This window comes from Amycolatopsis japonica, from assembly GCF_000732925.1.
GTDB classification, from domain to species: Bacteria; Actinomycetota; Actinomycetes; order Mycobacteriales; family Pseudonocardiaceae; genus Amycolatopsis; species Amycolatopsis japonica.
In genome coordinates this window covers 2,769,956-2,825,519 of record NZ_CP008953.1, presented here as the reverse complement: position 1 = coordinate 2,825,519, position 55,564 = coordinate 2,769,956, and the positions used below count along the sequence as shown (strand labels likewise).

Genomic DNA, 55,564 nt, shown 5'->3' with positions numbered 1-55,564 from the left:
AGCCCAGTTCCTCGGTAGCACCATCGGCGGACTGGTCGCCGGAAGCATCTACGCCCTCATCGCCCTCGGCTACACAATGGTCTACGGCGTGCTCCGGCTCATCAACTTCGCACATTCCGAGATCTTCATGATCGGGACGATCACGTCCCTGTTCGTCCTGATCAGCATCGCGGGCGGCACCGCCCCGATCACGCTCGGCGTGTTCGGGATGATCGCCGTACTACTGCTGATCATCATCGCTTCGGCCGCCGTATCGGGCGGCGCGGCGGTGTTGCTGGAGCAGGTGGCGTATCGGCCACTCCGCAAGAAGGGCGCGACCCGGCTCGCCGCCCTGATCTCCGCCATCGGCGCCTCGCTGTTCCTCCAGGAGCTGTTCGGCCTGGAGATCATCGAATGGATCACGGGCAAATCCGGCCGTGTGCAACAGAACGCGCCGCGGTTCATCCCGCACGAGGAGCTCTTCCACATCGGCAACGGCGTGGTCCGCACGGACCACGTGTTCGTCATCGTCGGCGCCGTGATCATGATGATCGCCCTCGACCAGCTGGTCAGCCGCACCCGCATCGGCCGCGGTATCCGTGCCACGGCACAGGATCCCGAAGCCGCCGTGCTGATGGGTGTCAGCATCGACAAGATCGTGCGCCTCACCTTCCTGCTCGGTGGCGCGATGGCCGGTGTCGCGGCCGCGCTGTACGTCATGGAGTACGAGAACACCGATTACCGCATCGGGTTCCTCCTCGGTATCAAGGCGTTCACCGCCGCCGTGCTCGGCGGTATCGGCAACCTGCGCGGCGCGCTGCTCGGTGGCATCGTGCTCGGCTTGGTGGAGAACTGGAGTTCCATCTTCTTCGGTTCACAATGGAAGGACGTCACCGCCTTCGTGGTGCTGGTGCTGGTCCTGATGTTCCGTCCCACCGGCATCCTCGGTGAATCGCTGCAGCGGGCACGCGCATGAAGGGCAACGAACAAGTGGCTGAAAAGTCCTCAGAGAACGGAAAGCCCGCGCGCGCCGGGTTCCACCCCGTCGACGGTCTGCGGGATTGGTGGGCCGGTGCTCCGCATTGGCAACGTTATGGCGTGTACCTCGCCCTGATCATCGGCGCGCTGATCCTGCCGGCGCCGGCGATCGGTTCGTTCATGTCGCCGGAATCGGACTGGACCACGGTCCTGATCTTCCCGGTCGGGACGTACATCCTGCTGGCGATCGGCCTGAACATCGTCGTCGGCCACGCGGGCATGCTCGACCTCGGTTTCGTCGCGTTCTTCGCGATCGGCGCCTACACCCTCGCCGTGATGGGCACCAAATACGGCTGGAGTTTCTGGGGAAGCCTCGTCCTCGGCATCTTCCTGGCGGCGATGTCCGGGGTGATCCTCGGCGCTCCGACACTCCGGCTACGCGGTGACTATCTGGCCATCGTGACACTCGGGTTCGGTGAGATCGTCCGCATCACCGCGACGAACACCGACGGCATCGGCGGTGCCCGCGGCATCACCAACGTCCCGCACCCGGAGCCGATGTTCGGGACCGAGTTCCTGCTCGACCCGGCGCCGTACTACTACCTGATCGTGGCGGCGATCGTGATCGCGATCGTCTTCTCGGTGCGGTTGCACCGAAGCCGGGTCGGCCGGGCGTGGGCGGCGATCCGCGAAGACGAGGACGCCGCCGAGCTGATGGGTGTCCCGACGTTCAAGTTCAAGCTGCTGGCGTTCGCCATCGGCGCCATGCTCGGCGGAATGGCCGGTGTGGTCTACGCCAGCAAGGCCGTCTTCATCGAACCGAACAACTTCCCGTTCATCCTGTCCGCGACCATCCTCGCGGCCGTGGTGCTCGGTGGTGCGGGCAACCTGCCGGGCGTCATCCTCGGTGCCTTCCTGGTCGCCTGGCTCCCGGAGCGGTTCCGGTTCCTGTCCGAGTACCGCATCCTGATCTTCGGTGGCGTGCTGGTGCTGATGATGGCGCTGCGGCCGGAGGGTCTGCTGCCGTCGCGGCAGCGCAAGGCGGAACTACGAGAAGGAACGGGCGGGATGGGTGCCATGGGCGCCGAAGTCGCGGGTCCGGATTCCGAGGCTTCGGCGGAGGTGACGAAATGAGCGCACTGCTCACATTCGACAACGTGACGATGCGCTTCGGCGGCGTCACGGCGTTGAAGGAAGTCAACCTCACCATCGACCAGGGTGAGATCTTCGCGCTCATCGGCCCGAACGGCGCCGGGAAGACCACGGTCTTCAACGTGATCACCGGTGTCTACAAGCCGACCGAAGGCCAGGTGCGCTTCGGCGACACCCGGGTCGACGGGATGAAGCGGTTCAAGATCAACCAGGCCGGGATCGCCAGGACGTTCCAGAACATCCGGCTGTTCCACAACATGTCGGCACTCGAGAACGTGATGGTCGGTGCGGACTCGCACCACAAGACCGGCGCGATCTCGGCGACGCTGGGCCTGCCCGTCCACCGCAAGGAGGAGAAGCGGGGCCGCGAGCTGGCGAGGGAACTGCTGGACTTCGTCGGCATCGGCCGGGTGGAGCACCACACCGCGAAGAACCTCTCCTACGGCGATCAGCGCCGTCTGGAGATCGCGCGTGCGCTCGCGACCGACCCGAAGCTGCTGCTGCTCGACGAGCCCGCCGCCGGCATGAACCCGGCGGAGAAGAACTCGCTGCAGCAACTGATCCGCAAGATCCGCGACGACGGCCGCACCGTACTGCTCATCGAGCACGACATGGGCCTGGTCATGCAGATCGCCGACCGGCTGGCCGTGCTCGACTTCGGCCAGAAGATCGCAGAAGGGCTCCCCCACGAGGTGCAGAACAACCAGAAGGTGATCGAGGCTTACCTGGGGGTGGCGGAAGATGCTTCTTGAGGTTCAGGACATCAACGTCCACTACGGGAAGATCGCCGCGCTCAAGGGAATGAGCATCGAGGTCGGCGAGGGCGAGATCGTTTCGCTCATCGGGGCCAACGGTGCCGGCAAGACCACGACGCTGAAGACGATCTCGGGGCTGCGTCCGCTGACCAGCGGCCGGATCCTCTTCGACGGCAAGGACATCTCGAAGACGCCCGGCCACAAACGGGTCGAGCTCGGGATCGGCCAGTCACCGGAAGGCCGGGGTGTGTTCCCCGGCATGACGGTGCAGGAGAACCTCCTGATGGGTGCCTACACCCGCAAGGACGATCTGAAGGCCGACCTCGCCGAGGTCTACGAGCTGTTCCCGCGGCTGAACGAGCGCAAGACCCAGTTCGGCGGCACGATGTCCGGTGGCGAGCAGCAGATGATCGCCATCGGCCGCGCGCTGATGACCAAGCCCAAGGTGCTGCTGCTCGACGAGCCGTCCATGGGCCTGGCGCCGATGCTGATCGCGCAGATCTTCGACATCATCCGCGAGATCAACAAGCGCGGGACCACGGTCCTGCTGGTGGAGCAGAACGCGCAGCAGGCGCTGAAGCTCTCCGACCGCGCGTACGTGCTGGAGACCGGCGAAGTGGTCAAGAGCGCCCGCGGTGCCGAGCTGCTGGACGACCCGCAGGTGCGGGCCGCCTATCTCGGTGGCGACCTGGGCGTCTGACGCCTTTTCGAGGAGGGCCCCGTCGTTTCCGCGGCGGGGCCCTTTTCATGCCAGCTTGATGTCGGTGCCCGTGAGGTTCTTCATGTCGGTCAGCGTCGGACCGCCGAAAGCCCGCAGCAGCACGGGTTTCGCTTCCTTGGGAAGGTCGAAGTAGAGATCGAACTCGACCCGCACGCCGCGTCCCAGTTCGAACTTGTCCGGCTGCCGTTTGATCGTCATCGCCTGGTTGTCGACCGCGATCACCGCGCCGGAATCGGTGATCAGCTGCTGGCGCCGGGTGTCGAAGAGGATGCCGGACAGACCCTTGCCCGTGACCACCAGCCGGAGCCGGACGAATTGCCCCTTCGCTTCGAATTCGGCGTGGCTGCCGGTGAGGCTGGGCAACCCGGCGGCCAGCCCGATGAGGGAGAACTCGGTCTCCCCGTTGAGCGCGGGCGGCAGGTGCAGCGCGGTCTCGTCCGGCCGGACCTCCCGCGCGGGGAGGTCGTAGACGGGTTTGGCGGGCAGCTGCTCCTGCTCGGTGGAGCACCCGGCGAGCAGGACCAGGAGCGAAGCCGCCAGTGTCAGGCGCTTTCTCATCGGACTACCTCCACGCTCAGGTGAGGCCAGTCGCCGGCCTCCGGCAGTCGCAGGGGGCCGATCTCCTGCCCTGGCAGGAAACGCACCGTCGTGCCGGTCGTACCGTCGTCGGTGATCGGCGACAGGTCGGTGACCGGGACGCCGCGTTCGTAACGCTGGGTCCAGGAACCGTTGCGACGCCGGTTGGTGTGCACGAGCCAGTCGCTCAGCGCGGCCACGACCGACACACCGCGGCGCGGATGACCGTCCGGGAGCCGTTGCACCTCGGGAGAATCGAAGAAACGCAGATCCTTGGTCGACATGACCGGCTTCTTCACGAAGCCGCCGTGGCCGTCGGCGCGGGTGTCGGTGCCCCGCCCGTCGTCCGCCACGGAGATCGAGCCGTCGGGATGGACCGTGACGACGGCATGCCCGCCGCCGGTGCTTTCGGCCTCCTCCGCCGCATAGGCGAGCACTTCGAGGACGAGGTGGGGAACGCCGTCGGGAGCGAACTCCCCAGGGTTCCGGCGGATGCGCGCCAGATGGTCGAGATCCACGGAACCGGCCCAGTCGTGCGTGGTGTTGCGCCATTCACTCACCCCGTCGATTCTGCCCGGTCCGGGGCTAATGTGCGGCTGTGGAGTTACGACGTCTTCGATATCTGTGCGCCGTGGTGGAGGAAGGGCATCTGACCCGCGCGGCAGAGCGCCTCGGCATCCGGGCGTCGTCGCTCAGCCAGCAGATCATCGCGTTGGAACGGGAACTGGACGCGACACTGTTCGTCCGCACCCAGGCCGGGATGACACCCACCGCCGCCGCGCTGGCGCTGCTCCCGCACGCCCGGCGGATGCTGGAGGAGGCCGACCTCGGCGCGCGGGCCGTCCGCGACACCGTGGGCCGGCCGCTCCGCATCGGCGTGACGCCGGGCGCGCCGGCGGTCGTGCTTTCCGCCCTGTACGCGGAGGCGGTGGAGATCGACGACCTCTCCGCGGCACGGCAGCTCGAACTCCTCCGCCGCGGCGCGCTCGACGCCGGACTGCTCGCCCTTCCGGAGAACGTGGACGGCCTGCGCGTGGTCATCGTGAGCGAGCGGCCGCTGGGGGTGCTCGTCGCGGACACCCACCCGCTCGCCCGGCAGGACTCCGTGGGCTGGGAGGACCTGGCCGGGCTGGACCTCCTTCTGTACGAACGGGACCTGGCCCCGGGGTATCACGACGCGCTGCTCGCGGACTGCGCGGCGGCGGGCTGGCGGCCGGCTCGCGTACGTTCCGGGCCGCCACGGCGATCGCTGTTCGTCGCCGAACTGCGGTACGGCGGCGAAGTCGTCGCCTTGCGCCCCGAGGAGGAAGCGGCCGAAGGTCTGCGGCGGCTGCCGCTGCGGGACGCGCCTGTCGTCCGGCACGCGCTCGTATGGGATCCGGCGCACGAATCCTCGGAGCGGATCGCGGCGCTCGTATGACGGCGCCCACAACGGATTTCGGCGCCGTTCGCCCGACCTCTCCTGTTCGGTGACGGCGAACGGCCGTTCGGATCCGCCTCGTGGACGACGTCCTCGTTTCGCGATTACCTCACGGTGTTCGAGAACGAAGGAGAATCGTCATGCGACAGTGGGGTTTCGTGTATTTGGCCGACGGCTGCGACCCGGCGCGGGACGTGTCCCGTGTGGACAGTGGGGAATGCCTGACGGTGTTGATCGGGGTCGGCCGCGTGGACCAGGTCGTCGCCGCGGCCCGGCGACTGGTCGACGAAGGGGCGCAGCTGATCGAGCTGTGCGGCGCCTTCGGTCCTGTTTGGACGGCACGCGTGATCGAGGCCGTGGGAAGCGAGGTTCCGGTCGGGAGCGTCATGTACGGCGCTGAAGCCACGGAGCAGCTTCACGACCTGTTCGGCTAGCAGTCGTCGATGTGGACGGATTCGACGCAGGCGGCGGCTTCGGCGTGACCCGCCGCCTGGTACAGCAGGTTGTACAGCGTTTCGCGCTGGCCGTTGTCGAGCGCGCCGAGCACCTCGTCCTCGACTCCGGCGAGGGCGAACTCGGCCTTGACGAGCTGCTTGGCACCGACGTCGGTGAGTTCGACGATATGCCGCCGCCGGTCCTCCGGTGACCGCCTGCGTTCGATGAGGTTCGCGGATTCGAGGTCGTTCAGCAGCCCGACGACGTTCGTGCTGTCCATCTCCAGCGTCTTCGCGAGGTCCTGCTGCGAACAGCCGCCGAGGTCCCGCAGCACGGTCAGCGCGACGAGATGCCGGGGGCGCAGGCCGAGCGGGGCCAGGACGGACTCGCTGCGCAGCCGGATGCGGCGGGTGACGTGGTCGAGCAGCGCGCCGCAGCGGTGCGGGGGCTGGTTCACGACCGGGAGTTCGGACACTCGTCAAGTGTACGTTCCCACATGATGACCACCACAGCATCAATGGTTTGCGTTACACAAACTATCTATGCAAGATGGTACGTATGACGAACCTGCTGCACATCGACTCCAGCATCACGGGCGAGCACTCGACCAGCCGTCGCCTCACCGCGCGGGCGGCCGCGGCCTGGCGTGCGGCGCATCCGGAAGGCACCGTCACCTATCGCGACCTGGGCACCGACCCGCTGCCGCATCTGGACGCGGTCACCAACGTCGCCAGGACGGTGCCGCCGGAGCAGCACACGCCGGAGCAGGCCGCGGCCTGGCGGCTCATCAAGGACCTCGTCGACGAGGTCAAGGCGGCCGACACGATCGTGCTGGGCCTGCCGCTGTACAACTTCGGCCCGCCGAGCACGGTCAAGGCCTGGGTGGACCACCTGATCGCACCCGGGCTGTCGATCGACATGGAGACCAGGGAAGGCCTCCTGGGCGGACGCGATTTCATCGTCCTCGCCGCCCGCGGCGGCGGATACGGCGCGGGCACGCCCCGCGAGGGCTGGGACCACGCGCAGTCCTGGATCCCCCACGGTCTTTCGCTGACCGGGCTCGAGCCGCGGTTCGTCACCGCCGAGCTGACCATGGCGAAGGTCAACCCGGCGATGGCGGACCTCATCCCGCTGGCCGACGAGAGCCAGGCCGAGGCGGAGCGCGCCATCGATGCCTTGTGGACTCCCGTGGCCGCCTGACTCAGCCGATGCCCGCCGCGAAAACGTGCATCGCGCTGTTCGACGGCAAGGTCACCGCGACGACCTCCTTGCCCGCGGTCAGCGGCACGGAGTTCGCGAACACCCGGTACGGCGTGGTCGGATACGCGGCCCCGGTGCGGGTGTTCTTGCCCATCACCGTCGCCACCGTCGTCGCGCCGTACTGAGCGGGGTCGGCGCAGCACCAGTTGGGGAAGCCCAGTTCGGCCTGGCTGGTGCTGCCGTCGGCATAGCGGACGACGACCGTGCCCTTCGCCGTGCCGGTACCGGTTCCGGTCAGCACGAGTTTCGCCCCGGTACCGCGCACCGCGATGGTCTGGCCGGACGCGAGGACGTTGTCCTTCTGTCCCGAACCGGTTTGCGGCCACGTCAGCCGCGCACCGAGCGCCGAGAAGCCCGCGCCCGGTTTGAGCCCTGCCTCGGCGAGGCCCTCCGCCCGGAAACTGCTGCCGCCGCCGTCGATGTCCCCCACCGCGACGTGGGCCGCGTCGGTCACGCCGACGTTGCCGTAGGCTGCGGCCAGCGAACCGTGCGGGACGGTGACCGTCACCGAGTCGGTGACCCGGTTCTCCCCGAGCCGCGCCTTGTACGACGCCGACGCGGTGAGCTGGTAGTCGTCCGGTTTGATGCCAGCGTCCGGCGTCACCTTCACCGGCACACGCACCGTCGCGCCGGGCATCACCAGCCGCGGGCCCGCAGGCACCTCGGCACGGAAGCCAGTGGCGGGCAAGGAGAACGTGACGTCCCGGACCGGCAGCGGTGTGCCGTTGGTGAAGCTCAGCGTGCCCGTCGCGGTCTGCCCGGGACCGGCGACCGCCGGGACGGAGAGGGTGACCGAGCCGTCGCGGTCCTCGGGGAAGATCCCGCCGACCGCGCTCGTGCCGAACAACCGGACGTCCTGACGGTCACCGGCGCCGATCTTGCCGGTCTTGACCCGCGCGACCCCGCCGGTGGCCGGATCGAACCACCAGCCCGACGGCGCCGCGTCCAGTTCGGCCTTGCTGCCGTACTGGCGCAGGACCGAATTCCCGGCCAGTACCGTCGCGGGCTTGCTTCCCGTGTGGACGGTCAACTGGTAGTTCCGCGACGCGGGTTTCCCGGCGTAGGAACCGGAACTGGCCCCGATCCCGACCGTCACCGTGCCGAGCCCGGACGTCGGCGCGTCCACGGTGAAGGTCTGCTCCGCCTGGTCGCCGTTCTTGTACGCCCTGGTCACGCCGTCGTCCTCGGTGAGCGTGAACGAACCCTTGCCCTGCGGGTAGACGTCGAGATCGAGCACGCCCTTGTCCCGCGTCTGCCACGACTTCGTGCCCTCGGCCCACATCGGCACCACGGCACCGGCGCGGACGAACAACGGCAGCGTGTCGAGCGGCGCGTCGTAACCGTCCACAGTGGTCGGACCGGTGTAGGTCTTGCCGCTCCAGTAGTCGACCCAGGTGCCCTTCGGCAGGTAGATGCCGTTGCGGACGGTGGAGTTCTCGTACACCGGCGCGACGAGGAAGTCCTTGCCGGACAGGAACTCGTACTTCGCCTGCTCGCCCCACACGTTCGGGTCGTCGGGGTATTCGAGCGCCAGCGGGCGCACCTGGCCGACACCGGACTTGTGCGCCTCCACCGAATGGCTGTAGGTGTAGGGCAGCAGCCGCTCCTTGAGCAGCAGGTACTTGCGGTTGATCGAGGTGTACGGCTCGCCGTACCGCCACGGCTGCTTGTCCGACGCGGCCCAGCCGTCCATCGTCATCGAGACCGGCAGGAAGGCCTTCCACTGCAGGTCGCGGACGTAGGTCTGCGGGCTGCCGCCGAAGATGCCGTCGATGTCGCCGGTGTTGTACGCGATCCCCGACGTCGTGGCACCGGCGTAGGTCGGGATCTGCCACTTGATGTAGTCGTAGGAACCGGCCTGGTCACCGCTCCACAGCACGCCGCAACGCTGCGCGCCGGCCCAGCTGACCGGCGTCCAGACGAAGCCGCGCGCGTCGCTGTTGTCCTCGATGCCCTTGTGCGCGGTGTCGCAGGCGTCCAGCGCGAACTGGTAGCCCGGGCCGACCCACGCGACGTCGAGTTTGCGGACCCGCACCCCTGCCTTGACCTCTTCGACCTGGTTCGGCACGCCGTTCTCGGTCCACAGGCCCAGCTGCATGTTGTTCTTGCGCAGACCTTCGCCCGTCTGCTGGAGGTTTTCGTAGCCACAGCCGTAGCCGTCGTTGACGAGCATCCAGCCGTTGGGCATGCCGTGCTCGGTGTAGCCCTCCGCGATCTTCACCGCGTCCAGCGTGTGGCGCTCCCCGCGGTTGGCGTTGTGCAGGTAGCAGTCGGCGTCACCGTGTTCGAGCCCGTAGAGCGGTGGCAGGAAAGGCTTCCCGACCAGATCGGTGTAGCCGGTGATGACGTCCTTGAGCCCGTCGCCGACGACGTACGTCGCGTCGAAGCGGCGTTCGTCGTGTGTGGTGCGCACCGGCTCGGTGAAGGCGTAGGTGCCTTGCGCGAAGGTGTTGCGCAGCACGCCGTATCCCGCCGTCGAGGCGTAGAACGGCTGCGAATTCGGGGCCCCGCCGTCGTTCCAGTTGTAGTCGGCGAAGATCCGGATGGTCTGGCCCCGGTGGCTGAAACGGCCGTTCTGCTCGCCGCCGCCGACGAACTGCTCGGTCGCCGTCCGCGCCAGGGTCTGCGTGGTCTGCTTGTCGGTCCAGGACAGCGGCGCCGACTCCTCCCAGAGCCGCTTGCGGTCCGCGCCGTCGTACAACGCCAGGCGCAGCGGATGCTTGTACGCCCGCAACGTCGCCTTGGCCGTGGAAACCGCCCAGTAGTCCCCCTTGTCGGCCGTCTTGGGCGTCACCGGGGCACCGGGGCGCGGCAGCACGATCTTGCTCCCGGCGGGATCGGTGAACGTGCCGTCCGGCGCCAGCCAGACCCGGACGGCACCTTCGGCCGGGAAGCCGACCCGCACCGCGGCGCTTCCCGATTTCAGCGTGACGGTGGGGCCTTCGGTCGAGATCCCGGTCAAATCGCCCAGCTTCCCGGACGCCGCCGCGGCCGGGTCGGCGTGGGCGGCGACCGGGGAAAGCCCGAGAAGGGCCACTGCGGCCAAACAACTCAGGGATTGCGCAACTCTGCTCATTCGAGACACCTTTCGCGCATGAATACGCAATAGGGTCTCTGTATAGCGCACGGTTCGCGCAAAGTCATCCGCCGAAGCGGTGCTGCCGACTTTCGTCGGGTCGCGCGAAGATCCTTATGGGGCAACGGGTGTGCGTGTCCCGGATGTCATGAAAGGGCCGTTCAGGACATCTTTTGTCCTGAACGGCCCTTTCATGACACTCGGGACCGGAGAGGTCAGACCGCCTGGACCTCGACGCCCGCGGCCTCGAACGCCCGCAGCACCTTCGGGTCGGCGTTCGAATCGGTCACCAGCGCATGCACCTGCGGCGTCGCGCAGATCCGCGCGAACGCCCGGCGGCCCAGCTTCGAACCGTCGGCGACGGCGACGACGCGTTCCGCCCGTTCGACCATCAGCCGGTTGATACTCGCCTCGCCCTCGTGGTGGGCGAACGCGCCGGCGTCGGCATCGAACGCGTCGACCCCGAGGAACAGCAGGTCGATCGTCAGCTCGCTGAGCACGCGCGTGGCCAGCGGACCGCTGAGCTCGAACGACTGGGGACGCGCGACACCACCGGTCACCACGATCTTCACATGCGGCCGGACCGCGAGTTCGTGCGCGATGTTCAGTGCGTTGGTGACCACCGTCAGCCCCGGCGAATCACCGCGTCCGGCCAGATCGGACCGGGTCGCCAGCGAGCGCGCGACCCCGGCCGTCGTCGTCCCGCCGTTGAGGCCGACCACCATGCCCTGCGCGACGAGCGCCGCCGCGGCGACGCTGATCCGCTGCTTCTCGGGCACGTGCCGCGCGGTCTTGTAGCGCAACGGCAGGTCGTAGGCGAGGTCGTTGGCCACCGCGCCACCTCGGGTGCGGGTGAGCAACTGTTGCTCCGCCAGGTGATCGAGGTCGCGCCGGATCGTGGCGGCGGAGACGTTCAATTCCTCCGCCACGTCCTCGACGTCGATCTTCTCCCGCTGCCCCAGCAGGTCCAGCAGGGTGCTCAGCCGTTCGTGCCGGGCCATCGGCGCCACTCCTAGCTCGCTGCGGCCTATCGCGCATACCGGTGCGCTGTTGGCCACTGTTTCGAGCAGTATGCTGCATCGCGGTTGTCCGCCGCGAGCGGCACGCCGGTCGAGTGGCCCGGCCGGTCACTTCATCCGGAAGTCGTGCTGTTCCGGCAACGGTTCGTCGGAAACCGCCGCCCAGGTGTCGGACAAAGACGTTTCCCCTTCCCTGATGTTCGCGACCTCGAAACCGCTGTCGTACACGGCCTTGGCCCCGGCGGTGTCGCCGAGGGCGAGCCTGGTCCGGGCGGTCAGGAGCGCGATCCGTCCTTCCACGGGCAGTCCGTCCAGCAGCACACTCGCTTCGTCCGGGAGCCCCGCGGCGAGTTGCGCCGCGATGGCCTCGACGACCAGAGGACGCAGTGACGGCGCCAGGGCGACCGCCCGCCGGTACAGCCAGGCGGCCTCGTGCCCGGCCGTGGCGATCGCGAGATTCCGCAACGCCCAAGGGTTCTCGGCCGCCGACACGGACTCGCGCCAGGCACGGACCGCGTCCGACTGCCGTCCGGCCGCCCAGTGCGCGACGCCGCGGTGATACCAGGTCAGCCAGTTCTTCGGGGCGTACTCCATGAGATCCGCCCAGTACCGGTTCACCAGCGTCGCCGGAGGGACGGCGAGCGGATCGCCGTCCGGCGGCGTCCCGTCGAGCAACGCGAGCCACGGCTCCTGGTCCGGCCCCAGCGATTCGTCCGGGAACGGCGTGCCGGGCAGGCACATGGGCGCGCGCCGGTTCTCCAGCGCACCCCAGCCGGAACCGGTGGCCAGGAAGGATTCCGGAGTGACGTCGGCGATCTTCCGCCACGCGTCGTGGAGCTCGTCCATGGTCTCCGCCGACGGCAGACCGGCGGCGACGGCTTCGCGAGCCGCCGTCCAGTCGTCACCGTGCACCGCGGCCGGATCGGCGGCGACCGGACCATAGGCCTCCAGCCAGTCCCAGCTCTCCCCCGGCGGCAACCGCAGGTGCTCCAGCTGGGTGCGGGCCAGCCCGGCCTGGATCTCCAGATAGCCCCCTGCCTCCGGCGCCAGCCACTCCTGCCAGCGACGTCCGCCGGTGGATTCGCCCCACAGGAACAGCTTCCGGCCGCGCAACCGGCTGGTGGACAGCTGAGCGAGCCCGGTCCCGTCGGCTTCGACGGCCGCGACCCACGGTCGACCGGTCACCTCGAAGAAGTAGTCCGCCGCGGCCTCGGCACGCGCCGGATAGGTCAGCTCGCCGGGCACGTCGACCAGGTCGAGCCGTCCCGAATAGCCGTAATGCCACGCCTGCGTCGCGGGCGCCAGCACCCTGGTGCCCTCGTTCTGCGGCACCGCGATGTTCGACCACCAGTACACCGGGACGTCGTAGGGATGCGGGTTGCGCACGCGCACCGCCACGAGCAGCTGCTCCGACCCTTCCGGCAGCCAGAAATCGACCTGGTACGGCAGGTCGCGGGTGCGTTCCCACTCCCACAGGCGCAGCACCGGTGTACCGTCCGGGCCGTCGATCTCCGCGGCGAACATCGGCTCGCAGGTCAGCGTCGTATGCCCGGTGCTGCCGAGGTTCCACTCGACACCGCCGGCGAACCACGCGTCCCGCAGAGCGAGGTTCGCGGGCTGGAACACCGGGTTGCGATAGAGCAGCTCACGTCCGGACGGCTTGTGGACCAGTGAATACAGCCGTCCGCCCAGCGACGGCAGCACGGTGGCGCGGAGTTTGTCGTTCTCCAGCACCACCGCCGGGAGTTCACGCTCGATGCGCTCGCGGGTGTAGCCGTCCTGCAGCAGGCACGGCAACGTCGTGTCCAGGCGGCCGTAGCCGATGTTCTCCGCCAGGTCCGGCGGCAGCTCGTCCACATTGGACACCTTGGCCACGGCCTCCGGTTTCCGGAGCGGGGGCAACGGGTTCTCCGGCCCCAGCTCGGCGGCCGGGAGCACCAGCCCGGTGCGATACAGGCTGGTCATGCGTCCGGGAGCCTGTCACCGGTCGCGGCGTCGAACAGGTGCACCGCACCCGGTTGCGGGGTCAGGGAGATCGGCTCGCCGCGCTGCCACGGGGCCATCCCGGGAGTGCGGACGGTCAGCACGCGTTCGCCGTCACGGCAGTAGAGGTACTGGTCGCTGCCCAGTTCCTCGACGACCTCGACGATGGCCTCGAAACCGCCGTCGCCGATCGTCCAGCCCTCTGGCCGGACGCCGACGACGATGCCGGGCCCGGTCAGCGCCGAACGTTGCGCCGGGGTCAGCGGAAGCCGCGTCCCACCGGCGACGGCACCATCACTGTCCACAGTGGTCTCCAGCAGGTTCATCGCGGGCGAGCCGATGAACCCGGCGACGAACACGTTGACCGGCTTGGCGAACAACCCGACCGGCGTGTCGCACTGCTGAAGGATCCCGTCCTTCAGCACGGCCACCCGGTCTCCCATGGTCATCGCCTCGACCTGATCGTGCGTGACGTAGAGCGTGGTGATGCCCAGCCGCCGCTGCAGGGACGCGATCTGGGTGCGCGTCTGTACGCGGAGCTTGGCGTCCAAGTTGGACAGTGGCTCGTCCATCAGGAACACACTGGGCTCGCGCACGATCGCCCGCCCCATCGCGACCCGCTGCCGCTGACCGCCGGACAGCTTCGCGGGTTTGCGGTCCAGGTACTCGGTCAGGTCGAGCACGGCCGCGGCCTCGGCCACCTTGCGCTCGCGTTCGGCCTTGGGCATCTTGGCCAGCTTCAGGTGGAAGCCGATGTTCTCCCCCACCGTCATATGCGGGTAGAGCGCGTAGTTCTGGAACACCATGGCGATGTCCCGGTCCTTCGGCGGCAGTTCGGTGACGTCGCGGTCGCCGATGTGGATGGAGCCGTCGTCGACGCCTTCCAGCCCGGCGAGCATCCGCAGCGTGGTCGACTTCCCGCAGCCGGACGGGCCGACCAGCACCAGGAACTCGCCGTCGGCGACCTCGAGGTCGAGGCCGTCGACCGCGGGACGGTCCACCCCGGCGTAGAACCGGGTGGTGTCGGAGAAGGTCACGGTGGCCATCAGGTCCTACTTTCCGGCGCCGAGGGTCAGGCCGGTGATGATCCGGCGGGCGAGCACGAGGTAGAGCACGAGCATCGGGAGCACGACGATCGCCACACCGGCGATCAGTCCGCCGTACTCCGACTGGTAGCTCGCCGCCCCGTAGAAGGTGAAGAGCGCGCGCGACAGCGTGAAATGCGCCTGGTCCTTGAGGAACACGATCGCCAGCAGCGTCTCGTTCCACAGCCCGATGGCGTTCAGCGTCAGCGCGGTGATCATGCCGCCCCGGGTGAGCGGCAGCATGACCGAGAAGAACGTGCGCATCGGCGACGCGCCGTCGAGCGCGGCCGCCTCCTCCAGTTCGTCCGGCAGCGACCGGAAGAACCCGGTCATCAGGAACACCGTGAACGGGATCGACAGCGCCACGTACAGCACGAACAGGCCGTATTCGTTGTCCAGGTGCACTTTGCTGAGCACCACGAACAGCGGGATGATCACGGTCTGGAACGGCACGCCCATGCCGATCGCGACGACGTTCGTCATCGGCCCGGCGCCGCGGACGCCGAGCCTGGTCAGGGCGTACGCGCAGGGCGCCGAGACGGCGACCGTGACGACCGTCGCCAGCCCGACCAGGACCACGGTGGTCAGCACGGCCTCGCCGAAACCGGCGTTGTTCCAGGCGTAGATGAAGTTCCGGAACGGCTTGCCGACCTTGAACCATTGATACGGCAGGTCGAACGGCTTGGTGAAGATCTCCACCGGTGTCTTGAACGACGCCGTGAGCAGCCAGTACAGCACCAGGATGTTGCCTGCGGTGAACAGCCACACGATCGTGGAACCCAGTACCCGCAACGGGCTGAACCGTTTGGAACCGGGGGCCGGACGTGGTTTGCGTGGCGGCTTGCGCACCGGTTTCGCCGCTCGCCGCGCGGGCGCCTCGACGTCGGTGACGGACATTTCGTCTCCCTCAGAACTGGATCGCGTCACGGCGCATCAACCGGCGGAGCAGGACGACGAGCACGGACACCAGCACGATCATCGCCACCGCGCAGGCACAGGCGGCGCCGAAGTCCGGGGTGCCGTTCGAGCCGAAGGTCCGGTCGAACACGTAGACCCCCAGCGTCCACGCCTCGTTGGGCGGGGCGTAGGTGCCCGGACCGGCCAGCACGAACACCAGCTCGAAGATCTTGAGCGCGTTGATCGTCCACAGCACCCCCGCGACACCGACGACGTCCCAGGTCATCGGCAGCGTGATGCTCTTGAACTTCTGCCACGGCGACGCGCCGCCCAGCTCCGCGTCCTCGTAGAGGTACGGCGGGATGCGGTCGACCGCGGCCATCAGGATGGTGATGTAGAAACCCGAACTGGCCCAGATCAGCGAAGCCGTCACCACACCGGTCACATTGGACGGTGCGAGGAACTTCGCCGCGTCCGCGCCGAGGCTTTCCAGCACGTAGTTCGCCAGTCCCTGTTTCCCCGGCTGGTACTTGAAGACGAAGCCGAGGAACATGCCGAGCGCCACCGGCGCCACGATGTTCGGGAAGAACAGGATGGCGCGGACGATCTTGCCGCCCTTCATGTCCCGCAGCACCATGGTGAACAGGAACGCCAGCGCGAACGTGCCGATGCCGCCGAGGAACACGTAGATCAGCGTGTTGCGGAAGGCGTACTGGAACGAATCGCTCGCCCACATCTGCGTGTAGTTGGTGACGCCGTTGGGTTCCGGCGTGTCCCCCGCCCCGGCCCAGCTGGTGAAGCTCAGCACGACGGTCGCGATCGTCGGCAGGACCAGGAAGGCCAGGTACAACACCAGCGCCGGCGCGGCGAACGGCCAGAACAGCCGTTTCTTGCGACTCAGGTGCGCCCCGGCCTTCACGGCCCGCGCCGGCGGTTTCGCCGGAGTCGTGACTGTCGCCATCAGCCCTGGTTCTTCCAGAATTCGGCACCCTTGGCGGCGAGCTGGTCCACGAACTGCTGCGGGGTGATCTGGCCCTTCAGCAGCGCGATGTCGGCGGGGTCGAAGACGTCGGTCTGCCATTTGCCGCCGGCGATGCCGTCGATCCCGTCGTACTGCAGGACGTGCTCCTTCTTCGGGTCGTCCAGCGCGGCCTTGACCTGCTTCAGGTCGTCCGGCACGGCGAGGTCCGCCCGCGGCACGAGGTTGTCGGCCACCACGGGGATCCCGGCGAGCAGGTCCTTGTTGAGGAAGTAGGCGATGAACGCCTTGGCCGCTTCGGCGTGCTTGGCCTTCTTGGTCACCGAGAACCCGATCGACATCTGCTCGACGGTGTCGTGCGTGGCGCCTTCGGGCATCGGGAACTGGAAGGAGCCGTAGTTGATCTTCGTCCCGGCGCCCTGCTTGTCCAGGTACTCGCGGGTCTCGCTCGGTGCCCAGCTGCCGACGTAGAGGAACCGGGAGTCGCCGTCGGCCCAGCGCTGCTGCACCTGCGGGAACTTCGCCGCGTCCCAGCCGTCGATGAAGTACTTGGGCAGCTTCGCGGTTTCGGTGGCGGCCTTGAGGAAACCGGGGTCGGTCTTCCACGCCTGGCCGGTCTTGTCGGTCGCGGCCTTGTACAGCCCGCCCGCGCCGACGTACCGCTCGGCGAGCTGGGTGTAGAAGTACATGTTGTAGAACGGGATGTCGCCGTCGAGGCTGATCGCGGCCTTGCCATCGGACTTCGCCTTGTCGAACAGGCCGATCAGCTCGTCCATCGTCTTCGGCTGCTGGATGTCGCCGGCGGTGTCCTTGTTGAACCACCAGGCGCTCGACTGGATCGTGTACGGGACCATGAAGTTGTGGCCCTCGCGGTCCTTGTTCTGCGGGAAGTCGTACGAGCTGGGCGAAAGCACGTCCTTGACGGTCTTGTCGCCCTCACCGACCTTCATCGCGAACACGTCGTCGACGCTCTGCGTGCCACCCGGCGTCATGACCGCCGCGCCGACCTTGCTGACGTCCTGGTCGAACAGGTCCGGCACGGCGTCGGTGTTCAGCGCGGGCACCAGGTTCTGGGTGTAGGCCTTGCGGCCCAGCCACTGCACGTCGACCTTGACGCCGGTCTTCTCCTGGAAGCATTTGAAGGCCTTCTGGAGGACCTTGCCCTGCGGCTCGTCGGCCGTCCACATGGACCAGTACGTGAATTCCTTGTCCGTCGCGGGTTTCACCCCCGCCTCCGGACAGGGCGCGTTGAGGAACTGATCGACGCCCGGGAGCGCGTTCTCGCCGGTGCCACCGGCCGTCTCCCCGCCGCCGCATCCCGCGAGCAGGAGCGCCGCCCCTGCCGTCGCTGACATCACTGTCGTGAGCCTGCCTACCCGCATCCGCCACCACCTGGATCGAAGATCACACAAGTTCTGCTTGTTCTTGCGCAGTTTTGTGAGGTTTCACGCACATGTCAACACTCAATCGCGCAAAGTCTGCTCAATCGTCACCTTGACCGGTTCAACATGATCAAGCTTGAGCACTCCCAGCAGCCGCCGCACCTCGACGGCGACCGCGGCGCGCCCGGCACCGAGGTATTTCCGCGGATCGACACGCTCAGGATGCGCGCGCCAATCCTCCGCCGCGGCCGCGGTGAACACCTTGTTGAGCTGGGTGGCGATATTGATCTTCGTCATCCCGGCTCGGACGGCTTCGGCCAGCCCTGCGTCGGGCACGCCGGACGATCCGTGCAGCACCAACGGCACCGGCACCTTTTCCCGCAGCCGCGCGATCAGCTCGAAGTCCAGCGCGGCGTCACGGGTCAGCATGGCGTGCGAACTGCCCACCGCCACCGCCAGCGCGTCGATCCCGGTGGACGCGACGAACTCCGCCGCCTCGTCGGGATCGGTACGCGCGCCGGGCGCGTGGACGCCGTCCTTGCCGCCGACCTCGCCGAGTTCGGCCTCCACCCACACCCCGTGGTCATGGCAGTACGCGGCGACTTCCCGCGTGGCGCGCACGTTGTCCGTGTAGTCCAGTTTGGACGCGTCGAACATGACGGAGCCGAAGCCGAGCGCGACCGCCTCACGGACCAGATCGGCCGATTCCGCGTGGTCGAGATGGACCGCGACCGGCGTTGTGGCCGCTCTGGCCGCCGCGAGAGCGGCTGTACCGACCGGCGCCAGCGAGCCGTGGTACTTCACGGCGTTCTGACTCAGCTGCACGATCACCGGTGCTTCCGCCGCGGCGGCGCCGTCGATGATCGCGGTGATGTGTTCGAGCTGGATCGCGTTGAACGCGCCGCAGCCGTGCCGGGCCGCCGCGGCGGCTCCGACGATCTCCCCGGTTCCCACCAGAGGCATGACAGACTCCTAGTCCGGGCGGGCGCGCACGGCGACCAGCCCCTGTTCGGCTCGGTAGTGCGCGAGGTCGACGTCCCCGGCGAGCGGGCCGAGCACGGCCGCCCCGGACAACGCGACGGCGCGGCGCAGGATGTCCTGCCAGGATTCGGCGCGGCTCAGCCCCAGTGCCAGCGCGGCGACGACGGCGTCACCGGCGCCAGTGGTGTTGCCAGTGAGCACAGTGGACGGTGCCGCGTGCCAGGTGCCGGAGCCGGTCACCGCCAGCAGTCCTTCGGCACCCAGCGACACGACGACGGCACCGGCCCCGGCCTTGCGCAGTTCGGCCGCGGCGGCCACCGGATCCCGCAGCCCGGTGACCTCGCGCAGTTCGTCGGCGTTCGGTTTGACCACGGACGGTTTCCCCGCCAGCCCGGCGAGCAGCGCTTCTCCGGAAGTGTCCAAGATGGACGGTGCGTCGCCGAACAGCCCGGCGTATCCCCCGGCTCCGGGAGGAAGGCTGCCCGAGCAGACGAGCACGTCGGGCTTGCGGGCCCGGACGGCCGCGGCAAACGTTTGCCACTCGTTTCCGGTGAGCCGGGGCCCTGGCTCGTTCAGCAGCGTGACCGATCCGTCGTCCGCGAGAACCGTGATGGTGCGCCGGGTCTCGCCGCCGATCGGAATGGCGGTGGCCGGGATGCCCGCCGCCGCGAGATCGCCCACGACGGCGGCGCCCGTCGCGCCGCCCGCCGTGAAGAGCGCGCGGACGTCGGCGCCGAGCGTGTGCAGCACCCGGGCGACGTTGACGCCCTTGCCGCCCGCCCGGTGCCGCACCTCCCGCACCCGGTGCACGTCACCGGCCCGCAGACCGTCCACTGTGTACGTTACGTCCAGCGCGGTGTTCGGCGTGACGGTGACGATCACGGCTGCCTCAGGTCAGGACGACGGAACGGGTAAGGCTGCGGGGGTTGTCCGGGTCGAGCCCCTTGCGGGCGGCGATGGCCCCGGCGACACGCTGCGCGCGGACCAGGTCCGCCAGCGGGTCCAGGCCGCTCTCGACGAACAGGCCGCCCGCGCGGGCGACGTCTTCGGCCAGCCCCTCCGGCGCCTGCCCGAACATCCAGGTCACGCGGCCGGGTTCGCTGATGCTGATCGGCCCGTGCCGGTAGTCCCACGCCGGGTACGACTCCGTCCACAGCAGGCACGCCTCGCGGAACTTGAGCGCGGCCTCGTTCGCGATGCCGACGGACCAGCCGGTGCCGAGGAAGCTGAACTGCTCGGCGCCGATGAGCTCGTCGGGCAGCGGTTCGGCGAGCACGCGCTCGGCCTGGTCGGCGACCGCGGTCAGGTCCTCGCCGAGGTGCGCGCGCAGCATCGCCAGCGCCGTCGTGGCGAAGCGGGTCTGCACGACCGAGCGCTCGTCGACGACGGACAGGTCGACGATCGTGTCCGCGGCGGCCTCGATCTCGCGGGGCACGCCGGTGATCGCGATGGTCGGCGTCCGGCCCCGCAGCTTCGCCAGCAGGGCGTGGACCTCGGTCGTCGTACCCGACCTGGTCAGCGCCACCACGTGGTCGTAACCGCGGCCGTCCGGGAACTCCGACGCGGCGAAGGCGTCGGTCTCGCCGAGCCCGGCGGACTCGCGAAGGACGGCGTACGCCTGGCCGATGAACCACGACGTGCCGCAGCCGACGATCGCGACCCGCGCGCCCGGCGGCGGCAGCAGCTCACTGTTCGCCGAGGCCAGCGCCGCCGCGTCCCGCCAGCGGCCGGGCTGGCTCGCGATCTCCGCCGCCATGAAGGTCCCGCTCATGAACTCCCCATCCGTGCCAGTTGTGCGCAATAGCTGTCACGTTAGGTGCAGTTTTGTGCAACGTCAATGCTCTGTTAGCGCACTTTCACGCATTTGATGCGTTCAGATGTGCGTGCTGGACGAGACTTCGACCTGCGTGACCGGCGTCACTCCGAAAGCTGTCACAACCTCTCCGTCCGGCTCGTCATGTAGGCAGCAATCGACCGAGAGGGAAGATCATGGAACCGCGCGTCAACCTGTTCGAGAACGAAGTCATCCTCAAGTACGCCAAGCGTCTCGGCGCCGCGAACCGCCCGATCGAGGAGTCCTCGCTGCCGCACGCGACGCAGGAGCTGGTGAAGCTGCGCGCCAGCCAGATCAACGGCTGCGGCTTCTGCACCGACATGCACAGCAAGGACGCCGCGCACGCCGGCGAGACCTCGGTTCGGCTCAACCTGGTCGCCGCCTGGCGGGAGGCGAACGTGTTCACCGAGCCCGAGCGCGCGGCCCTCGCGCTCGCCGAGGAGGGCACCCGTATCGCCGACGCGCACCACGGCGTCAGCGATGACACCTGGGCGCAGGTGCGCAAGCACTACGACGACGAGCAGATCGGCGCCCTGATCGCGCTGGTCGCCACGATCAACGCGTACAACCGGCTCAACGTCATCGCCCGGACCCCGGCAGGCGACTACCAGCCCGGCATGTTCGACTGATCCTCGCGTTCATCGACAACAGCATCGCTTCGCCGGACAACGATCGAGGTGCGACGGGCTGCTAAACCTGCGGATACCAGCGATCCGGAGGTTCAGCCCGTGCAACTCGACGTCCGCTTCTTCCCCGTGACCGGCACCCATCGGCTCAGCACCGACCTCGTCGGGCTGCGCGCGAACTTCCACTACGGCTCGGGGAACGTGCTGGAGCAGCATTACGCGGACAGGACGACGATGATCTGGACCGGTGTCTCCGGCGATTTCGCCGGTGTCCGCCAGAAGGAATCGACACTGCGTGTCTTCGAAACCGGCCCGGCGCAGTATTTCGTCACCTGGTACGAATCCGGAACCGTCGCGACGGCGGCGCACGGCGAGATCTTCGACGGCGGGTATCCGATCGCCGTGATGGCCGACTTCGGCAAGTCGGTGGCCACGGCCGCTTATACGAATCCGCGTGAGGACGGCGGGCAGTACTTTCTCGTGGATCAGGCGACGATCGAGATCCTGGACAAGCCGCACGGATGGCCTTCCTTTCCCGAACCGCGGTCGTGAGTGGCGTTTCGGGTTCTAACCCGAAACGCCACTCACGACCAGGCGCTGCCGAACAAGCGCCGCGCGCGCAAAGGCAAAGCCCAGGCCCACTCCACTCCCATACTGGCCGTCCAGCGGAGATGAGGAGCAGCGCATGAGCCGAGACGACACGTCGCTCGCCAAGAACGTCCTGGGCGTGCCAGGCATCGTCTTCCTCGTGCTCGCCGCGGTCGCGCCGCTGACCGGGATGATCGTGATCGCGGCCATCGGCATCGCGGTCGGGAACGGCGGCGGTATGGTCGCGGCGTTCCTGCTGGCGACGGTCGTCCTGCTGCTGTTCGCGGTCGGCTACGCGCAGATGTCGCGGGTCCTCACGAGCGCGGGCGGCTTTTACGCCTTCGTGGTCAAGGGATTGGGCCGGACACCGGGTCTCGTCGCCGGTTTCATCGCGATGCTCGGCTACAACTGTTTCGTCGCGGGAGCGATCGGGACGAGCGGGTTCTTCACCTCCACGGCGATCGACGACGTCTTCGGCCTGAAACTCGATTGGCTGTTCTGGAGCGCGCTTTCGGTCGCGCTGGTCCTCTTGCTCAGCCGTCGCGGGATCGCGGTCAGCGCGAAGGTGCTGGGCGCCTCGCTGATCCTCGAAGTGTCGATCCTGCTGATCATGGACTTCAGCGTGCTGTTCCGGCACGGCTTCTCGTTCGCCGCGTTCAGCCCGTCCGTCATGTTCCAAGGGGCCGGCGGCCTGGCGTTGTTGTTCGCCGCCAACGCTTTCATCGGTTTCGAGGCGACGGCGCTGTTCGGCGAGGAGGCCAGGGATCCCAAGCGGACGATCCCGCGGGCGACCTACATCGCCATCGGGTTCATCGGGGTGTTCGCCGCGTTCACGACCTGGGCCGTGGTCAGCGCGATCGGCGCCGAGCAGGCGCAGGACGTGGCCGCCGCGCATCTGTCGAGCGGGGATCTCGTGCTTTCGGTCGCACAGGAGTACCTCGGCGGCCCGCTGACGAAGGTCATGTTGCTGCTTCTGGTGGTCAGCCTGTTCGCGGCGCTGCTGGCATTGCACAATTCGGCCACCCGCTATCTGTACGCGCTGGGCCGGGTCGGCGTGCTGCCGCGTGTGCTCGGCAAGACCAGCCCGCGCAACGGAGCGCCGCGCTACGCCTCGATCGTCCAGTTGCTCTTCGGGTCGGTGGTGGCGCTGGCGTTCCGCCTCGCCGGGCTCGACCCGGTCGCCGACCTCACCGCGAGCATGACCGGTTTCGGCACCCTCGGCATCCTCACCCTGCAGCTGTTCGCGGCCGTGGCGATCCTGGTCTACTTCCGCCGGACGCGGGACCGCCGGGTCGTGAAGACGCTGATCGCGCCCGGGCTGGGCGCGGTGGGCCTCGGGCTCATCGTGACGCTGGCGATCGTCAACTTCCCGACGCTCGCCGGGTCGAGCAACGGCGTCGTCCCGCTCCTGCCGTGGCTGCTCCTGGTGGTCGCGCTGGCCGGGCTCGCGCTCGCCGGCTGGCTGCGCCGGTTCCGTCCTTCGGTTTACGACGCGCTGGAGACCGACCTGGAACGCGAACCGTCAAACGTTGTTGGTCAGTGAGAGGTTGAACGAATAGCGCGAGGCGCGGTAGACGTGCCATCCGTATTCCACGACCTTGCCGGACTCGTCGTAGGTGGTGCGGCGCATGGTGAGCAGCGCCGCGCCCGGCTTCTCGTCGAGCAGTTCGGCGTCCTCCTCGGTCGCCTGCCGGGCGCCGACGTTCTGCTGGGCGGCGTGCAGCCGGACACCCGCCGAGCGCAGTAGCTGGTAGAGCCCCTTGTCCCGCAGTTCCTCGTCCGACGGATCGATGAGACCGTCGGGCAGGTAGTTGTTCATGATCGCCAGCGGTTCGCCGCCGGTCGAGCGCACCCGCTTCAGCCGCCGGACGTGGGTCAGGCCCGGCGTTTCGAGCTGTTCGATCGCCTCGTCGCCCGCTGGCTCGACCTGGTTCACGAGGACGACGGATTCCGGCTTGTCCCCCAGTTCACTGAGGTCGTCGAAGAGGCTGCTCAAGCGCAGCGGCCGGGCGACCTTGGTGCGGACGACCTGCGTGCCGACGCCGCGCTTGCGGACCAGCAGGCCCTGATTGACCAGCGACTGGATCGCCTGACGGATGGTCGGCCGCGACAGGTGCAGCCGCGCCGCCAGGTCCAGCTCGTTGTCCAGCCGGGCGCCGTTGGGCAGCCTGCCGTCTTCGATGGCGGCGCCGATCTGCCGGGCGACCTGGGAGTACAGCGGTTCCGGGCCGTTCGGATCCACGACGATCTCGCCGGGCACCCAGGGTTTCATGCGCGGAGCCTACCGCGCTCGACCACTATGACCTTATGTCCATATGTCTTGACAAAGTCTCCGAACGCTTGCGATGGTCGAAGGACCACGCGAGCCGGGAGGTACGAACGTGTCGGACACAGTGCGCCGGATAGCCGCCGCGAGGGTGCGGGATCCGGGAGCGATCGCCGTGGCCGCCGCCACCCGCGTCCGCGCGAAATCGCCGTTCAACGACAAGGGCCGCACGATGATCATCGCCGCGGACCATCCGGCTCGCGGCGCGAACGGCGTCGGCTCCGAACCGCTCGCGATGGCCGACCGCGGCGAACTGCTCGACCGCCTCGGCCTGGCGCTGGAACGCCCCGGGGTCACCGGCGTGCTGGCGACGCCGGACATCATCGACGATCTGCTGCTCCTCGGCGTGCTCGACGGCAAGACCGTCATCGGCTCGATGAACCGCACCGGACTGGCGGGATCGAGTTTCGAGATCGACGACCGGTTCGCCTGCTACGACGCCGAAACGATCGAACGGATGCGTTTCGACGGCGGCAAGACGCTCACCAGGATCTGCCTGACCGATCCGGCGACGCCGAGCGTTCTCGAGAACACCGCGAAGGCGGTCAACGACCTGGCCGACCGCAAGCTGATCGCGATGGTCGAGCCGTTCCTCTCGGATTGGGTCGACGGTCGTCTCCGCAACGACCTCTCCCCCGACGCCGTGATCCGCTCGATCACCATCGCCTCCGCCCTCGGCCGCACGTCGGCTTACACCTGGCTGAAGCTCCCGGTGGTGAAGGACATGGAGCGCGTGCTGGCCGCCTCGACCTTGCCCGCCGTCCTGCTCGGCGGAGAGGTCAAGGACCCCGACGCCGCGTTCGCCGCCTGGCAGCGGGCGCTCGCGCTGCCGACCGTGCAGGGCCTCGTGGTCGGACGATCCCTGCTCTACCCGCACGACGGCGACGTCGCCAAGGCCGTCGACACGGCCGTCGGACTGCTGTGAACACCTGTGGAGGACAACGCGTGAAGACCATCGACCACTGGATCAACGGCGCCGCGACCACGGCGGGCTCCATCCGCACGGCCCCGGTGTACGACCCGGCCGTCGGGCACGCACGGGCGGAGGTGCTGCTCGCGGAACCGTCCGATGTGGACACCGCGGTGGCCGCCGCGGCCAAGGCGTTCGAGGCGTGGGGCGATTCCTCGCTGTCGCAGCGGACGAAGGTGATGTTCGCCTTCCGCGAGCTGCTGGTGAAGCACGAGGACGAACTCGCCAGGATCATTTCCGCCGAACACGGCAAGGTGATCGACGACGCGCGCGGCGAGATCGTCCGCGGCCGCGAGATCGTCGAATACGCCTGCGGGATCGCCGACGCGCTGAAAGGCGGCTTCTCCGACCAGGTCTCGCGGGACGTGGACGTGCACGACTTCCGGCAGCCGCTCGGCGTCGTCGCCGGGATCACGCCGTTCAACTTCCCGATCATGGTGCCGTTGTGGATGCACCCGATCGCCATCGCGGCGGGCAACACGTTCGTCCTCAAGCCGAGCGAGCGGGTTCCGTCCGCGTCCCGGCTGGTCGCCGAACTATACGCCGAGGCGGGGCTGCCCGACGGCGTGTTCAACGTGGTCAACGGGGACAAGGTCGCGGTCGACGCGATCCTGGAGCACCCCGGCATCGACGCCGTGTCGTTCGTCGGGTCGACCCCGATCGCCAAGTACGTCCACGAACGCGCGACGGCCACCGGCAAACGCGTGCAGGCGCTGGGTGGGGCCAAGAACCACGCCGTCGTCCTGCCCGACGCCGATCTGGACTACGCCGCGAACCACCTCACGGCGGCCGCGTTCGGTTCGGCCGGGCAGCGCTGCATGGCGATCTCCATCGGTGTCGCCGTGGGATCGGCCGGGGACGGGCTGATCGAGATCCTCGAGCGCAAGGCCGCCGAGATCAAGGTCGGGCCCGGCCACGAGGCGGGCAACGACATGGGGCCGGTGGTCACGGAGGCCGCGCGGCGGCGGGTGATCGACTCCGTCGCCCTCGGGGCGGAGCAGGGCGCGACCGTGGTCGTCGACGGGCGGGAGCTGCGGGTCAACGGGCACGAGGACGGGTTCTTCGTCGGACCGTCCCTTTTGGACCACGTGACCACCGAGATGGCCGCCTACCGCGACGAGATCTTCGGGCCGGTGCTCGGGATCGTCCGGGTGTCCACACTGGACGAAGCGATCGCGCTGATCAACGCGAACCCGTACGGCAACGGGACCGCGGTCTTCACCGGCAGCGGCGAGGCGGCGCGGCGATTCCAGCGGGAGGTGAAGGTCGGGATGATCGGGGTGAACGTGCCCATCCCGGTGCCGATGTCGTACTACTCCTTCGGCGGGTGGAAGGACTCCCTCATCGGGGACAGCCCGATCCACGGGCCGGCCGGGGTGCGGTTCTACACGCGGGCGAAGGTCGTCACCACGCGGTGGCCGCACTCCACCGCCGGTTTCCACTTCCCGACGTCCAGCTGAACACCCGCGTTTCGTCCTCTGAATGCGATTGCGCATTCAGAGGACGAAACGCGAGAGGGGTCAGCGCACCTCTTGCCGTTGCCGTTTCCCGACGATCCGCCAGCCGACCGCCAGCACCACGACCAGCACCGGGATCGAGTAGAAGGCGATCTTCTCGGCGCCGTCGGAGAAGCCCATCAGGACCACCACCAACGCGAGGAAGCCGAGCGTCGCCCAGCCGCTGTAGGGCGCCCACGGCATCCGGTACGACGGCCGTTCCAGCTCACCGCGCAGCGCCGCCTGACGCAGCCGCAGCTGGCAGAAGATCAGCGTCGCCCAGGTGGTGATCACGCCGAGCGAGGCGATGGCGATCGCGATGTCGAAGGCGTCCTTCGGCACCAGGTAGTTGAGCACCACACCCAGCACGTAGGCGCCGGAAGTGAACAGGATGCCGCCGTAGGGCACGTGACGGCTGCTCATCCGGCCGACGAACTTCGGCGCCTCGCCCTTGTCCGCGAGCGCCCGCAGGATGCGGCCGGTCGAGTAGAGCCCGGAGTTGCAGCTCGACAGCGCGGCGGTGAGCACGACGGCGTTCATCACGTCACCGATCCCCGGAATCCCGAGGCGGGTGAACACGGTGACGAACGGGCTCTCGCCGCCGTTGTAGAACGGCCACGGCAGGAGCATCGCCAGCAGCAGCACGGATCCCACGTAGAACACGCCGATCCGCCAGACGACACCGTTGATCGCCTTCGGAAGCACCTTGCGGGCGTCCTTGGTCTCGCCGGCGGCGATGCCGACGACCTCGATCGCCGAGTACGCGAAGATGACCGCCTGCAGCGTCATCAGCGCGATGCCGACACCGGCCGGGAAGAATCCACTGTGGGCGGTCAGGTTGTGCACGCCCGCGGTGGTGCCGCCGATGTCGGCGCTGGTGAGCACCAGTCCGAGGGCGGTGACCAGGAAGACGACGATGGCCAGCACCTTGACCACCGAGAACCAGAATTCCAGCTCGCCGAACAGTTTCACCGAAAGCAGGTTCACCGCCAGCAGCACACCGAGCGCGACCAGTGCGGTGATCCACTGCGGCACGTCGGGCAGCCATTTGTGCACGTAGATCGCCACCGCGGTGATCTCCGCGATACCGGTCATCGCCCAGTTCACCCAGTACATCCAGCCGGAGGCGAAACCCGCCCACGGCCCGATGAACTTGCGGGCGTAGGTGACGAAACTGCCGGAGGACGGCTCATGGAGCACGAGCTCACCGAGGGCGCGCATCACGAAGTACGCGGCGATACCACAGAGCGCGTACGACAGGACCAGCGACGGCCCGACCTGGTGGAGCTTGCCACCGGCACCGAGGAACAGCCCGACGCCGATCGCGCCGCCGATGGCGATCATCTGCACTTGGCGGTTGCCCAGTGCTTTTGAGTAGCTTTCACCTTTTTCGGTGAGCAGCGAGGAATCCATGGTTGCCAGACGCTAGAGCGTGTGCGGCACGTCACCAACATTGCTAAGGAAGACTTAAGGTGTGCGGGACGTCACTCTGGCGGTTTAACGGGAATTTCCTTTTTCGATTTGACAAATTCACCCGCGAACCCCGATCGTCGCGCGCGAAGGAGCGCTTCTACGCTACGGCCGTGGACCTCGCAGCGCTGCTGGACCGGATCGCCGACGACGTCGCGGCGGAGATCGGCCGCGGCTCCGTCGCGGACTACATCCCCGCCCTGGCCAGGGTCGAACCCGGCCGGTTCGGCATGGCGGTGGCCGAAGTGGACGGTGGGCTGCACGGCGTCGGCGACTGGGAGGTGCCGTTCTCCATCCAGAGCATGTCGAAGGTCTTCACCTTGGCGCTCGCGCTCTCCCACGGCGACGGGGTGTGGGAACGGGTGGGCCGCGAGCCGTCCGGAAACCCGTTCAACTCGCTGGTCCAGCTCGAGAACGAGGACGGAATCCCCCGCAATCCGTTCATCAACGCCGGCGCCCTCGTGGTGACCGACGAATTGGCGCACCACGGCGACGCGGCGGAAACCCTGCTTCGGTTCCTCCAGGAGGAAAGCGGGCGCGCCGGCATCGGGATCGACGCCGAGGTCGCCGCGTCGGAGGCCGCGCACGCCGACCGCAACCGCGCCCTCGCGTATTTCATGGCGTCGTACCGGAACATGCGTCATCCGGTGCCCGCCGTCCTCGACCAGTACGTGCGCCAGTGCTCGATCGCGATGAGCTGTGGCGACGTCGCGCGGGCGGCGGTGTTCCTCGCCCGCCACGGCGTGCGCAACGACGGCAGCCGCCTGCTCGAACAGAGCGCCGCCAAGCGGGTCAACGCGGTGATGCTGACCTGCGGCACTTACGACGCGGCCGGCGAATTCGCCTACCGTGTCGGGCTTCCGGGCAAGAGCGGGGTCGGCGGCGGCATCGTCGCGATCGTCCCCGGCCGGTGCGCGATCTGCGTCTGGAGCCCCGGCCTGGACCCGCGCGGCAACTCCGTCGCGGGTGTCGCGGCGCTGGACCGGTTCACCACCCTGACCGGCTGGTCGATCTTCTGAGCGGTTTGGATCCGCGCCGACGTGCCGGGATACGTCTGGCGGCATCACCCGGCCGCGGCGATGTGGGCGGGCTACGAGGAGGCGCTCGTCCGGTACGGCTTCGACATCTGCGACGTCTGGTGCGAGACCGGCCGTCAGGACACCTGCCGCGAAACACTGCGGTTCGACCTGCTCCGTGCCACCGGACTCGACGAGGTCCGCACCCAGGACCGGCTCGCCGACGCGAAGGAACTGCCGCCGTGGCTCGGCGACGCGGATTTCCACCGCAGCCATCGGTCCGCGCTCGTCCGCAAGGAGCCGGGGCACTACCGCGCGCGTTTCCCGGGCGTCCCCGACGACCTGCCCTACGTCTGGCCGTCGTCGGACCGTCCACGACGAGAAGGAGTGCGATGAGCAAGGGCCACGACCCCTGCAAGTAGTCAGCCGCTCGAAGGCCGCCCCATCTCGTGCCCCGGCCGTCCCTCGGTCCGCCGCCGGCGTTTGATCCGTTCTTCGTGCAGGTGCCGCCGCCCGCCGGTCAGGGCACCGGTGACGTCGCGCGCCATGTCGCGGTACGCCGCGTAGTAGCCCTCGTCGTACTCCTCGATCAGCTGGAACGTCCACCGCTCCGGCAGCACGTTGAGCCCGACAAGTTCGGTCTGGATCCGCTCCGCCCACTCGGCGTGCCCGGCCTTCCGGAGGGCTTCGACGGCCTCGCCCAGCGCGAAGTCGGCGGTTCCGGTGAGGTGGTGGAAGGCGTACAGGTGACCACGCGCCTGTTCGACCGTTTCGAGGGCGAAGGTCAGCTTTCCGACGGCGTCGACGGTCGCCTCGTCGGGTTCTGAAGATGAGTCCGGCATGCCGGGGAAATGCCCCCGCGCCGTCACTTTCACACCCCGTCGGCCGCGATCCGCGCGAACGAGCGGATCAGCGGGTTCTCCCGTTCGGTCACCCACGCCACGACCAGCGGGCTCGGTGGCATGTCGGCCAGCGGTACCCAGGTGAGGCCGTCCGGCAGGGCGTGCCCGAGCGGTGCGATCCCCGCCGATCCGTTCCACAGGACGGCTTGCAGGCATTCGCCGACCGTGCGCACCACCGGCCCGGATGGCCGCTCGCCGACGGGCGTCGCCCCATTCCAGTACTCGCGCCACAATGAATCCGTGCCCTCCGGCAGCTGGAACCACGGCCGATCGGCGACGTCGGCCAGCCGCAGCGTCGCGCGATCGGCGAGCGGGTCGCCGGTGCGCAGTACCAGCCCGACCGGATCCGAACGCAGGACCCGCACGGTGAGGCCGGTTTCGTCGAACGGCGAGCGGGTCAGCGCGACGTCGGCCAGTCCGGCGCGCAGACCGGTGGTGGGGTCGGTGAAATCCGCCTCACGGAAGCGGATCGAGACCTCGGGATGCCGGCGCCGGAACGCCGCGGCCAGGTGGGTGCCCGCCTCCCCCGCGCCGTCGGCCAGGGTGCCGACGGTGAGCGTCGCAGGGCCCGCCGTCTCGATCACCCGGGCGCGGGCGCGTTCGGCCTGGTCCAGCAGGGTGCGGGCCTCGGCGTACAGGGTGGTCCCGGCGGCGGTGGGCTCGACGCCGGCGGCCGACCGGAGCAGCAGGACCACCCCCAGGTCGTTCTCCAGCTGCCGGATGGCCCGGCTCAGCGGCGGCTGGGTCATGTGCAGCCGCGCGGCGGCCCGGCCGAAGTGCCGCTCCTCGGCGACGGCCACGAAGTAGCGCAACAAACGAAGCTCCATCACCAGCGATGATACCCATCAGGTATCGGCTGGTGAAGATCGGTCTTGGACGGCGCCCGAGGGCCGGCACGACAGTGGGGTCATGCCTTTCGAACCCCTCACCCACGAACCCGCCGTCGACCCCGCGCAGGCCAGGGAGATCGCCCGCGACGTCGTGGTGATCCCGAATCTCGGCGTCGACCTCGTCCCCAACATCGGCGTCATCGGCGGCTCGCATTCGGTGCTCGTCGTCGACACGGGACTCGGTCCTCGCAACGCCGAGAAGGTGCTCGCCTTCGCGGCCGAACACGCCCGCGGCCGCAGGCTGTACCTGACGACGACGCATTTTCACCCCGAGCACGCTTTCGGCGCACAGGTCTTCGCGGACGAGGCGACCTATCTCGTCAACAGCGCCCAAGCCGCGGACCTGGTCCACAAAGGACCGGGCTACCTCGAGATGTTCCGCGGCCTCGGCACCCCGGTCGCACGGGCGCTGGACGGCGTCGACTTCGTCACCCCCGACGTGGTCTACGACGACGAGTACGACCTCGACCTCGGCGGGCGAGTCGTGCGCCTGGCGGCCACCGGACGCGCCCACAGCAAGGGCGATCAGGTGGTGACCGTGCCGGACGCGGGCGTGCTGTTCACCGGGGACCTGGTCGAGACCGGCCAGTTCTCGATCTTCCCGTGGTTCCCGCCGTACGACACCGATGTCTCGGGACCGCGCTGGATCGAAGTGCTGGGGCGGCTGGCCGCCGCCGGACCGGACCTCGTCGTCCCTGGCCACGGCGACGTCTCCGGACGCCGGATCCTGACCGACGTCCGCGAGTACCTCGAACTGCTGCGCGACGAAACGTGGAAGCGGCGCGACTCGGCGCTCCCCGAAGAGTCCATCGCCGCGGAGGTCGAAGCGCTGATGATCGAACGCCACCCCGAGTGGGAGGGCCGGGATTGGATCGCGAAGGGCGTCGGCTGCTTCTGCGCCGACCACTCAGGCCATGAGGCAGCAGGCACCGGTGAAGCAGCCGAAGGCGCCTCCGCTTGACGCGTTCTTCCAGTTGTCGAAGCGGTCGATCACGAGTTCGACCTCGGCCTGCCCGGCCACGGTGACATCGATGGCGGAGTCGGCGAAGAAGCTGCGGATATCGTCGGCAACGGTGCTCTTCATGGAAGATCTCCCTCGAACCTGCGGTGTTGGATACCGAAATCGTGCAGGTTCGGGCCCCGGTGTCGACAGTGCGAAGCGCCACGGACGACGTGTGGCTTTCGACTGCTCCACTCGCGTCAACCGGCTGACGCGAGTGGAGCAGCCGGTCACTTGAAGATCGCGATGGGATGGACGACGAGTTCCCCGGTTTCGGGGTCCCAGTCCTCGACCTTGCCGAGGCAGCGCGCCCGGAACGCGCCGGTGGGCGCGGAGTCCCGCAGATCGCTGGTCACGCAGGTGAACCGGATCCGCCTGCTCCGCTCCGGATCGTCCGGATTCCCGTACGGCGCCACGAAAACCGTCTCGGTGTCGGTCTGGGAGCGTTTACGGAACAGGCCCTTCACGGAGATGAACGCCTCGACGCCGCGCAACCTGGTTTTGACCTGCCGGGTGCTCTCGGGACCGTCGGCCCAGCCGAGTTCCTTCACCAGAGCCCGGTTGTGGGCCAGTTCCTGCTTCGTCAAATCGACGTAGATGATGTCGTGGTGCTTCTCCAGCACCTTCGTCACGATGCCGATCACCGTGATCGGTTCGGCCTTGCGGATGTACCGCCGGAACTCTTCGTCGGTGTCGGTGCGCTCCGATTCCCCTTTCAGCGGGCCGAATCCGCCCGAACCCCAGAACCGCCAGCCCCGGCTCTTCCGTTTCTCGACCTCCTGCTCCAGCGCCTCGTTGTAGCGATGCAACTGGTAGAGGCCCATCACGGATTTCGTGTGCAGGTAGAAGCCGATTCCCCGGATCATGCCCTGATCGCCGTCGGACCGCGCACGGCGCCAGTGCTTCACGAAAACGACGATCGCGACGAGGAAGGCGATCACGGTCAGCACCCAGACCGCGAGCCACAGTCCCCAGACGTCCCACCACAGATTATCGGCAGCCACGGATCTCCTTGAAGGCGTCGAGCAGCGATGTCGTGTTCGCGTCGACCATCCGGCCACCGGTGGCCACGGCCGCGCGCTCCAACTCGGCGGGGTTCGCCTCGCCGAACCGGATGGTGTACGTGTGCACGCCCGGATCCCTTGGCGCGCGCAGGAATTCTTCGATACCGGGTCCGGTGTTGCTCTCCCCGTCGGTCATCAGCACGATCGAGACGTCTCCGCCGGGCTCGGCGCCACGATGGATACCCGCCTTCGTGTACGCCTCGCCGAGCGCGGACCAGACCGCGGTGTTGCCGTCGAACTCGTCGGCCGCGATGAAGGCGCGCAGCGCGTCGAGATCACCGGGTCCGTCGATGGTGAACTCCTTGTCCCCCAGTATCTTCCCGCCGAACCGGAGAACCGTCAGCCGCTCGCCGCGGTAGAAACGGTCGAATCCTCCGTCCGGACCTCCGCTCAGCCCGGCGAAGGTCGCGCGGAGCGCGGCGATCCGCGGCCCCTTCATCGAACCGGAGAAGTCCAGCACGAAGATCACCCGCCCCGGCGCGCGGGAAGCGGACGCCGCGTAGTCGTCGAGGAGTTTGTCCACGACGGCCTGTTCGTCCGGGAAGTACAGCGAGTTCCCGATCGAGGCCGGCAGCCTCGGATCGAGCCCCACCTCGCCGGTGATCGGACGGCGAAGGGTCCGCTCCATCAGTTTCTTCTGCGTCGCCGGGCTTCTGAGCCAGGAAACGACCTTGTCGTACGCCTCCCGTTCGGCCGGGTCCAACAGCAGGACCGGGTAGTCGGACTGGACGATGCCGTCACGCGGATACACCAGTTCCAACGGGGTCTTGAGCCTGCCGCTCGCGTTCAGGGAGAGCAAGGTGGACTCGTACCCGATGATCGCGTCCACGTCCTGGCGCTCGGCGAACCGATCGGCCACGGCGGCCGAAGTGTCCGCCGTCAGCGTGTGCCCGGTGCGGAAGCCCTGGAGTTTGTCGCATTTCACGTCCTGGAGGCGCAGCGCGGCGCCGGTGCCCGCGGCGGCCGTCGCCACCCCGACGAGTGAGGTGAGCCCGCTGGTCGATTTGGCCGGATCCGCCATCGCGAACCGGAAGCCACCGCCGGCCGCCGCGTCCGCCAGATCCGCCCACGAGAGCTTGCCGTCCGGTTTGCCTCGGCGCAGTTCCGCCGCCTTCGCCGGGGTGATCCCGACGATGACCGGCGACACCATGGTCTTGGTCGCGAGCGGCCGTTCCCCCTTGTCCCCCGACTGCCGGTGTTTGAGCTGGAAATACCGGTCGGTGGAAAGCCAGGCGAGATCGTGCGTGGCCTTTCCCGGGGTGAGGGAGGCGGCGGCGTCGATCGTTCCCCGGAAATCCATTTCCAGTTCGATTCCCGTTTCCGCGCGAAGGTCGTCGAGAATCGGCCCGAGATCGGCCAGCTCCGAACTGGCCAGCACGCGCAGCTTCACCTTCTGTCCGCCGCTCGTACAGGCGGCGACCAGCAGGAGCAGGCAGCACAGGATCGCGAGGAGCCGCTTCACGGGCAGTCCCCCACCGTTTTGATCATCTCTTCCAGCACCGGGTTGTCCGGCAACGGCGTGGTGCTGTCGTCGGCGGCGATCTCCGGCGCGGGCAGCCCCTGTTCGCGGAGGAACTCGTACAGCCGCGCGCTTTTCGTGCTGCCCGCGGGGGTCGCGACGCCGAAGCCGAGCTCCATCGCGCGGCGCTGCAGCTCCGGATCGAACGTGATCAGCTCGCCGAGCCGTTCCGCTTCCGGTTTCAGCGCCAGGAATTGGGGTTTCGTCAGGATGTCGTCCTTCGGGTACAGCAGGACCCGGTCGTGGTCCGGTCGCCCGCTCTGTGCCTTGGCCCGCAACTGCATGGCGAGGTATTGATGCTCGTAGATGACGACGATCGGCTTGTCCCCCTCGGCCAGATTCGCGTACGACTCCGACAGATCCGCCGACGGGAAACCTTGTGCCGCCACGAGCGGTTTGACCCGGTTGGCCAGTTCCTTCGCGGCCGTGAGGTTCGGCGGCCCCGCGGGAGCCCCGGCCGGACGCGGATCGACGACCGGGACCTGACGGCCGTTCTCCAGGAACGCCAGCAGGATCAGGTACGTCGCGCCCGAGTTGGAGTCGCAGATGTTCGAGGTCTGGGCGAGCACCCTGTTCCCGTTTTCCGCGCCGAAGCGCCTGATGCCGAGCGAGTCCCAGGTCTGTCCCTTTCGCAGGGTTTCGATGAACTTCTCGGTGTCCAGCGTGTAGTACAGCGGCTCCTGTTCGCCCGCCGGTTTCGTGGCGATCTTGTTGCTCGCCAGCGTTTCCGCGTAGCGGCGATACGTGGCGAGGACGATCGGGCTGGTGAACGGCTGCCGCGCGCTGCCCGTCCATCGGTCGGCCCTCGACCGCCGGACGAGACTCGCGGCGGGCTCGCCCGACATGAACACGAAGTCGTACTGGCTGAGGTCGTGGGTGGCGACGTCCCGCGAGCCCGCCCTGGTCACGTGGACGCGGATGTGGTGGCGCATCAGGATTTCCTGGATCTTCGCGTCCTCGAAGAGATCCGATTTGGAGCCCATCTTGCCGCGCAGGACGAGCGTCTGCTGGAACGGCACCACGATCGTCCCGCTCATGAGCAGGGCGATCAGGCCGGTGACGGCCAGGGCCAGCGCGGGCCCGAAAGTGCGGAGAAAGCGACGGCGCAGAAAGAACGCCGAGGGTTTCGGTCGGATGGTGAGCTGGGGTTCTTCACGAAGCGAGCTATCGGTGGTCACCGATTTCCTCCCCGAATGTCCGGCAAGCCCATTTTACCGGGGAGCACCGACGGAAAAGCACGTCTCGATCCGGCTTCGGGACCACCCTCACCAGGCCCGGAGGCCGGACGGTTAGGCTCTTCGGTGGCGAAAACCGCCATGCACCACGACGCCGGGAGATCTGAACCGCCATGCTGGACCGAGCAGTCATCGACGCCCTCTTCCCCGCCGACCTGCCCGAGCCCGAGCACTGGGAACAGCGTTACCCCGCCCGCGAGCTGCCCGAGGGCGCCCTGGTCACCCGGTTCGGCCCCTCGCCGACCGGGTTCGTCCACATCGGCGGGGTCTACGTCGCCACCATCGACCAGGACGTCGCCCGCCGCAGCGGCGGCCGCTACCTCGTCCGGGTCGAGGACACCGACCGCTCCCGCGAGGTCGAAGGCGCCATCGAGCAGTTCGAGCGCGGTTTCGCCTACTTCGACCTCGCCGCCGACGAGGACATCCACCGCGGTGGCGACTACGGCCCGTACCAGCAGTCCGAGCGCGAGCAGATCTACCTGACCTACGTCCGCCACCTGCTCCGCTCCGGCCGCGCGTACCTCGACTTCGCCACGAAGGACGAGCTGGCGGCGATCACCGCCCGGCAGCAGGCGACGAAGCTGCCGACCGGCTACTACGGCTCGTGGGCCATCTGGCGCGACGCCGACCCCGCCGACGTCCAGGCCAAGCTCGACGCAGGCGACCCGTACGTCGTGCGGTTCCGCGCGCCGGACGACACCGGCGCCCGCGCCCGGTTCACCGACGCCATCCGCGGCCCGCTGGAGGCCGAGGCCAACCGCAACGACGTCGTCATCCTCAAGAGCTCCGACCAGAGCCCCCGGCTGCCGACCTACCACTTCGCGCACGCCGTCGACGATCACCTCATGCGGGTCAACCTGGTCATCCGCGGCGACGAGTGGATCTCGTCGGTGCCGGTGCACCAGCAGCTGTTCGACGCGCTCGGCTTCGAGCCGATCACGTACGCGCACATCGCGCCGCTGATGAAGCAGGAAGGCGGCAGCAAGCGCAAGCTGTCGAAGCGCAAGGACCCGGAAGCGAGCGTCGACTTCTACATCGAGTCCGGCTACCCGACCAAGGCCGTCCTGTACTACCTGCGCGGCCTCGCCAACGGCCGTCTCGCCGAGATGCCGCTCGACCAGGCGCTGGCCGAGCCGATCAACCTCGACGAATGCGGGGTCGCCGGCCCGCTGGTCGACCTGGTCAAACTCGACGACATCTCGGCCGACCACATCGCCACGCTGACCGGCGCCGAGATCCTCGAGGAGGTCCGGGGCTGGGCGGAGCGGTTCGACCCCGAGCTGCGGACCGTCCTCGACGCCGAGCCGGACCTCGCGCTCCGTGCGCTCGCCGTCGAACGTGACGGCGCCGAGAACCCGCGCAAGGACCTGAAGAAGTGGAGCGAGTTCCGCGCCGTCTACGGCTTCTTCTTCCCGCAGCTGCACGCCGCCGTCGCGAGCCCCGACGACGAGCGGATCACCGCGCTCGGCGTCGACCGCGCGGTCGTCCAGGCCGTGGCGCGGGACTTCGTCGAGAATTACCAGCAGCTCGACGACGGCCAGGAGTGGTTCCAGCAGATCCGCGACGTGGCCGCGAAGCACGGCTTCGCGAAGAACGCCAAGGAGTTCAAGAAGAACCCCGAAGGCTTCCCGGGCTCCATCCGCGAGGCCTCGCAGATCATCCGGATCGCGATCACGGGCTCGACCCGGAGCCCGGACCTGCACTCGATCACCCAGGCGCTGGGACGCGAGGAGACGATGGGCCGGTTCGCCGGCCTCGTTGCCGAGTGACCCCTCGTGAGTGGCTGTGTGATCGAAGGCGCGACTCGCGTGATCAGGGACGCAACTCGCGTGATCGGAAGCCGCACTCAGGGTGTTCCGCCACTGATCACATGAGTTCCGCCGCTGATCACGTGAGTGCGGCCGATCGGTCCAGGTGGTCGTGAGTGGCGTTTCGGGTTAGAACCCGAAACGCCACTCACGAGGCGGGCAGGAACTGGTCGTAGAAGGCCGTCTTGACCGCGACGACCGCCTCTTCGGTCTCCCGGAACCGCTCCCGCGCCTCGCTGGAGTCGATCAGCTGCACGAGCCGCAGCCCGAGCTGGTCGGAATGCGTCAGCGAGAGCGGGGACGCGGCGGCGAGCGGGCGCGACTTCGCGTCGTGCACGTGGTGCGGGTAGTAGAAGACGGATTTGTCGCCGAGCACCGGGCCGATCCGGCGCCAGAGTTCGCCGTACTCGACCGAGACCAGCACCTCGCCCCAGAACCGCAGGATGGTCAGCAGTTCGACGTCGGCGTGCTTCGAATCGCCCGCCGAGGAGATCAGCTCCATGGTGGTGTCGAGGCAGGCCGCCGTGGCCAGGGACTTCCGCGACCGCACGAGCACTTCGCGCGGGACGCCCAGGGCGAGGATGTCCGTCATCAGATCCTCGCGGTGCGAAGGTGTGCTGCCGGGCGAGGTGTTGTCCGGGTACTCCTCGCGAACGATGACGCGGGCGATCCGTTTGGACTGCTCGTCGGTGAGCAGGTCGATCGCCAGGTCGTAGGCCATGGTGAACGCCAGCGACAGGAACCGGCGCTGCAGCAGGACCGCTTGCAGCTCCTCCCCCGACAGGTCGGTGACGCCCCGCAGCGCCGGATGGTTCCGGAACCGCTCGATCAAACCGTCTTCGAACTCGTCGAGCTCGCGCATCAGTACACCTCTTGCTCAGAAACGGATCATGTCGATGCTTCGGTTCCAGTCAGCGAGATCGACGTCGCGGCCGATGTCCCACAACGTATCGAGCTCGCGCTGGATCTGTTCGCCGAGCACGGTGTCGTGCGTGCCCTCGATCTGGAACTGCGGCGAATTGACCGCCAGCTGGCCGTGCAGGAACATGCTGACCAGGTAGCGTCCGTCGGCCCGGTACACCGAAACCGAGGCCTGCGAGTTGAAGACCCGCACCTTCAGGTTTCCCTGACGCTTCGCCAGCCGCCGGTGCAGCCGGGAGAGTATCTCCAGGCACTCCGCGATCCCCGTGCTCACGAAGGGGTTGCCCGCGCCGTCGCTCCGGCCCAGCGCCGCCTCCCGCAGCCCCACCAGCATCGAGTTCGGGTGCAGCAACATGATCCGCACCTCGGCGCGCCGGTCGACGATCGCGGCTTCGAGTTCCTTTTCCAGGCGCTGCAGGTTGGGGATCCAGGTGTTCAGGATCGTCACTTGTTTGGCCTTCGCGACGTGTGCCGCGAACTCGTCGTCCGGAAAGCGTTTGTGCACTTCGACCACGCCGCCGTAGCGCGAACGACGGAGGCTCGTGGCGATGGTGTCGATGTCGAGACCGGCGAGCCGGTCGCGGATGTCTTCCAGTGCGCGCAACGGGGTCAGTTCGACGAGCAGCACCACGACCACCCCGCTGACCATGATCAGGGTCAGGGTGGTGACGCCTTTCGGCGCGACTTTGTCGAGCAGGCCGAGCTGTTCCGCGATTCCGACGGCGAAGCCGGCCACCGCCAACCCGCCGAGACTGAGCAATTCGAGCCAGCGACGCATTCTGCGGAGCATTCACCCTCCGGGATCCGGCAGTTCGGCCCTCATGTTCTCACGATCGGAGAGCCCTTTGTGATCGGGGTCACCTCCACGGAATTCACGAAAAGAATCGAATCCGGCGCGGGAATCCGCAGTGCGAAGGGCGCAGATCACAAGGCGGACGTGAAACGCGCGGGCCTCGACAGACGACTTACCGGATACGCAAGTACGGAAAGTTGTGGTCGATGAGCGCTGATCGCGTTGTCCAGCTGCGCTGGGAGCACCGCCACGTGGCCGACGACGGCGGCCGCGCGGCCTTGTCCTACCCCGGGATCTCGGTCGTCCGGCGGACCGAGGGTGAAATCGTCGACCGCACTTGGATACCGGTCGGTGAAGAACCCACCTTCGCCGACGACGAGGCGTTGATCACCGCCCTGCACGCCGCCTGGCGCTGGTCCAGGCCCGCCGCTTGATCCGTTATTCGTCGCCCGATTTGTACCGGCGCTGGAGTTCTTCGTCCTGTTCACGCGGCGACTTTTCCGACCAGCGACCGTGGACGAGGTCGTTCTCCGTGTAATCGGCGCGCCGTGAGGCCCAGCCCGGCAACATGATCTTGCGTGTCCCGCCCCGCCCGCGATCGCGTACATCGGTGATCACGGCGATGCCGATCACCAGCAGGAGTATCCCGAGCACTATCCAGATCACGGCCATGGTCCGCTCCCCCGCAGATATGTCGTTTCCGCCAGATTAGCGGTACGAGGGGTTTCGCCATACGGGATTTCCGCCGCCTTTCCTTGCTCCATTCGGGCTAGCCCAGTGGGCGTACACGGTTTCAGTCCCCGCGGCGAAGTGACGACGGCGCCGCGGCCATAAGGTGACGACGTGCTCGGTGAAAGGCTCGACTCCTGGCTGCGCGGACACCAGTCGCTCGTCGACGTCCTGATCGCACTGCTCCTCGCGGGATGCTGTGTCCTTTTCGGACTCTTCGTCCGGGCGGAGGCCGCGTATTTCCTGTTCTCCCTGCTTCTCGCGCTTCCACTCGCCTTGCGACGCCGCAATGCCGTGGTGTGCGCGACAGTGGTGCTGGGAGTCGCGAGCATCCAGTGGCTCACGATCCGGGACGGCGTCGGTGCCCTGCCCGCCGATCTCGCCGTACCGCTGGCGGTGCACGCCGCGGCGGCCTACGGACCGCGGCGAGCCGGTGGCGCCGCGCTGGCGGCAGGGCTCCTCGGCGCGGTGCTCGGCGGGCTGAGCTGGCCGATGCTGCCGTCGTCCGCGGCCGCGCATCTGCTCGTCGGCGCCTTCCTGGCCAGCACCGTGGTGGCCGCGTGGGCGACCGGGACGTTGCGCCGGGTCCGGCTGTCCCACAGCCGTCAGCAGGCGAGGCTCGCGGTCCTCGCGGAGCGGGAACGGATCGCGCGCGAGATGCACGACATCGTCGCCCATTCGCTCGCGGTCGTGATAGCGCAGGCCGACGGTGGCCGGTACGCGGCCACGCCGGAGGCCGGACGGTCGGCCCTGGTCACGATCGGCGACTGCGCCCGGAAGGCGCTGGGCGATCTCCGCCGGATGATCGGTGTCCTGCGGGACGGACCGGCGTGACCGCCCCGCCGGTCCGTGTCCTGCTGGTCGACGACCAGGCCCTGGTCCGGGCGGGCTTCCGGCTGGTCATCGAGTCCCAGGCCGATCTGACCGTCGTCGGTGAGGCGGGTGACGGTCTCGCCGCGGTCGACCACACCCGGCGCCTGAATCCCGATCTGGTCCTGATGGACGTCCGGATGCCGGTGCTCGACGGTATCGAGGCCACTCGACGGGTGCTCGCCCTGCCTGACGCGCCCAAGGTCCTCATGCTCACGACGTACGACCTCGACGAGCACGCGCTGGCCGCGATCCGGGCCGGGGCGAGCGGTTTCCTGCTCAAGGACGCCACCCCCGAGGAACTGCTGGCCGGCATCCGGACGGTGCACGACGGGGACTCGGTGATCGCCCCCTCCACCACCCGCAGGCTGCTGGACCGGCTGGCGCCCCCGCTCGATCCCGGCGCGGCCAGGTCGGCGGCGACGCTGACCGGACGTGAGCGGGAAGTGCTGGCCGCGATGGCGCGCGGCTGGTCCAACGCCGAGATCGCCGAGCGGCTGGTGGTCGCGCCGGGAACGGTGAAGACCCACGTGGGCAACATCCTGGCCAAGCTGCGGGTGCGGGATCGGGTGCAGGCGGTGGTCCTGGCCTACGAAGCGGGCGTGGTCCGGCCCGGCGAGCGGTGACGGGCACAGGTGACATCGGCCCGGGGCAGGGCTCCGCCGAGTAGATACGACTCGACGATGTCGGTGACGCAGGGCGCCGGGTCGAAGAGATAGACCCCGTGCCGGAACGCGCCGTCCAGCGTGACCATCCGGGATCCGGTCAGGGCGCGGCGCAGCGCCAGTTGCCCGGCATACGGCGTGACCGGATCCCCCGAGGCGCCCACGAGCAGGGCGGGCCGGTCGTCCCCGACAGGGACAGGTGGCTCCGCAGGCGGGACGGGCCAGAACGCGCAAGGCGTGATGTGCCGGGCCAGCGGACCGAACAGGGGCTCGGCGGCCCGGTGCGCCAGGATGTCCCGGTAGTAGCTTTCGGGATCCCGCCAGGCGGCGCGGTCCGCGCACTGGTTGGCGACGGTGGCGCTGAACCCGAAGGACGGCTCGACGTCCGGATCCGTGTACAGGGAGAGTTTCCACTCCTGCGTGGGTGTCGGTGTCACGGTGAGACCGCGAGCGGCGTCACGCAGCACGGCGACCTGGGCACTGAACTCCGCGTAGAACGCGTCGCTGTCGTCGACGGTGAGCAGCAGGCCGGGGATCATCGCGGCGTCGATCCGGTGCTCGCCGACGCGCAAGGGCTCGCGGGCGGCGGCGCGGGCGATCCGGTCCACCGTGGCCAGTACCTCTTCCGCGGTGGCGCCGAGATGATGGTGTGCGTCGCGGCGGGCGGCCCACCGCGCCCAGTCGCTCAGGGCCGCGGCGTCCGCCACTGCGGTCTCCCTGGTGAGCGCGGGACCGGCGGCCCCGGGCGCGGCGGCGCTGTCGAACACCATCCGCTCGGTCCGCCGAGGAAAGAGCCGTCGGTAGACCGAGCCGAGATGACTGCCGAAAGACCAGCCCAGGTAGGAGATCTTCGATTCCCCGAGGGCGGCTCGCACGAGGTCCAGATCCCGCGCCATGTCGCGGGTGGAGGCGTGTGCGAGAAGATCACCCCGGTCCGCGCAGCTTCGCGCGAGCTCCCGCGCGACCAGCACGCTGCGGTCGAAGGAGGCCCGGTCCGGACTCGCCAGCTGAGCGCTCTGCAGGTATCGCCCGGTGGGCCAGCCGCATTCCAGCGGCGAGCTGAGCCCGAAGAATCTCGGGTCGATCCCGACGAGGTCGTACCGCACCGCGAGCGATGGCGCACCGGACGGGACCTCCGGGGGCAGCCCATGGACCAGCAGTGCCACGCCGTCGCGGGACGGGCCGGGTCCGCCGGTGTTGACCACCAGGGTGCCCAGACGGCGCGCGGGGTCGCTCGCGGGACGGCGCGCGACGGCCACCGAAAGGGTTCTGCCGCCCGGGTCGGCGTGGTCCAGCGGCACGACGACCTCACCGCAGGTCGCCCCGGCGGCGGCGAGCCGTCGTCCCGTCTCGTCTTCCGGCCCGGTCCGGCAGTCGTGCCAGTCGATCCGCGGCGCCGGGGTCGCCGAGGCCGATGGCCCGCCGTCCGCCAGCAGCAGGATCGCCAGGCCAGCGGCGAGTACTTTTCGTCGTTTGGTCATACCTGGACGCTAAGCGCGCGAACTCGCGGGAACCTCTGCTCTCAGGCCGAAATCCGCTCCTCGCGACTACTCCCGGAGGCATAGGGTGCCCGGCGGAACGGGGCGGCAAGGGTCGGCAGGAGATGGCGGCGGTTGCGGATCAGGGCGGCGAGCGCGACGAGCGCGTAGACCCCGCACAGGACGTAGCGCGCGGTTTGGCCGGGCAGCACGAACTGCACCGCGAACAGGCCGAGCAGCGTCCAGGCGGCCCAGCGCGGGAAACGCAACGCGAGCAGAGCGGCGACTCCCAGCAAGGTCTGGGTCGCGGTGAGGAGGAATTCCTCGATCTGACGGCCGTCCAACCGCAGTGCGGATCCCCCGCCGCCGAGGACATAGGCGATCGGCAGACTGCCGACGAGCAGCGTCCATTGGTTGACCTTGCTGGAAAGCAGGGTGCCGAGCGCCGCGTCGCCCTTGCCCCGCAAGGCGAAGAGGATCGCCACGATGAACTCCGGCGCCTCCGACGCCAGCGGCGCGAGCCATTGCACGAGCAGGAACCGGTCGACGCCCAGTTCCGTCCCGACGGCGATCAGGTTGTGCGCGAACGGTTCCGCGCTCGCGAGGATCACCACGGCCGCGAACACGAACAGCGCGGCCACGAGGGTCCGGCGGGACCGCCGGGGCAGCGCGCCCAAGGTGGCGGCCGGACCGACCAGTTCGGGTTCGCCCGGTTCGGCGCGGGAGACCTTCCAAAGGTAGAACACGAAGAAGCCGAGCAACGCGAAGCCGAGGACCAGCGAGATCTGTCCGGTTCCGGGGATGACGAACGCGACGATCGAGGCGATCGCGAGGAAGCCGAGCTCGATCCGGTAGGGCGCGTCGAGGATCAGCTCGCGGACGGTGGCGCCACGGCGTTTCTTCGCGACGGCGAGCGCGACCAGCACGACGGTGGACCACCCGAGGCCGAGCAACAGCCGGTTGGAGCCGGTCATGTTCGCCGCGGCGTAGGCGATGTACTCGGGATTCGAGCCCGCCGTGTAGGCGAAGTACAGGTCCACCGCGTACTCGGGAAGGACCGCGATGACGGCCAGCACGGCGATCGCGAGGCCGCCGGAGATGTCCACCTGCGCGGCTTCGGCCGCCCAGGCGAGCAGGAACGAGGCCGCCACGACGGCGAGGCCGAACAGCAGCAGCCCGGCAGGCGCGCCCGGATCGGTGCCGGTGAAGCGCAGGAGAAGGGCGGGCACGGTGAGCGCGGCACACAGGCCGACGGGCTTGAGTCGGTTGACGATCACGACCGAGCTTCGCGGCCGTGGACGGGTTACCACAACCGTTTCCTCATCCACTCGACCGGCGATAATTCCCTTATGGGACAAGGAAAACCGAAGATCGTCCTGCCGAAAAACGGACGTCGTCCCACCGGAGAAATGACGAACTCCCCGGTATCCGCGGGATACCGGGGAGTCCGGGGGCGGTCAGCCCCGGGCGTTCGGGTCGATCACGTCGCCGGCCAGTCCGGTGGCGGCGTCACCGAACGCACCGGTGGAGTCGACGACGCCCTGGCCGGCCGCGGTGGCCGAGTCGACGGCGTCCTGGCCCGCCGTGGTGGCACTCTCGGCGAGGCCCTGACCGGTCTCGGCCAGCCCGCCGGTCGCCTGGGTGACCTGGTCGGCGGCGCCGGAAAGGTCGACACCGGTCAGTTCGCCGACCTTGTCGCCCGCGCCGCCCAGCAGTTCGGCGGCCTTTTCCTTCAGCGAGTCGAACAGGCTCATCAGGGGTACTCCTCGGATCGGTCGTGCGGAGGCGGCTGAAAGTTCACCGTACAGGACAAATCGGGCACGGTGCGCGATGGCCGTCGCTCCGGACAGGTGAAATCCGAGGAGCGTTCAGAGACAGGGCGGCCGGTAGCGGTCGATCGAGAGGCCGCGGAAGTCGAGCTTGTTCGGGGTCTTGCCGACGAAGACCAGGCCCCGAGCCTCGGTGAGCGCCGAGGCGAAGGAGTAGCCGGGCGTACCCAGCTCGGGCAACGTCGTCCAGACGGAGGGCTTGAAGCTGAAGAACTTCTTCACCAACTTCCCGCCGGTCGACGGCACCTTCGTGAGCCACTTGTCCCCGCCGCTCCAATGCGAGGCGGGGCGCAGCTGGACGTAGAGGTCGTCGGTCGCGCTGTAGGTCATCCAGAAACCGGCGGATTTCGAGAGATCCGCCTGCGCCTCGAACTGATTCCCCAGCCAGACGACGACAACGTGCCATTCGGCGTTCAGGAAGGTCACCTTCGCCGCGTAACCGCCGCGTTCGCGGACGAGCAGGCTGCCAGTCGGCGGCAGCGTGGTGCCCTCACCGGAGGCGAGCCATTGCTGCAAACGGTCGATCGACGGGGTGGCGCATTCACAGCCGTGCCCGCCGGACGCGTTCGCGACGGCGCCGGGGCCGATCAGCGAAGCCAGGAGCATCGACGAGAGCACCGCGAGCGTACGAATCCAGGATCCTCCGCGCATTCCCGGAAGCTAGCACAGCGAACGCGAAAACCACCGTACAGCGCCGAAAGCGGCCGACGATGCCCCGCTCAGCGGAAACCGTCCTTTATGGACAGTGGCCGCGCCCGGCGACCCTCACGCGAAAACGTCGCGAAAGCCACTTCCGCGACGTCTGATGTCCCGAAAGTGGCTTTCGCGACATGTGCGGCGAACGACTGGACAGGTGCGCATGACCAGAACGGACGACACACGTGATCAGACGGACGACACGCTCGCGACCAGGTCCCGCCGAATCGCCACTCGATCACGCCCTGGCGAGCGCGCTCACCTGAGCAAGCCGTCGACCTCGGCGGCGAACAGCAGGGCGGGATCGAACCCCATGCCGACGAAATGCCCGGCGAGCTCGAGCGAAAGAACACCGTGGACACGGGTCCAGAAGGTGACGGCACGACTGAGCGCCCGACCGTCATCCGGCTCCGCCGCGTACACCCGGAGCAACACCGCCATGATCTCGTCGGAGATTTCCGTGGTGTCGCCAGGCGCGTGATAGCCGGGGATGGGCGTCCCATAGACGAACAGGTATCGCTGCGGATCCGCCAGCGCCCATTCCCTGATCGCGTAGGCGACTTCAGTCACGCTGCCTGCCGCCTGGACGACGTCGGCGAGGCTTCGATACGCGTCGCGGACAAGGTCCGTGATCAGGTCGTCGCGACTGGGGAAGTACCGGTACAGCGCGGGACCGCTCATGCCGACGTGCTTGGCGATCGCGTTGAGGGACAGCGCGGACACGCCCGTCGTGGCCAACTGCTCCCACGCGTGCCGCTTGATCTCCGCACGCACCTGCGCCCGATACCGCTCCCGCGAGGTCTCCACCAGCCACTCCCTTCCGATCAGTTAGAGGTTATCACTTTCCCTATTGACACTCACGTCGTTGTGGTTATAGCTTCTAACTATCGCAATCGCCGCTAACAAGGAGTCCTGATGAAGTCGCTCTATCGCACCGCCGCACTCGCCCTCCCGCTGGCGATCGGCCTGCTGGGCGGTGCCGTGGCCCCCGCCCACGCCACCACCGCCTCCCCCACCCCGCTTTCGTGCCAAGGCAAGACCATCGACACGAAGGCCCCGATCCACTACCGGACCGAGGCCCTGATCAAGGCACCACTGAGCAAGATCTGGCGTCTGCAGACCGACGTCGAACGCTGGCCGTCCTGGCAGGAGCCGGTACTGAGCAGCGAACGCCTGGATCACGGCCCGCTGCGGAAGAACTCCCGGTTCCACTGGACCACCCCGGCGCCGGCCACGGCCACGACCCCGGCCACCACGCTGTCGATCACCTCGACCGTCCACCAGATCCAGCGCGGCAAATGCCTCCGCTGGAGCGGGCCCGCGGCCGGCGAGGGCCTCGGCATCGACAACGGGATCCACGTCTGGAACTTCACCGAGGTCAAGGGCGGGGTACTCGTCCGCACCGAGGAGAACTGGTCCGGTGCTCAGGTCGAGGCCGATGTGCCCACCGCCACCAAATTCCTCGGCTGGGGCCTCGAAGCCTGGCTGAAGGACCTCAAGGCCACCGCCGAATCCCACTGCTGACCGCACCACACACCTCGGAGGAACCGATGTCCACCCAGACGCTCGACCGCGAAACCACCGTCCGCCGCGCCCCGCGTGCCGTCATCGTCTCGGCCTGGGCCGTACCGATCATGGTCGTCGGCCAGTTCGCGATGCTCGCGATCGTCCCGGTCGCGCTCGTGCTGATCGGCACTTTGCGCGACGCCCGGCTCAGACCTCTCCGCTGGGGCGCGATCGCCCTCACCTCGGCCTACGCCACTCCCCTGGCGCTGTGGGCGATCGGCCCCGAAAGAGCGCAAAGCCTGTCCAAAGACATGCATCCCGTCTTCGCCGCGATCATCGTGGCCGTGGGAGTGGCGTTCGCCGTGTCCTTCCACGTCCTGCGCCGGAAGCGGGCCCATCGGTGAACGAGGGGATCACGCCGTAGGAAGCCTTCCGCGAAGCCCGGCGCAACGTCGCGAGCACGGCGGGCCCCAGCACCAGGATCGCCACCGTGTTGGTGATCGCGCGGCCGGTGTCCCAGCCCGCCGTCGAGGTCAGCAGGGTGAACACGGCGAAGCGGTGCAGGTTCTCCAGCAGCGGGGCGCCGGGCACGTAGGAGATGTGCCCGTCGTGGTACGGCACTTCGGCGTCGGTGATGAACGGCCAGAACCACAGGTTCATCAGGAATCCGAAGACGTACGCGACGAAGATCCCGTACGTCACCAGCATCGCGATCTCCGCCTTGCCGGTGACGCGGCGGGGCAGCAGCCCGGCGCCCATCCCGATCCACGCCGAGCACATCATCTGGAACGGCAGCCACGGCCCCACCCCGGCGGTCAGCAGCGCCGAAGCGAACATCGACGTGCAGCCCAGCACGAAACCGAAGCCGGGGCCGAGTACCCGCCCGGCCAGCACCAGCAGGAAGAACACGGTCTCGATGCCCGCGGTCCCCGCGCCGAGTGGCCGCAGGGCGGCGTTCACCGCGGAGAGCACGCCGAGCATCGCGAGGGCCTTGGAATCCATGCCCCCTTCGGACATCTCGGCCAGCACGATGACGATCAGGATCGGCAGGATCCCGATGAACACGAACGGCGCGTCCGGGCCGTGCTGCATCGATTGCGGCTCGACACGGACAAGGAGCGGCCAGACGAACATCATCAGTCCGGCCAGCGACGCCAGCCCGAGCACCGTCGCCGAGCGGGGGCCGAGCCGGACCGCCGCGGTCACGAGACCTCCTGCGGAAGCGCGGACCGGACCTCGTCGACGGTGAGCCAGGGCTCGCCGAGGATCTTCGCGATCTGCGTGGCGAACGCCGGGGAGCCGCCGAGCACCTCACCGGTCGGGCCGTCCGAGACGACCTCCCCTTCCGCCATCACGAGCACGCGGTCCGCGATCGTCGCGACGAATTCGACGTCGTGGGTGGCCACGACGATCGCCTTGCCCTCCGCCGTGAGCGAAGCGATCATCCGCGCCAGCGCCGCCTTCGCAGTGTAGTCGAGGCCGCGGGTCGGTTCGTCCAGCAGCATGATCCGCGGGGCGGCCGACAACTGGACCGCGAGCACGAGCGCGAGACGCTGCCCCTCCGAGAGATCACGGGGATGCGACGCGGGATCGATGCCCGGAGCGAGCCTGTCGAGCAGTTCCCGGCACTTCCCCGGCTCCGCACCCGATTCCGCGTCGGCGGCTTCGCATTCGGCGGCGACGGTCTGCAGGTACAGCAGATCGCTCGCGGTCTGCGGCACCATCCCGACCAGGGCGCGTGCCGCGGCACTGCTCAGCGTCTTCGGGTCCTTGCCCTCGACGGTGACCTTGCCGCCCTGCCGCGGGCCGGAACCCTGCACCGCCCACAGCAGCGACGACTTGCCGGATCCGTTGCGCCCCATCATCGCCAGCACCTCGCCGGCGCGCAGGGCGAGATCGACCTCCCGCACCGCCACCTTCGGCCCGTAGCGCACGACGACGCCGGACGCGGCCAGCAGTTCTTCGCCCACGGTCGTGTTTCGCGCGGGCGGAGCGCCCAACGTCAGCGAAGAAGCGCGCCGCCGGGCATCACGGACCGACATCGGCAGCGGGTCCCAGCCCGCCAACCGTCCCAAGTGGACGATCGGCGGCGCGATGGGCATGTCCTTCAGCACTTCCGGTGGCGTTCCGTCGATCACCTCCCCGGTACCCGGTACGTGGATCATCCGGTCCGCGAACGGGATCACGCGTTCCATCCGGTGCTCGGCCATCAGCACCGTCGTGCCGAGGTCCTCCACCAACCTGGCCAGCGTCGCGAGCACTTCCTCGGCCGCCGTCGGGTCCAGCGCCGACGTCGGTTCGTCCAGTACCAGCACCTTGGGGTGAGTGGTGAGCACCGCGCCGATCGCCACCCGCTGCTGCTGCCCGCCGGACAGCGTCCGCAACGCGCGCCTGCGCAGTTCCGCGATGCCGAGGAGGTCGAGGGTCTCCTCCACCCGGCGTCGCATCACCTGCGGGCTCAGGCCGAGTTGCTCCATGCCGTACGCGAGTTCGTCCTCCACCGTGTCGGTGACGAAGCCCGCGAGCGGATCCTGGCCGACGACGCCGACCAGATGCGCGAACTCGCGCGGCGGCCGGGACCGCGTCGTCACGCCGTCGACGGACACCGTGCCTTCGAGGTGACCGCCGGTGAAATGCGGGACGAGACCGTTGATCGTGCCGAGCAGCGTCGACTTGCCCGCCCCGGTCCGGCCCGCGAACAGCACGAGTTCGCCTTCACCGATGGACAGCGTCACGTCGGACAGCACCGGTTCGGCGCGGCCGTGATAGGTGAAGGAAACGTGGTCCAGTTCGATCATGCGTGCACTTCTTCTTCCAGTGCGGCGTAAGGAGGTTCGGGGGCCGGGGTGAGGAACGCGGGCAGCACGCCGATCAGCACCCCGAGCAACGGCACCCACGACAGCGACGGCCAGGACAGGCCGATCAGCGACGGGTTCATGTTCATCGGGTTCACCTCCGACGTCGTGAACAGGACGGCCGCGACGGCGATCCCGCTGAGGGCGACGACGATCTCCGGCGGCTGCCAGCGATCCGGCCGGTAACGCGTGCGCCGGACGCGTTTGCCCGCCGACCGGAATCCGGCGAGTCCGATCACGACTCCGGCGGAAAGCACCGGTGCGGCCAGGTATCGGGGCGTCGAACCGTCCAAAGTGGCGTAAACACCGACGCAGACGCCGAGCAGGCCGATGATCATCAACGTGCCCGTGATCAGCCTGGCCCGCGCTTCGACCGTTCCCGCGCGGCCGTAGCCGCGTGAATCCATCGACGCGGCGAGCTGCAGCGAGCGGGAAAGCGCGTCCTCCAGTACCGGGATGAGGATGGTGTGCAGCGCCTTCACCTTCCTCTTCCCCGAACCGCCGCGCAGCCTGCGTGCCCGCCGGACCCGCAGCACACTCTCGGCGAGCTGCGGGAACACCGACAGCGCGACGATCACCGCCGTGCCCACCTCGTACAGCGCCGGCGGCATCGCCTTGAGCAGCCGTTTCGGGTTCGCGAGCGCATTGGCCGCGCCGAGGCAGATCACCATCGTCGCCAGCCGCATCCCGTCGTAGAGCCCGCCCAGCAACGATTCCGCGGAGACGTCGCCGAAGAGCCGGATGCCCGCCGCCCATTCCGGCAGCGGGATTTCGGGCAGCCGCAGGATGATCGTGGCCCCCTCACCGCCGCCGAACACGACACGGAAGAACACCCGGATCGCGACGATGAACGCGCCGAGGTACAGGTAGAGCCGGAACGCCAGCGCCCACGGCGCCTCACTGCGGCGGGCCACGACGACGTACCCCGCGACGGCCACGATGGTCAGCAGCAGCCACGGGTTCGTCGTGCGGGTCGCCGCGACGGCGAGTCCGAGCGCCCACACCCACCACGCGGCCGGGTGCAGATCGCGCGGCAGGAAGTAGGACGTCATCAAACTCCTTGTGCGCGTTTGCGTCTGCGTGCCATCAGGAATCCCGCCACGCACAGCGCGAGTACCACGGCTCCCGCGGCCCAAGGCGCCCAGCCGCCCGCTCCGGACTCGCGGTCGATCACCGCGTTGACGTCCTCGGCGTTCTCGCCGCCGGTGAACGCGACGTTCATCGACGGATCCTGCGCCTTCGGCCGTGCCGAAGCACTCGGGCGCGGTTTGGGCGGCGGCAGCGCGGCGGAACTCGGACCCGCGGCCGGACCTTCTCCGGCACCCGTCGTCGGCTGGGAGCCGTCGGCCTGCTGTCCGTTCCCCGACGGCGGTCGCTGCTGGCGCTCGCCGGGGTCACCCGTGACCGGCTTGGCCTCCTCGCGCGGCACACAGGGCTGGCTCTCCGTGCCGGGCCGTACGGCGGAGACCCGCGGGACCGGGTTGCTCTGGGTGGTGGCGTTCAAGGAGAACGACCAGCCTTCGAAACCGCCGGGGATGAAGTCACGGTTCTTGACGCCCCACTGGCTGTAGTCCCAGGCGCAGTTGTTCGAGGCGTGCCAGTAGGACCAATAGGCCTGAGCCGGAGGCGTGTCGACGCAAGGCTCACGGTAGTCACCGCGACCCGCGACGGGGACGGCCTCAGCCGCGGACGGGCGGTTCTCGACCCGGCAGACGAACGACTCACCCCAGCGCTGGACTCCGGCGATCTGGAAACCGGCGCCCTTGAGCGCGTCCAGCCCGGTGCCACGGGTGGTCTGGGGATTGCACCGCACGATGGTCGTGCCGCCGAGCTGCTGGAAGTCGACGACGACGGTGACCCCGGTGGCGTCCTTGCAGAACCCCGGATATCCCTTGCTCTGGTCGACCGCGTGCGCGGACGGCGCCGTGGCGGCGATCAGGAAGACCGCCGCCACCACGGGAAGGACCCTTTTCACGGGATGGCCGGGTTCCTCGGCGTGACGCCGGGCGGCGGGTTGGTGGTCGCGGACTTGTTCAGCGAGAACGACCAGCCCTCGAAACCGCCCGGGACGACGTTGCGGTTGAGGGCACCCGAGCTGCTGTAGGTCCAGGTGGAACCGGAACCGTCGGCGTTCCAGTAGCCCCAGTACGCGCCCGCGGGCGGGGTGGTGACGCACGCTTCCTTGTAATTCGGGTTGGTCGTCAGCGGGAGCGTCTCCGTCGCGGACGGGCGCCCTTCCAGACGGCAGACGAAAGCGAGCCCCCAGCGCGCGGTGCCGGCGACCGCGATCCCCGCGTCCTGCAACGCCTTGATCCCCGTGCGGGCGGTGCCCGGCGTGGCGTTGGGCGAGCAGCGGGTGATCGTCGGGGCGGCCAGCTCCTGGAAGTCGATCACGACCGTGACCCCGGTGCGCGCGTCGGCACCGGTGCAGATCCCGGCGTAGCCCTTCGTGGTGTCGACCGCGTTCGCGGGTGCGGCGGACAGCCCGATGAGTCCGATGAGGACGGTCGTGACGGCGAGCAGTCTCTTCATGGTGTTACCCCCTTTTCTTGGTGAAACGACGAAGTACGAAGACGAGCGCGATCGCGGTGGAGAGGAACAGCACGGCCAGCCCGGCGAGTCCCCAGATCAGCCATCCCGGCCGGTCGTCGGACTGGGCGGCGGCCAGCGCCGGTGTATCGGTGCCGGCGGTCAGCGGGAGCCGGATCGCGGGTGACAGCGGGGAATCCGCGGCGGTGAGCCAAGACCGGCCCGCGACCCCTTGTGCGGCGGCCGAACTGGTCGGGAAATCGGTCTCTCCCCCGGTTCCCTTGGCGAATCCGCCGTCCTGCTGGACGAGCTTGCCCAGCGAGCGCGCGGTTCCGCTCGCGTCGAGACCGGCGGTCTGCCGCGCGGCGGCGACGGTGGCGCTGAGCGCGATGTCCACCTCGCCGCCTTCTCCCGTCACCAAGCCCTCGCCGGTGGGCCGGACGCCGAGCGCGTCCACCGCGGAGACGAACGCCGACACGCGCCGTTCGGTCCAGCCGTCCGGGCGTCTGGTCGGCGGCGCGGCATCCGTGTGCGGACGGGCGACGAGCGCGGTGACCGCGGCGGCCGTCGCGGCGAGGTCGCCGGAACCGCATTCCGCGGTGTCGAGGTGCTTCGGGAAGGTCCCGTCCGCGCATTGGCGGGAGAGGAGCAGTTCGACCGCGGGGCCGGGATCGGCGGCGGTGGCGAGGACCGCCCAAGCGTGCCGCTCGACCGTCCGATCGGCGTCGGCGAACGATCCGGTGTCGGTGAATTCCCCGTCGGTACCGCGCAGTTTCACCAGATCGGCACGCAACGGACCGGCGACGTCCGACTTCGCGAATTCGGCGACGAGCACGAGTTTCGCGAGCGGTTCGGCGTACGACGCCTGACCCTGTTCGTACGGCGCTCCGTGCGCGTAGGCCTGCACGGCTTCGGGCTTCAGCAGGAACCGCGAAGCGCGGGCGACCGCGTCCGGCTGCTGGTCCAACGCCCGCAAGGCCAGCACCACGTCGGCGGTGGCGTCGTAGTCGACGTAGGTCTTGCCGTCCTCGGTGACCTCGACGTGGTCGCCGCCGACGAGCCGGTTCGTCAGGTAGGCCCCGAGGCGGACGGCCGGGGTCGCGGTGACCGGAGCGGCGATCGCCGCGACCGTCGACACCCGGGCGCCGGTGGACGCCTTGGGCGTGATGGATTTCTTGGGCTCAGGAGCGGGCTTGTGCGGCTGCGTCACAGGAGCCGGGGTTTCCGGGACGCCGGTGGTCGGCGGCAGGACTTCGCCCTTCGCAAGCGGGTAGAAACCGACCTGCGACAACCCGAGCGAAGCCTGGGCACTCGCGCGGATCCAGGTGTCGAGGCCGCTGATGCCGGAGGAACGCGCCGCCTCGTAGGAAGCCGGGTCGTAGGCGATCGCGCCGAGTTCGCCCGCGAGCTTGTTCCCGGAGTCGGCCGCGGCGTTCGCCTGCGCGGATTTGAGGAACCGCACGCCCTTGTCCACCGCCGCGTTCGCGCCGCCTGCGTCGACGAGCGCTTGGACGATCAGGCCGGTGCTGTTGGTGTTCGGCGCCTCGGTGCCGACGCCGCCACCCCAGCCGCCGCCGGGCGTCTGGTTCGCCTTGAGCCAGGAGACGGTCTTGGCGATCGGGGCGTCGAGACCGGCCGCGCCCGCCTTCTTCGCGGCCAGCATCGCCGAGAGGGCGAGCCCGGTGGCGTCACCGTCGGTCGGGGAAAGACCGAGCGGTTTACCCTCGTCGCAGGTCGAGACCTTGCGGCCGTCCGGAGTGACGTGGTCGCCGGTCTCCTTCGTCGGGATGTAGGAGAAGAGGACGCGGAAGTAGCCCTCGGAACACTGCTGGGTCAGCAGCCTGTCGATGGCGATCCGGTCGTTCTCTCCCACCACGGCGAGCCCGATCACGCCGAGCGCCTGGCCGAACATGTTCGCGTTGTTGCTCACCGCGTCGGCGAGGGCGGGATCCTTGGAGTAGTCGCTGACCCGGCCCTTGTCGGGGCCCTTGCGCATGATGGCCGCATGGGTCTCTGCGACCAGGTCGTAGCCGTCGAAGGCCCGCGGATTCCGGCCGGACACCTGGGCGGCGACCATCGTCTTCGCCACGGCGCCGCCGACGATGATCTTGTCGTATCCCGCGCCGGGGGCGAGCCCGTCCCAGGTGAAGTAGTCGGTGGCGTGACCCTGGTCGTCGAGGAACTTCACGATCGGCTCGGCCCGCGCGCCTTCGCCCGCGGCGTACATCGCGAAGAGCGCGTCGAGCATCAGGCCGTGGTCGGGCAGTGAGCCGCCGCTGGGGTTGTCGAATGTGCCGTCCGGCTTCAGCTTCGTCGCGAGCCAGCGGGAATTCACCTTCGCCGCACCGGGATCGTTCGCCGCCGTCGCCGTCCCGCTGAGCGGTGCGGCGATCATGGTGACGATGACGGCGAACGCCGACGCGGCCAGGTACCCGCGGCGCATGACTCCTCCTTGCGGCATGGCGGAGGACAGCGCGGGACGCCGCAGTCACCCCTGTTTATCGCGACAGTGGTTCGTACGTCCGCCCGTTCGGTATCCCGGCTCGCCCTGCGAAGGGCCCACGGTTGCGCGACAGCGCCGGATTTCGACCGGCTTCCCCGTCACGGGCGGCGGTGTTCTGTTGTCGAGCCAGCCGAGGTTAACACCTGTTCACCTCCGGTAGGTACCACCGGCCAGTCGGTCGTGAGGATCACATGGGCACCCGGCGGTATCCCGCACCCGACCGGGGTGAGAGTCTTCAGGCGCGGTCGTGGGGGAAGTCCGGTGAGAGTCCGGCGCTGTCCCGCAACGGTGTGCCTTCCAGGCGAGCCCGGTCACCCACATCGCACGGTGTCACCGACTCCTGTCGTGGAAATGCGGGAAAGGGTTCTCATGAGACGTTTGGTTTTCGCTGTCGCCCTGCTGTGCGGCATCGGGCTGGTCGCCGCTCCGGCGGCGGCCGCGGCCACCCACGACAAGGCGGACGCCGCCGCCGGCTGGCTCGCCAGGCAGATGACCGACGGCGAACGGTTCGAGGCCGACTTCGGCGGCCAGAAGTTCCCCGATCAGGGCCTGACGATCGACGCGATCTTCGCGTTCGCCGCGGCCGGCGTGTCGGACACGAACGCGGGCAAGGCGATCGCCTGGCTCGCGAAGCCGGAGGTCACCACCGGCTACGTCGGGGGCGGCACCGAGGCCTATGCGGGCGCGCACGCCAAACTGATGCTCGCCGCGCAGATCCGGGGCAAGGACCTGGCGTCGTTCGGCGGCGTCGACTTGAAGGCGGGCCTG

The 55,564-nt window shown here is 68.7% G+C and carries 56 protein-coding genes, 1 pseudogene and 2 riboswitches (2 of these 59 cut by a window edge); of the genes and pseudogenes, 22 read left to right on the top strand and 35 right to left on the bottom strand.

The window, feature by feature from the left end; all coding sequences use genetic code 11:
• The 4 genes in view from AJAP_RS13475 to AJAP_RS13460 are tightly spaced (each overlapping or abutting the next) and all read left to right on the top strand, a layout consistent with a single transcriptional unit that may run on beyond the window.
• On the top strand, nt 1–955 hold the 3' portion of the coding sequence (locus AJAP_RS13475) for a branched-chain amino acid ABC transporter permease (RefSeq protein ID WP_038511283.1). 17 nt of this gene lie to the left of the window's left edge; only the last 955 of its 972 coding nucleotides appear in the window; the start codon falls outside the window, past its left edge; it ends in the stop codon at nt 953–955.
• Complete coding sequence (locus AJAP_RS13470) at nt 952–2,091, top strand: branched-chain amino acid ABC transporter permease (RefSeq protein WP_038511280.1); 1,140 nt, start codon at nt 952–954, stop codon at nt 2,089–2,091. The genes AJAP_RS13475 and AJAP_RS13470 overlap by 4 nt, the downstream gene beginning before the upstream one ends.
• Nucleotides 2,088–2,861, top strand: coding sequence for an ABC transporter ATP-binding protein (locus tag AJAP_RS13465; RefSeq protein WP_038511278.1), 774 nt, complete (start codon nt 2,088–2,090; stop codon nt 2,859–2,861). Before AJAP_RS13470 ends, AJAP_RS13465 begins: the two co-directional genes overlap by 4 nt.
• Nucleotides 2,851–3,564: an ABC transporter ATP-binding protein gene (locus AJAP_RS13460; RefSeq protein WP_038511275.1), complete on the top strand. Its 714-nt coding sequence runs from the start codon at nt 2,851–2,853 to the stop codon at nt 3,562–3,564. The genes AJAP_RS13465 and AJAP_RS13460 overlap by 11 nt, the downstream gene beginning before the upstream one ends.
• Before the next feature lie 45 nt (nt 3,565–3,609).
• Here AJAP_RS13460 and AJAP_RS13455 read toward each other — a convergent pair whose 3' ends face one another.
• Nucleotides 3,610–4,143, bottom strand: coding sequence for a hypothetical protein (locus AJAP_RS13455; protein ID WP_038511273.1), 534 nt, complete (start codon nt 4,141–4,143; stop codon nt 3,610–3,612).
• A complete protein-coding gene (locus AJAP_RS13450) occupies nt 4,140–4,721 on the bottom strand; it encodes an ATP-binding protein (RefSeq protein WP_228694931.1) in 582 nt (193 codons plus the stop codon). The genes AJAP_RS13455 and AJAP_RS13450 overlap by 4 nt, the downstream gene beginning before the upstream one ends.
• 38 nt (nt 4,722–4,759) lie before the next feature.
• Here AJAP_RS13450 and AJAP_RS13445 point away from each other — a divergent pair, with 38 nt between their 5' ends.
• Nucleotides 4,760–5,581 carry a LysR family transcriptional regulator gene (locus AJAP_RS13445; RefSeq protein ID WP_084098138.1) on the top strand — a complete coding sequence of 274 codons (822 nt, stop codon included), beginning with the start codon at nt 4,760–4,762 and terminating at the stop codon, nt 5,579–5,581.
• 140 nt (nt 5,582–5,721) lie between these two features.
• Entirely contained in the window at nt 5,722–6,015 is a 294-nt protein-coding gene (locus AJAP_RS13440; protein WP_038511268.1) for a DUF6506 family protein, read from the top strand.
• Here the strand turns inward: AJAP_RS13440 and AJAP_RS13435 are convergent.
• Nucleotides 6,012–6,491, bottom strand: a complete 480-nt coding sequence (locus AJAP_RS13435; RefSeq protein WP_038511266.1) for a MarR family winged helix-turn-helix transcriptional regulator — start codon at nt 6,489–6,491, stop codon at nt 6,012–6,014. The genes AJAP_RS13440 and AJAP_RS13435 overlap by 4 nt on opposite strands.
• Nucleotides 6,492–6,574: 83 nt before the next feature.
• On the opposite strand from AJAP_RS13435, the gene AJAP_RS13430 reads away from it, so the two are divergent.
• The gene (locus AJAP_RS13430; RefSeq protein WP_038511263.1) at nt 6,575–7,216 is read left to right on the top strand and encodes an FMN-dependent NADH-azoreductase; all 642 of its coding nucleotides are present in this window, start codon (nt 6,575–6,577) and stop codon (nt 7,214–7,216) included.
• 1 nt (nt 7,217) lies between these two features.
• Here AJAP_RS13430 and AJAP_RS13425 read toward each other — a convergent pair whose 3' ends face one another.
• The 10 genes from AJAP_RS13425 to AJAP_RS13380 all read right to left on the bottom strand — a co-directional run bounded on the left by AJAP_RS13425 (nt 7,218) and on the right by AJAP_RS13380 (nt 20,449).
• Nucleotides 7,218–10,352 carry a TIM-barrel domain-containing protein gene (locus AJAP_RS13425; protein WP_228694930.1) on the bottom strand — a complete coding sequence of 1,045 codons (3,135 nt, stop codon included), beginning with the start codon at nt 10,350–10,352 and terminating at the stop codon, nt 7,218–7,220.
• A 215-nt stretch (nt 10,353–10,567) separates the two neighbouring features.
• Nucleotides 10,568–11,353, bottom strand: a complete 786-nt coding sequence (locus AJAP_RS13420) for a DeoR/GlpR family DNA-binding transcription regulator (RefSeq protein ID WP_016335505.1) — start codon at nt 11,351–11,353, stop codon at nt 10,568–10,570.
• Between the two features lie 126 nt (nt 11,354–11,479).
• Complete coding sequence (locus tag AJAP_RS13415) at nt 11,480–13,336, bottom strand: DUF5107 domain-containing protein (RefSeq protein WP_038511258.1); 1,857 nt, start codon at nt 13,334–13,336, stop codon at nt 11,480–11,482.
• Entirely contained in the window at nt 13,333–14,400 is a 1,068-nt protein-coding gene (locus tag AJAP_RS13410) for an ABC transporter ATP-binding protein (protein WP_038511256.1), read from the bottom strand. The genes AJAP_RS13415 and AJAP_RS13410 overlap by 4 nt, the downstream gene beginning before the upstream one ends.
• A gap of 6 nt (nt 14,401–14,406) precedes the next feature.
• Nucleotides 14,407–15,336 (bottom strand): carbohydrate ABC transporter permease, encoded by a 930-nt coding sequence (locus AJAP_RS13405; RefSeq protein ID WP_038511254.1) that lies wholly within the window; start codon nt 15,334–15,336, stop codon nt 14,407–14,409.
• Nucleotides 15,337–15,346: 10 nt separating this feature from the next.
• Entirely contained in the window at nt 15,347–16,297 is a 951-nt protein-coding gene (locus AJAP_RS13400; RefSeq protein ID WP_038511251.1) for a carbohydrate ABC transporter permease, read from the bottom strand.
• The gene (locus tag AJAP_RS13395; protein ID WP_038511248.1) at nt 16,297–17,697 is read right to left on the bottom strand and encodes an ABC transporter substrate-binding protein; all 1,401 of its coding nucleotides are present in this window, start codon (nt 17,695–17,697) and stop codon (nt 16,297–16,299) included. Before AJAP_RS13395 ends, AJAP_RS13400 begins: the two co-directional genes overlap by 1 nt.
• Nucleotides 17,698–17,778: 81 nt before the next feature.
• Entirely contained in the window at nt 17,779–18,660 is an 882-nt protein-coding gene (locus AJAP_RS13390) for a class II fructose-bisphosphate aldolase (RefSeq protein WP_038511245.1), read from the bottom strand.
• 9 nt (nt 18,661–18,669) lie between these two features.
• Nucleotides 18,670–19,560 (bottom strand): 1-phosphofructokinase family hexose kinase, encoded by an 891-nt coding sequence (locus AJAP_RS13385; protein ID WP_038511242.1) that lies wholly within the window; start codon nt 19,558–19,560, stop codon nt 18,670–18,672.
• 7 nt (nt 19,561–19,567) lie between these two features.
• On the bottom strand, nt 19,568–20,449 hold the full coding sequence (locus tag AJAP_RS13380; protein ID WP_038511239.1) for an SIS domain-containing protein: 882 nt from the start codon (nt 20,447–20,449) through the stop codon (nt 19,568–19,570).
• 218 nt (nt 20,450–20,667) lie between these two features.
• Between AJAP_RS13380 and AJAP_RS13375 the strand changes: the two genes are divergently transcribed.
• The 3 genes from AJAP_RS13375 (at nt 20,668) to AJAP_RS13365 (ending at nt 23,269) form a co-directional block, all read left to right on the top strand.
• Nucleotides 20,668–21,141, top strand: a complete 474-nt coding sequence (locus AJAP_RS13375) for a carboxymuconolactone decarboxylase family protein (protein WP_038511237.1) — start codon at nt 20,668–20,670, stop codon at nt 21,139–21,141.
• A 99-nt stretch (nt 21,142–21,240) separates the two neighbouring features.
• The gene (locus AJAP_RS13370; protein ID WP_038511234.1) at nt 21,241–21,690 is read left to right on the top strand and encodes a MoaF C-terminal domain-containing protein; all 450 of its coding nucleotides are present in this window, start codon (nt 21,241–21,243) and stop codon (nt 21,688–21,690) included.
• 133 nt (nt 21,691–21,823) lie between these two features.
• Nucleotides 21,824–23,269, top strand: a complete 1,446-nt coding sequence (locus AJAP_RS13365) for an APC family permease (protein WP_038511232.1) — start codon at nt 21,824–21,826, stop codon at nt 23,267–23,269.
• Here the strand turns inward: AJAP_RS13365 and AJAP_RS13360 are convergent.
• Complete coding sequence (locus AJAP_RS13360; protein WP_038511229.1) at nt 23,249–23,998, bottom strand: GntR family transcriptional regulator; 750 nt, start codon at nt 23,996–23,998, stop codon at nt 23,249–23,251. The genes AJAP_RS13365 and AJAP_RS13360 overlap by 21 nt on opposite strands.
• Nucleotides 23,999–24,107: 109 nt before the next feature.
• On the opposite strand from AJAP_RS13360, the gene AJAP_RS13355 reads away from it, so the two are divergent.
• Nucleotides 24,108–24,977, top strand: coding sequence for a Cgl0159 family (beta/alpha)8-fold protein (locus tag AJAP_RS13355; protein ID WP_038511227.1), 870 nt, complete (start codon nt 24,108–24,110; stop codon nt 24,975–24,977).
• A gap of 20 nt (nt 24,978–24,997) precedes the next feature.
• Entirely contained in the window at nt 24,998–26,482 is a 1,485-nt protein-coding gene (locus AJAP_RS13350) for a CoA-acylating methylmalonate-semialdehyde dehydrogenase (protein ID WP_038511224.1), read from the top strand.
• Nucleotides 26,483–26,542: 60 nt separating this feature from the next.
• Here AJAP_RS13350 and AJAP_RS13345 read toward each other — a convergent pair whose 3' ends face one another.
• Nucleotides 26,543–27,931 (bottom strand): amino acid permease, encoded by a 1,389-nt coding sequence (locus AJAP_RS13345; protein WP_038511221.1) that lies wholly within the window; start codon nt 27,929–27,931, stop codon nt 26,543–26,545.
• A gap of 170 nt (nt 27,932–28,101) precedes the next feature.
• On the opposite strand from AJAP_RS13345, the gene AJAP_RS13340 reads away from it, so the two are divergent.
• Complete coding sequence (locus tag AJAP_RS13340; protein ID WP_038511219.1) at nt 28,102–29,007, top strand: glutaminase; 906 nt, start codon at nt 28,102–28,104, stop codon at nt 29,005–29,007.
• A gap of 21 nt (nt 29,008–29,028) precedes the next feature.
• Nucleotides 29,029–29,400: pseudogene (locus AJAP_RS13335) on the top strand (MSMEG_6728 family protein); the annotation flags it as partial.
• A 26-nt stretch (nt 29,401–29,426) separates the two neighbouring features.
• On the opposite strand, the gene AJAP_RS13330 reads toward AJAP_RS13335, so the two are convergent.
• Nucleotides 29,427–29,846 carry a hypothetical protein gene (locus tag AJAP_RS13330; protein ID WP_038522974.1) on the bottom strand — a complete coding sequence of 140 codons (420 nt, stop codon included), beginning with the start codon at nt 29,844–29,846 and terminating at the stop codon, nt 29,427–29,429.
• Between the two features lie 29 nt (nt 29,847–29,875).
• Complete coding sequence (locus AJAP_RS13325; RefSeq protein WP_038511215.1) at nt 29,876–30,733, bottom strand: LysR family transcriptional regulator; 858 nt, start codon at nt 30,731–30,733, stop codon at nt 29,876–29,878.
• Between the two features lie 82 nt (nt 30,734–30,815).
• Here AJAP_RS13325 and AJAP_RS13320 point away from each other — a divergent pair, with 82 nt between their 5' ends.
• Nucleotides 30,816–31,757 carry an MBL fold metallo-hydrolase gene (locus AJAP_RS13320; RefSeq protein WP_038511213.1) on the top strand — a complete coding sequence of 314 codons (942 nt, stop codon included), beginning with the start codon at nt 30,816–30,818 and terminating at the stop codon, nt 31,755–31,757.
• On the opposite strand, the gene AJAP_RS44360 is transcribed toward AJAP_RS13320, so the two are convergent.
• From AJAP_RS44360 to AJAP_RS13305, 4 genes are all read right to left on the bottom strand, one after another.
• Nucleotides 31,704–31,880: a hypothetical protein gene (locus tag AJAP_RS44360; RefSeq protein ID WP_167551710.1), complete on the bottom strand. Its 177-nt coding sequence runs from the start codon at nt 31,878–31,880 to the stop codon at nt 31,704–31,706. The two genes, AJAP_RS13320 and AJAP_RS44360, sit on opposite strands and share 54 nt — an antisense overlap.
• Before the next feature lie 146 nt (nt 31,881–32,026).
• Nucleotides 32,027–32,800: a hypothetical protein gene (locus AJAP_RS13315; RefSeq protein ID WP_038511210.1), complete on the bottom strand. Its 774-nt coding sequence runs from the start codon at nt 32,798–32,800 to the stop codon at nt 32,027–32,029.
• Nucleotides 32,787–34,322, bottom strand: a complete 1,536-nt coding sequence (locus AJAP_RS13310; protein WP_038511208.1) for a vWA domain-containing protein — start codon at nt 34,320–34,322, stop codon at nt 32,787–32,789. The genes AJAP_RS13315 and AJAP_RS13310 overlap by 14 nt, the downstream gene beginning before the upstream one ends.
• Nucleotides 34,319–35,557, bottom strand: coding sequence for a hypothetical protein (locus tag AJAP_RS13305; RefSeq protein ID WP_038511206.1), 1,239 nt, complete (start codon nt 35,555–35,557; stop codon nt 34,319–34,321). Before AJAP_RS13305 ends, AJAP_RS13310 begins: the two co-directional genes overlap by 4 nt.
• Before the next feature lie 170 nt (nt 35,558–35,727).
• On the opposite strand from AJAP_RS13305, the gene AJAP_RS13300 reads away from it, so the two are divergent.
• Complete coding sequence (locus tag AJAP_RS13300; protein ID WP_038511203.1) at nt 35,728–37,383, top strand: glutamate--tRNA ligase; 1,656 nt, start codon at nt 35,728–35,730, stop codon at nt 37,381–37,383.
• A gap of 187 nt (nt 37,384–37,570) precedes the next feature.
• Here AJAP_RS13300 and AJAP_RS13295 read toward each other — a convergent pair whose 3' ends face one another.
• Complete coding sequence (locus AJAP_RS13295) at nt 37,571–38,284, bottom strand: hypothetical protein (RefSeq protein WP_038511200.1); 714 nt, start codon at nt 38,282–38,284, stop codon at nt 37,571–37,573.
• A 15-nt stretch (nt 38,285–38,299) separates the two neighbouring features.
• Entirely contained in the window at nt 38,300–39,133 is an 834-nt protein-coding gene (locus AJAP_RS13290) for a hypothetical protein (protein ID WP_228694928.1), read from the bottom strand.
• 209 nt (nt 39,134–39,342) lie between these two features.
• On the opposite strand from AJAP_RS13290, the gene AJAP_RS13285 reads away from it, so the two are divergent.
• A complete protein-coding gene (locus AJAP_RS13285) occupies nt 39,343–39,570 on the top strand; it encodes a hypothetical protein (protein WP_051972438.1) in 228 nt (75 codons plus the stop codon).
• A gap of 4 nt (nt 39,571–39,574) precedes the next feature.
• Here the strand turns inward: AJAP_RS13285 and AJAP_RS13280 are convergent, their stop codons facing one another.
• Nucleotides 39,575–39,808, bottom strand: coding sequence for a hypothetical protein (locus AJAP_RS13280; RefSeq protein WP_038511193.1), 234 nt, complete (start codon nt 39,806–39,808; stop codon nt 39,575–39,577).
• A 171-nt stretch (nt 39,809–39,979) separates the two neighbouring features.
• Between AJAP_RS13280 and AJAP_RS13275 the strand changes: the two genes are divergently transcribed.
• Together AJAP_RS13275 and AJAP_RS13270 are read left to right on the top strand one after the other, a co-directional pair.
• Nucleotides 39,980–40,699, top strand: a complete 720-nt coding sequence (locus AJAP_RS13275; RefSeq protein WP_038511191.1) for a sensor histidine kinase — start codon at nt 39,980–39,982, stop codon at nt 40,697–40,699.
• Nucleotides 40,696–41,361, top strand: coding sequence for a response regulator (locus AJAP_RS13270; protein ID WP_038511188.1), 666 nt, complete (start codon nt 40,696–40,698; stop codon nt 41,359–41,361). Before AJAP_RS13275 ends, AJAP_RS13270 begins: the two co-directional genes overlap by 4 nt.
• Here the strand turns inward: AJAP_RS13270 and AJAP_RS13265 are convergent.
• The 5 genes from AJAP_RS13265 to AJAP_RS13245 form a co-directional block, all read right to left on the bottom strand.
• Nucleotides 41,325–42,881: an alpha/beta fold hydrolase gene (locus AJAP_RS13265; protein ID WP_038511184.1), complete on the bottom strand. Its 1,557-nt coding sequence runs from the start codon at nt 42,879–42,881 to the stop codon at nt 41,325–41,327. The genes AJAP_RS13270 and AJAP_RS13265 overlap by 37 nt on opposite strands.
• A gap of 41 nt (nt 42,882–42,922) precedes the next feature.
• The gene (locus tag AJAP_RS13260) at nt 42,923–44,155 is read right to left on the bottom strand and encodes a sodium:proton exchanger (protein WP_038511181.1); all 1,233 of its coding nucleotides are present in this window, start codon (nt 44,153–44,155) and stop codon (nt 42,923–42,925) included.
• A gap of 180 nt (nt 44,156–44,335) precedes the next feature.
• Nucleotides 44,336–44,632, bottom strand: coding sequence for a hypothetical protein (locus AJAP_RS13255; RefSeq protein ID WP_038511178.1), 297 nt, complete (start codon nt 44,630–44,632; stop codon nt 44,336–44,338).
• Nucleotides 44,633–44,746: 114 nt separating this feature from the next.
• Complete coding sequence (locus AJAP_RS13250) at nt 44,747–45,325, bottom strand: hypothetical protein (RefSeq protein WP_038511175.1); 579 nt, start codon at nt 45,323–45,325, stop codon at nt 44,747–44,749.
• Nucleotides 45,326–45,661: 336 nt separating this feature from the next.
• Entirely contained in the window at nt 45,662–46,210 is a 549-nt protein-coding gene (locus AJAP_RS13245) for a TetR/AcrR family transcriptional regulator (RefSeq protein WP_228694927.1), read from the bottom strand.
• Nucleotides 46,211–46,318: 108 nt separating this feature from the next.
• On the opposite strand from AJAP_RS13245, the gene AJAP_RS13240 reads away from it, so the two are divergent.
• Both AJAP_RS13240 and AJAP_RS13235 read left to right on the top strand, forming a co-directional pair.
• Nucleotides 46,319–46,927 (top strand): SRPBCC family protein, encoded by a 609-nt coding sequence (locus AJAP_RS13240; protein ID WP_038511170.1) that lies wholly within the window; start codon nt 46,319–46,321, stop codon nt 46,925–46,927.
• Between the two features lie 26 nt (nt 46,928–46,953).
• Nucleotides 46,954–47,313: a hypothetical protein gene (locus tag AJAP_RS13235; RefSeq protein ID WP_038511168.1), complete on the top strand. Its 360-nt coding sequence runs from the start codon at nt 46,954–46,956 to the stop codon at nt 47,311–47,313.
• Here the strand turns inward: AJAP_RS13235 and AJAP_RS13230 are convergent.
• The 6 genes from AJAP_RS13230 to AJAP_RS13205 are packed head-to-tail and all read right to left on the bottom strand — an operon-like array spanning nt 47,243 to nt 54,736.
• Complete coding sequence (locus AJAP_RS13230; protein ID WP_038511165.1) at nt 47,243–48,115, bottom strand: ECF transporter S component; 873 nt, start codon at nt 48,113–48,115, stop codon at nt 47,243–47,245. The genes AJAP_RS13235 and AJAP_RS13230 overlap by 71 nt on opposite strands.
• Nucleotides 48,112–49,707: an ABC transporter ATP-binding protein gene (locus AJAP_RS13225; RefSeq protein WP_038511164.1), complete on the bottom strand. Its 1,596-nt coding sequence runs from the start codon at nt 49,705–49,707 to the stop codon at nt 48,112–48,114. Before AJAP_RS13225 ends, AJAP_RS13230 begins: the two co-directional genes overlap by 4 nt.
• Nucleotides 49,704–50,816: an energy-coupling factor transporter transmembrane component T gene (locus AJAP_RS13220; RefSeq protein WP_038511161.1), complete on the bottom strand. Its 1,113-nt coding sequence runs from the start codon at nt 50,814–50,816 to the stop codon at nt 49,704–49,706. Before AJAP_RS13220 ends, AJAP_RS13225 begins: the two co-directional genes overlap by 4 nt.
• Complete coding sequence (locus AJAP_RS13215) at nt 50,816–51,739, bottom strand: hypothetical protein (RefSeq protein WP_051972435.1); 924 nt, start codon at nt 51,737–51,739, stop codon at nt 50,816–50,818. The genes AJAP_RS13220 and AJAP_RS13215 overlap by 1 nt, the downstream gene beginning before the upstream one ends.
• Entirely contained in the window at nt 51,736–52,296 is a 561-nt protein-coding gene (locus AJAP_RS13210) for a hypothetical protein (protein ID WP_038511159.1), read from the bottom strand. Before AJAP_RS13210 ends, AJAP_RS13215 begins: the two co-directional genes overlap by 4 nt.
• 4 nt (nt 52,297–52,300) lie before the next feature.
• Nucleotides 52,301–54,736 (bottom strand): hypothetical protein, encoded by a 2,436-nt coding sequence (locus AJAP_RS13205; RefSeq protein ID WP_038511157.1) that lies wholly within the window; start codon nt 54,734–54,736, stop codon nt 52,301–52,303.
• 67 nt (nt 54,737–54,803) lie between these two features.
• Nucleotides 54,804–54,917: riboswitch (cobalamin riboswitch) on the bottom strand.
• Nucleotides 54,918–54,984: 67 nt separating this feature from the next.
• Nucleotides 54,985–55,133: riboswitch (cobalamin riboswitch) on the top strand.
• A gap of 32 nt (nt 55,134–55,165) precedes the next feature.
• On the opposite strand from AJAP_RS13205, the gene AJAP_RS13200 reads away from it, so the two are divergent.
• Nucleotides 55,166–55,564 carry the 5' end (the start) of a prenyltransferase/squalene oxidase repeat-containing protein gene (locus AJAP_RS13200; RefSeq protein WP_038511156.1) on the top strand. Its footprint extends 609 nt past the window's final position, so the window shows 399 of its 1,008 coding nt (coding positions 1–399); its start codon is at nt 55,166–55,168; its stop codon lies off the right edge, out of view.

Bases quoted from the DNA above. Each gene is read 5' to 3' on its own strand.
- AJAP_RS13470 (WP_038511280.1), top strand. From the start codon at position 952: ATGAAGGGCAACGAACAAGTGGCTGAAAAGTCCTCAGAGAACGGAAAG.
- AJAP_RS13465 (WP_038511278.1), top strand. From the start codon at position 2,088: ATGAGCGCACTGCTCACATTCGACAACGTGACGATGCGCTTCGGCGGC.
- AJAP_RS13460 (WP_038511275.1), top strand. From the start codon at position 2,851: ATGCTTCTTGAGGTTCAGGACATCAACGTCCACTACGGGAAGATCGCC.
- AJAP_RS13455 (WP_038511273.1), bottom strand. From the start codon at position 4,143: ATGAGAAAGCGCCTGACACTGGCGGCTTCGCTCCTGGTCCTGCTCGCC.
- AJAP_RS13440 (WP_038511268.1), top strand. From the start codon at position 5,722: ATGCGACAGTGGGGTTTCGTGTATTTGGCCGACGGCTGCGACCCGGCG.
- AJAP_RS13430 (WP_038511263.1), top strand. From the start codon at position 6,575: ATGACGAACCTGCTGCACATCGACTCCAGCATCACGGGCGAGCACTCG.
- AJAP_RS13425 (WP_228694930.1), bottom strand. From the start codon at position 10,352: ATGAGCAGAGTTGCGCAATCCCTGAGTTGTTTGGCCGCAGTGGCCCTT.
- AJAP_RS13420 (WP_016335505.1), bottom strand. From the start codon at position 11,353: ATGGCCCGGCACGAACGGCTGAGCACCCTGCTGGACCTGCTGGGGCAG.
- AJAP_RS13415 (WP_038511258.1), bottom strand. From the start codon at position 13,336: ATGACCAGCCTGTATCGCACCGGGCTGGTGCTCCCGGCCGCCGAGCTG.
- AJAP_RS13410 (WP_038511256.1), bottom strand. From the start codon at position 14,400: ATGGCCACCGTGACCTTCTCCGACACCACCCGGTTCTACGCCGGGGTG.
- AJAP_RS13405 (WP_038511254.1), bottom strand. From the start codon at position 15,336: ATGTCCGTCACCGACGTCGAGGCGCCCGCGCGGCGAGCGGCGAAACCG.
- AJAP_RS13400 (WP_038511251.1), bottom strand. From the start codon at position 16,297: ATGGCGACAGTCACGACTCCGGCGAAACCGCCGGCGCGGGCCGTGAAG.
- AJAP_RS13395 (WP_038511248.1), bottom strand. From the start codon at position 17,697: ATGCGGGTAGGCAGGCTCACGACAGTGATGTCAGCGACGGCAGGGGCG.
- AJAP_RS13390 (WP_038511245.1), bottom strand. From the start codon at position 18,660: ATGCCTCTGGTGGGAACCGGGGAGATCGTCGGAGCCGCCGCGGCGGCC.
- AJAP_RS13380 (WP_038511239.1), bottom strand. From the start codon at position 20,449: ATGAGCGGGACCTTCATGGCGGCGGAGATCGCGAGCCAGCCCGGCCGC.
- AJAP_RS13375 (WP_038511237.1), top strand. From the start codon at position 20,668: ATGGAACCGCGCGTCAACCTGTTCGAGAACGAAGTCATCCTCAAGTAC.
- AJAP_RS13365 (WP_038511232.1), top strand. From the start codon at position 21,824: ATGAGCCGAGACGACACGTCGCTCGCCAAGAACGTCCTGGGCGTGCCA.
- AJAP_RS13360 (WP_038511229.1), bottom strand. From the start codon at position 23,998: ATGAAACCCTGGGTGCCCGGCGAGATCGTCGTGGATCCGAACGGCCCG.
- AJAP_RS13345 (WP_038511221.1), bottom strand. From the start codon at position 27,931: ATGGATTCCTCGCTGCTCACCGAAAAAGGTGAAAGCTACTCAAAAGCA.
- AJAP_RS13330 (WP_038522974.1), bottom strand. From the start codon at position 29,846: ATGCCGGACTCATCTTCAGAACCCGACGAGGCGACCGTCGACGCCGTC.
- AJAP_RS13325 (WP_038511215.1), bottom strand. From the start codon at position 30,733: ATGGAGCTTCGTTTGTTGCGCTACTTCGTGGCCGTCGCCGAGGAGCGG.
- AJAP_RS13320 (WP_038511213.1), top strand. From the start codon at position 30,816: ATGCCTTTCGAACCCCTCACCCACGAACCCGCCGTCGACCCCGCGCAG.
- AJAP_RS44360 (WP_167551710.1), bottom strand. From the start codon at position 31,880: ATGAAGAGCACCGTTGCCGACGATATCCGCAGCTTCTTCGCCGACTCC.
- AJAP_RS13300 (WP_038511203.1), top strand. From the start codon at position 35,728: ATGCTGGACCGAGCAGTCATCGACGCCCTCTTCCCCGCCGACCTGCCC.
- AJAP_RS13295 (WP_038511200.1), bottom strand. From the start codon at position 38,284: ATGCGCGAGCTCGACGAGTTCGAAGACGGTTTGATCGAGCGGTTCCGG.
- AJAP_RS13290 (WP_228694928.1), bottom strand. From the start codon at position 39,133: ATGCTCCGCAGAATGCGTCGCTGGCTCGAATTGCTCAGTCTCGGCGGG.
- AJAP_RS13285 (WP_051972438.1), top strand. From the start codon at position 39,343: ATGAGCGCTGATCGCGTTGTCCAGCTGCGCTGGGAGCACCGCCACGTG.
- AJAP_RS13280 (WP_038511193.1), bottom strand. From the start codon at position 39,808: ATGGCCGTGATCTGGATAGTGCTCGGGATACTCCTGCTGGTGATCGGC.
- AJAP_RS13265 (WP_038511184.1), bottom strand. From the start codon at position 42,881: ATGACCAAACGACGAAAAGTACTCGCCGCTGGCCTGGCGATCCTGCTG.
- AJAP_RS13255 (WP_038511178.1), bottom strand. From the start codon at position 44,632: ATGAGCCTGTTCGACTCGCTGAAGGAAAAGGCCGCCGAACTGCTGGGC.
- AJAP_RS13240 (WP_038511170.1), top strand. From the start codon at position 46,319: ATGAAGTCGCTCTATCGCACCGCCGCACTCGCCCTCCCGCTGGCGATC.
- AJAP_RS13235 (WP_038511168.1), top strand. From the start codon at position 46,954: ATGTCCACCCAGACGCTCGACCGCGAAACCACCGTCCGCCGCGCCCCG.
- AJAP_RS13225 (WP_038511164.1), bottom strand. From the start codon at position 49,707: ATGATCGAACTGGACCACGTTTCCTTCACCTATCACGGCCGCGCCGAA.
- AJAP_RS13220 (WP_038511161.1), bottom strand. From the start codon at position 50,816: ATGACGTCCTACTTCCTGCCGCGCGATCTGCACCCGGCCGCGTGGTGG.
- AJAP_RS13210 (WP_038511159.1), bottom strand. From the start codon at position 52,296: ATGAAGAGACTGCTCGCCGTCACGACCGTCCTCATCGGACTCATCGGG.
- AJAP_RS13205 (WP_038511157.1), bottom strand. From the start codon at position 54,736: ATGCGCCGCGGGTACCTGGCCGCGTCGGCGTTCGCCGTCATCGTCACC.